The organism is Aeromonas sp. QDB17 (assembly GCF_027705305.1).
GTDB classification, from domain to species: Bacteria; Pseudomonadota; Gammaproteobacteria; order Enterobacterales; family Aeromonadaceae; genus Aeromonas; species Aeromonas caviae.
Map to the genome: position 1 here is coordinate 111283 of NZ_JAPDBP010000009.1, position 53137 is coordinate 164419.

Below are 53137 nucleotides of genomic sequence, written 5' to 3' on the forward strand. Positions count from 1 at the left end.
GGCCGGGTAGCCCAGGCTCAGGGGGAAGCGTACCTGCTCCTGATAGCCCTGGGTGTTGAGCCCGGCCACCTCGAAGGGGCGCGGCGTGGGCCAGTGCCACTGGAAGTCGCCGACCGGCTCATCCCACAGGATCTGGGGCGCAATGCCCCCTTCACCCGGGCTGTGCCAGTAGGTCTTCCAGCCTGACGCCAGCTGGACATCGAGCAGGATGCGGGTCTGATCCGGGACGCTGCGGTCGGCTTGCAGCCTGACCTTGGCGTGACTGTTCTGGGGGCGGGTGAGCCACCCCGTATCGCTGGCCAATCCGCTGGATTGCCACAGCAGGCTGCCCAGTAGCAGGGCCGCCTTGAAGAGATTCGACATGTGTTGGGTCTCGCAAAAAATGAGTGACAGCAGGCTGAAAAAGCGCGGCTGAACTCATTCCCGCCAGACGCAGAGGGTGAGGTGCAGTCGCCGCTCCGGCGGCGAGACATTGATGGGGGGAGGCAGTGCCGGCGCGCGCCGTGACAGGGGCACCAGCAGGGCAATCACGAAGGCGATGGCGAAGAAGAGTTGCTCCACGCACAGCAGACTGGCGGCGCTCAGCCACTTGCCGTTGAGCTGGCAGCTGTTGGGCTGCACACTGGCGGGCGTGCCCTTGTCAGCCTGGTCGTCGGCTGAGGCGAACTGGGGCAGGGTCTGGCAACTCACGGCGTGATCGAGCAGGGCGAGGCGGGCCAGCGGCTGGGCCGCGCAATTGAGCACCAGCAGGCAGACCAGCAGCAGGAGTCGTGTCGCCGCGCGTTGTTGCAAAATCATGCTCGCCCCGTTCATCAAGATGGCCACATCCTAGCGGGCAATGGCGGGTGGGGCAAGCCGGGGTGACCGGTGACGTCCGGGGCTGGTCGGTTCTGTCTGGCGAACGCTTGTTCGCTAAAAGGGGGACCAGTATACTGCGCCGAGTCAAATTCCGAGGTGTTCGATGCTCAAACTTGCCCGTGTGCTGCTGCTGGCACTGCTGCTCGTCTTCTGGTTCCTGTTCGGCCTGTTGCTTTGTCTGGTGCGCCCGCGCCACCCGAACAACGTCTATGTCTTCGCCCGCATGTATCATGCGGTCTGCCCGCTGATCGGCCTCAAGGTCCGGGTGACGGTGGCCGACGAGGTCAAATCGGTGGGACCTGCGGTCTACGTCTGCAATCACCAGAGCAACTACGACATCTTCACCGTGACCGGCGCCGTGCAGCCCGGCGTGGTGGCGGTGGGCAAGAAGAGCCTGCTGTGGCTCCCCTTCTTCGGCCTCATCTTCTGGCTCTCCGGCAACGTGCTGATCGACCGCTCCAACCGCTCCCGCGCCATCGGCACCATCGGCCAGGTGGTGGATCGCATCAAGCATCGCGGCACCTCCATCTGGATGTTCCCGGAGGGGACCCGCTCCCAGGGGCGCGGTCTGCTGCCGTTCAAGGCGGGGGCCTTCCACACTGCCGTCCAGGCCGAGGTGCCCGTGGTGCCCATCGTCTGCTCCAGCTACTTCGGTCAGGTCGATCTCAACCGCTGGGACAACGGCGAGGTGCTGCTGGAGGTGATGGCCCCGGTGTGCAGCAAGGAGCACGGCGCCGCCGGCATCCGCGAGCTCTCCGACACCTGCCGGGAGAAGATGGAAGCCAAGCTGGCGGAGCTGGATGGCAAGCTCGGCCATCGGCCGGCGGCCTGAGCCCGGTTGCAGAGAAGAGAGGGAGCCGCTGGCTCCCTTTTTTATTGGTGAAAATCACCATCTTGTTGGTTTTTTTCACCACGTTGTATCCAATGGACATCCATCGTTAACTTTCATCTAATTGTAAATAAAGGAAAAAATATTCTGGCACGGCTCTTGTAATGTCATGGGAAGAGAGTGACACCCCATCAACAAGGAGCCAGACCATGAGCGTATTCAGCCGCCTGACCGACGTGATCAATGCCAACCTGCACAGCCTGCTCGACAAGAGCGAAGAGCCGGAGAAGATGCTGCGGCTGATGATCGAGGAGATGGAGCAGGTCCAGGTCGAGATGAGAACCCAGGCCGCCCGCGTCATCGCCGAACAGAAACAGCTGGAGCGCCATCAGCAGGCGCTGCGCAACCAGATCCAGGAGTGGGCAGCCAAGGCCGAACTCGCCATCCAGAAGGGCCGCGAAGATCTGGCCCGTGCCGCCCTCACCGAGAAGCTGGCGGAGATGAAGCAGTGCGAGCGGCTGGAAGAGGACAAGGCGCGGGTGGCCGAAGTGCTGGCCCAGCTCACCGCCGACAGCGAGCGACTGGCGGCCAAGCTGACCGAGGCGCGGGAGAAGCAGAAGATGCTGACCCTGCGCGAGCAGACCGCCCACAGCCGCATCCGCGCCCGTGCCCAGGTGGACAACCAGCGCATGCACGAGCTGGTGGCCCGCTTCGACGGCTTCCAGAACCGGGTCGATCAGCTGGAGGCCCAGCTGGAGGCGGCGACCCTGGGGCAGAATCCGTCCCTCGAGGCCCAGTTCCGCGAGCTGGAGCTGAACGACGAGATTGAGCGGGAGCTGGCCCGGCTCAAGGGTCAGAAGGTGGAGGCATAACCATGACACCCTGGCCCAAGGATCTCGCCCATCGCAAGCTGACCGGGGTCTGCGCCGGTCTTGCCAGAGGGCTGGGGGTGTCCAGAGTGACGGTGCGGGTGGTGGCCCTGCTCGCCCTGATCCTGATGCCACCGCTGGCCCTGGCGCTCTATCTGGTGGGGGTGCTCGTCATGCCTCCCCGCCGTGAACTTCAACGGTGGCTGGGGTGATCTCCGGATCGCCCCGTCGGCAAGTGCCAGCCCGTGAGGAGCACAACATGCTGGAATTTATCGTCTTGATCCTGGTGCTGATCGGCATGGCGCTGACCGGATTCACCGTGCTGGCCATGCTGCTGGTGAGCGGGGTCTTCGTGCTGTTTGGCGCCCTGGCCGGCATGTTTGCCCTCATCATCAAGCTGGCGCCCTGGTTGCTGGTGGTGCTGGTGGTGTGCTGGCTACTCAGCAACAGGCGCAAGCAGTCGAACACCTACCGTTAAGCCTCCCTGATTTCGCATCCTTCCTTGGCCACTGCTTGCAGTGGCCCTTTTTATGGGGGCGACACAGGGTCGGTGTGCGGGGTGGCAAGCCAGGAAAGGCTCCAGCCGTGCCACAGCGCCGGCTCGTGTACCAGGCGCTCCTTGAACGCCTTGCTCTGCTGCTTGAGGCGGTACTCGAGGCGCAGCGCCTCGCGTTTGCCGGGGACCTCCTGCTGCCATACCAGGGAGAGGGGCCCCTTGCCGCGCAGGGCTCTGGCACCCTTGCCGCTCTGGTGCTGACGCAGTCGCCGCTCGGGATCCGTGCTGATCCCCGCATAGAGTGCCCCGGCGCCAGTGCGCACCAGATAGACAAACCAGCGGGAGGGAGTGGGGGTGGCGAGGGTCACGAGGTGCGCCACCTGGCCCGCTGGCGCCCAAGCCGGTGCAGGGGCAGCAGGCTCACCAGCAGGCCGGCCCAGACGAAGGCAAAGCCCACGGATTTCACCGGATCCGGGATCTCGCCAAACCAGAAGAGGGCGAGCAGGAAGGCGAGGCTCGGCTCTATGTATTGCAGCAGCCCCACCGTGCTCATGGGCGTGCGCGCCACCGCATAGCAGAACAGCCCCACCGGCAGCAGGGTGGCGGGGGCACTGCCCATCAGCAGCAGGCGCTCGGTCCAGTCACCGGCCATAAACTGGCTGGTGCCCTGCAAGGTCAGCCAGCCGATGATGAGAAGGGCGACGGGCAACTGCACCAGGGACTCCAGATAGAGGCTGGTACCGGCGTCCAGTCTCACCTTCTTCTTGATGAGGCCGTAGAGGGCGAAGTTGGCCCCCATCACGAGGGAGAACCAGGGCAGCTGGCCGTAGGAGAAGAGCATGTAGGCGAGCCCCGCCAGGGCGAGCGCCACCGCCAGGTGTTTTTGCGGGGTGAGCTTCTCTTTGAGGAAGAGCACCGCAAAGGCGATGTTGAAGAGCGGGGTCATGAAGAAGGCGAGGCTGGTGGCCAGCACCTGGCCCGTGGTCAGGCACCAGGTGAACATGCACCAGCTGATGGACATCACGGGGCCTGCCAGCAGCACGAGGCCGAGCTGCCGGGGATCGCCGCGCAGGGCCCCCCAGGGCACCCGCTGGCCGAGGAGCAGAAGCAGGCCTCCCAGCAGCAGCACGGACCAGAGCACCCGGTGGGAGAGCAGTTCCCACATGTTGATCTCGGGCATGAACTGGTAATAGAGGGGCAGCATGCCCCACAGCACGAATGAGAGGGCCGCGCTGCCGGTGCCCATCCAGTTCTTCATCTCTCTCCGTTTATTAAACTAAACAATGGCGGCTGCATGATAAGTATCCGCCGCCCCTTTCACAAGCGGGAGCGGGGAGAAAACTCTGGTACTATCGGGCCCATGAACCGACTCGATCCCCTGTTTGAACAGATCCGGGCCTGCCGCCTGTGCGAGGCCCACCTGCCGCTCGGCCCAAGGCCGGTGATCCGCGGCAACGAGCGCGCCCGTCTGCTCATCATCGGCCAGGCCCCCGGCACCCGGGTACACGCCAGCGGCATCCCTTGGGACGATCCCTCCGGCGATCGGCTGCGCTTGTGGCTCGGGGTGGACAAGGCCACCTTTTACGATGAATCCCGCATCGCCATCATGCCCATGGGGCTCTGTTACCCCGGCAGGGGCAAGTCGGGGGATCTGCCCCCGCGCCCGGAATGTGCCCCCACCTGGCACGACAAGGTACTGATGCTGCTGCCCAACATCGAGCTGACCCTGCTCATCGGCCAGTATGCGCAGGCTTACTACCTGAGGGCGGCGGCGAAAGGATCGCTCACCGAGACGGTGCGACACTGGGCGGACTATGGCCCGGCCTGGTTGCCGCTGCCGCACCCGTCCCCGCGCAACACCCTCTGGCTCAGGAAGAACCCCTGGTTCGAGCAGGGGGTGATCCCCCATCTGCAGCAGAGGGTCGCCCCCCTGCTTGACCCGGCAGGCTAGAGCGCCGGCTCGGCCTGGGGCTTGGGCTTGCTGCGGGCCATGGCGACCAGCGGCAGTATGATGCACAGGCACCCCAGCAGCAGCGGCAGCCCTGGCTGTTCGTCAAACAGCCAGACCCCGATGGCGACCGCCATCAGCAGCCCGGTGTACTCCGCCGAGGCGATCTTGCTCGCCTCCGCCTTGCGATAGGCCATCACGCACAGCCCCGCGTAGACCATGATGAGCGCCGAGGAGCCGAAGGCGGGCCACCACATCTGCCATTGCCACTCGCCCCCTTCCCACCAGGCCAGCGCCAGGATGAAGGGCATGCTCAGCACATTGGTGAAAAACAGGGTCTGGGCGATGGGCTGCTGGAGCGGGATGCGCTTGATCAGCAGGTTGTTGACCGCCAGGGAGAGCGCCACCCCGAGCGCCGCCAGGGCGGCCCAGTTTACCTCGGTCGGGCGCAGCACGATGAGCACCCCGACGAAGCCGAGCAGCGCCGTCAGCACCTTCTGGCGCGAGAGTGCCTCCCCCGCCAGCCAGACCGCGAGCGGCACCATCAGCAGCGGGGCGGCATAGAAGAGGGCGTTGGCGGTGGCGAGCGGCAGTCGGGTGAGGGCGACCACCATCAGGCAGACGCCGACGGCCCAGATGTGGGCCCGCAGCAGGTGCCACTTGAGGGCTACCGGCGGGTTGCGCCGCCAGGACCAGAGCAGCCAGGGGGCGAGCAACAGGGCCGCGGAGAGCTGGCGGAAAAAGACAAACTGGAAAATGGGCTGGTCCGGCTCCAGCACCTTGACCAGGGCATCGGAGAAGACCGCCACCATGTTGCCGAGCACCAGATAGAGGATGCCTATTCCGACTGCATTCATACCACCTCCAGATTCAGATGAGGGGAGGGTAGCCCGCGGCCTGTTATCCAGTAAAATGATAAAAAATCATCACGCATGAGAAATTTGGATAATGAAGCTGCCCCCCCTGCGCGCCGTTCAATATTTCGAGGTGGTTGCCCGCCTGCTGAGTTTTTCCCGCGCCGCCCTGGAGCTCAATGTCAGCCAGAGTGCGGTCAGTCACCAGATCCGTCTGCTGGAGGATTTTCTGGGGGAGCGGCTGCTGCTGCGCCAGGGGCGGCTGCTCTCCCTGACGCCCCAGGGGGAGATCTATTTCGAGGGGATCGCCGCCGGGCTGGTCCAGATTGCCCAGAGCAGCGAGCAGTTGCGCGGCGGCGGCGAGATGCGGGTGCGGCTCGCGGTCTACAGCTCCTTTGCGGTGAAGTGGCTGATCCCGCGCCTGGCCGGGCTGCGCCAGCTCTATCCCGAGCTGGATCTCAGCCTGGAGATGGTGGCGGAAGATCCCGAGCTCTCCGACAGGGTGGCGGACGGTTTCATCACCGTCTCCCCCGAAGGGCCGGGTTACATGCACGATTTGCTCTATCGGGAGCGGCTGATGCCGGTGTGCAGTCGCCGGATGTGGCAGCAGGTGGAAGGGGAGTGGCCCGCCACCCTGTGGCAGTTGCCGCTGCTCTCCATCCAGGCTATCTACCGCGAGAAGGGGGAAGATTGGCGGCGCTGGGCCGAAATGGGGGGACTGACCATTCCCCCCGAGGCGAGAGTGCACCATTTCAGCCATATCCTGCTCGCGCTGGAGGCGGCGAACTGGGACCAGGGAATGGCGCTCATCAACGACTACATGTTGCAGCCGGAGGATCCGCGTCTGGTGCGGCTGCCCCTGCACGCCCTCGAGACCGGCGACAACTTCTATTTCGTCTTCAAGCGCTCGCGCGCCCATGAACCCGCCATCAGCCGGTTGCGTCAGTGGCTGTGGCAGGAGTCGCAGGCGAGCCTGAGACCCGGGGAAAACGAGCCTCTCAGGCGCGTCTGAACGGGCTGGGGGCCCTATGCAGAATGGACGGCGCAGCCCACGACGCAGGAGTCTGATTCGGGAGGCCTGATGGCACTGGCGAGACCAGGGCCATCAGGAGCGGGTCAGGTGCGCTTGAACTGGCTCAGTACAAAGAGGGTGGTGGCGCAGACTACGACCGAGGGACCGGCCGGGGTGTCCTGATACCAGGAGAGGGCAAGGCCCCCCAGCACGGCGAGACAGCCTGTCAGGGCGGCAAAGCCGGCCATCTGCTCCGGGGTCTGGCTGAAGCGGCGGGCGGTGGCGGCGGGAATGATCAGCAAGGAGGTGATGATGAGCGCCCCGACGAACTTCATGGCCACGGCGATGACCAGGCCTATCAGCAGCATCAGCACGCAGCGCAGCACATCCACCCGCACCCCTTCCACCCGGGCCAGCTCTTCCGAGATGGTCATGGAGAGCAGGGGGTCCCAGAGCCGCCACAGGGTGAGCAGCACCAGGGCGCCGCCGCCGTAGATCCAGAGCAGGTCCATGGGCTGCACCGAGAGCAGGTCGCCAAACAGGTAGGCCATCAGATCCACCCGCACGTTGTCCATGAAGCTCAGGGTGACCAGACCCAGCGACAGGGCGCTGTGGGCCAGAATGCCGAGCAGGGTGTCGGTGGCCACCTGCTGGTTGCGGCTCATGATGACCAGCAGCATCGCCATGGCGAGGCAGCAGACCACGACCGCCAGGGTGAGGTCCACCTGCAGCAGGATGCCGAGGGCGATGCCGAAGAGGCAGGCATGGGAGAGGGTGTCGCCAAAATAGGCCATCTTGCGCCACACCACGAAGCTGCCAAGCGGCCCGGCCAGCAGGGCGATGCCGAGTCCGGCCGCGAGGGCGTATAACAGAAAGCTGTCCACGTGAAGATCCTAGTTGTTGCGAGAGGGCAGGCGGATGACGGGAGCCTGCGGTTCATGATGATGGTGTTCGCCATCGCAGTGGTGATGGTGGGTATAGACCGCCAGCACCTCCCGCTCCGGTCGCCCGAACAGGCGGGCAAATTCCGGGTGGCGGGCCACGCTCTGTGGCTCGCCGTGGCAGCAGACGTGGCGATTGAGGCAGATCACCTCGTGAGTGCTGGCCATCACCAGGTGCAGATCGTGGGAGACCATCAGCACGGCGCAGTGGAACTCGGCGGCCAGCTGGCTGATGAGGGCATAGAGCTCGATCTGGCCCGTGATATCTACCCCTTGCACCGGTTCATCCAGCACCAGCAGCTCGGGCTTGACCAGCAGGGCGCGGGCCAGCAGTACCCGCTGCATCTCGCCACCGGAGAGCTTCTGCATCCGGTTGTCCAGCAGATCCTGGGCGCCGACCCGATTGAGCGCCTCCTCGATGGAGAGGCGGCTGTTCTTGCCAAGCTGCAGGAAACGGCGCACCGTCAGCGGCAGGGTGGGGTCCAGATAGAGGCGCTGGGGCACATAGCCGACCCGCAGGTCGCGGCGGCGGACGATGTCCCCCGAATCTGGGCGGAGCAAGCCCAGCACCAGCTTGCTCAGAGTGCTCTTGCCCGCCCCGTTGGGGCCGACCAGGGTGGTGATTTTGCCTTTGTTCAGGGTAAAGGAGACCTTGTCGAGCACGAGTCGTCCGTCAAATGAGAGACAGACCTCTTTCAGCTCCACCAGTTGGGTCATGACAGCTCCGGGGTTTACAGCCTGTGAGAGTTATAATATAACAGCGACGTTGGTTTGTTATATTATCACACACATACTCCCTGACGAGACCTCTATGCGAATTCTTGCTCTGATCACTGCCCTGATGGCGGTGAGTCTGCCTGTCCGTGCCCTCGAGGTGCTGACCACCATCAAACCACTGGGCTTCATCGCGGCGGCGATCACCGATGGCGTGAGCGAGCCCGGGGTGCTGCTGCCCACCGGCGCGTCTCCCCACGATTTTTCCCTGCGCCCTTCCGATATTCGCAGCATCAACGAGGCCGATCTGGTGGTGTGGGTCGGTCCGGAACTGGAAGGCTTCATGGCCAAACCCCTTGCCCGGCATCCTCATGTATTGACCCTGACCCAGGTTCCCGGCATGCCGCTGTACAACTATGCGACCCAGGGGGAGCATGACGAGCATCACCATGATGACAAGGATCATGACCATGCCGCCCACGACCACGGCTCGCACGACGAGGGCCATGAAGGGCACCACCACGAAGGGGTGGATCCCCACATCTGGCTGGGTCCAACCCAGGCCAAGGTGATTGCCGAGGCGATTGCGACCGAACTGGGCAAGCTGGACCCTGCCAACCAGGCGCGCTATGCCGCCAATCTCGCGGCCTTCGAGGGCAAGGTGAACGCCCTGGACAAGGTGATCGCCGTGCAGATGGAGGCGGTGGATCAGAAGGGCTACTTCGTGTTCCACGAAGCCTATGGATACTGGGAGCGTCACTACGGCATGAGCTCCAAGGGACACTTCACCGTGAGCCCGGAGCGTCGCCCGGGAGCCAAGACGCTGATTGACATCCGCAAGGCGCTGGAAGAGAAAAAGGCGAGCTGCATCTACGCCGAGCCGCAGTTCTCCCCGGCGGTGATCGAGTCGGTTGCCCGCAATACCGGGGCCAAGGTGCTGCTGCTGGACGAAGTCGGCGAGCAGGTGCCGCTCGGTCCGGACGGTTATCCGCAATTCATGCAGCAGTTGGCGGATGCCTTCGCCCAGTGCCGCTAGGCCTTGCCCGACATTGACGATAGAGGCGGCGCGGCCAACTATACTGACCTCCAGCATCTGATATGGAGTGTCAGTCATGAAATGGTTGCTCGTCTCTGCCTGCACGCTGACCCTGCTGGGATCCGGCATACAGGCATCCGGTCTTTCCGAACACATCGCCAGCCCGGAACTCAGGGCAAAAATGCAGGCGGTCTATGGCGCCAGAGCGATCCAGCGGTCCGAGGCCTTCTCTCGTCTGCTGACGCCAAGGGCCGGAACGACGGACCAGCAGAAGCTGGAGCTGGTGAACAACTACTTCAACAACCTGACCTACAGCGAGGATCCCAGACTGTGGGGGGATGATGATTATTGGGCCAATCCGCTGGAGTTCATCGGGGCGAGAGGAGGGGATTGCGAGGACTACAGCATCGCCAAGTACTATACCCTGATGGAGCTGGGGGTCGACGAGAAGAAGCTGCGGCTGGCCTATGTGAAGGCAATTCGTTACAACCAGTTCCACATGGTGACGTTGTACTTCCCGACCATCAAGTCAGATCCCCTGGTGCTGGACAACATCAATGGCCGCATCCTGCCGGGGAGCAAGCGCAATGATCTGCAGCCGGTTTACAGTTTCGATGCCAAAAGCATCTGGATCATGAAATCCCGCCGCGAAGGAACCCTGGCGGGGAGCGCCGATCGCCTGGCCCAGTGGACCTCGATGCAGAGCCGCTTCTCCAGCGAGCATCTGCGCTCCCCCCGTCGCCAGCTATAACTTGCCCGCCGCCTTCAACTCCTCGAAATATTTTGCCGCGCCCGGATGCTGTTCGACACTCAGCACCGGGCCTATCTTGTTGCGCGCCTTGTGAAACAGGTTCGCATAGCCATAGGTCTGTGCGTTGAAACTAGTTTGCTGGCTCAGCATGGCCCGGGTCAGCCGATAGACCTCGTCATCCGGGGTGGCGGCATGGGTCACCAGGGTGGCCGCGATGGCGAAGGTCGGGGTTGCCTTGAGGTTGCCCGGGTAGATGCGTGCCGGCACCTGGCTGCGCTGATAATACCTGACCCCCTTGAGCAGCTGGTCCCTGACGGGCCCCTCTATCGCCAGGAAGCGCACGTCGCAGCGCTTGGCGGTGTCGAGCACGATACGGTTGGGATGACCCATGACGAGGCCATAGGCATCGATCTGTTTACTGCACAGTGCTTCGGAGAGATTGGCGACGCTCTTCAAATCAAGATCCTGCTCCTTTGCACCCAAAACATTGAACAGGGCCAATGCCGTTTGACGAGTGCCTGAACTCTTCAGGCCCATGTCGATGGGGGCCAGCTTGAGCTGCTCCAGGGTGGTGATATCCCCATCGGCTCGCACCACTATGGTGAAAGGTTCGGCGTGGGTGGCAAAGAGCGCCCTCAGCTCGCGTTGTGGTTGGGCAACAAAAGGCCCCGTGCCCTGGCTGGCCTGATAGAGCCAGTCTGACTGGACGAGGGCATAGGGGACCTCTCCCGCTTTCAGCTGGCGGAGATTTTCGATGGACCCGGAGCTGGCCTGCAGTTTGCAGGGCATCGTGGGGTCACTTTTTTTGGCCAGTCTGCAGAACTCCTTGATGACCTGGTAATAGATGCCTTGCTCCCCCCCGGTGCCTATGGTCATGGTGGTCGCGTAGAGGGTCGGTTGCCACAGCAGGGCAAGCAGCAGCAGCGGGATCCTCATGATGCATTCTCCTGAGTGGCATAACCATCGATGCCCCAACTGCGCAGCATGTCCACATCGCTCACGTCGCCGGCTTCCGCCAGCAAGGTGTAGCCGGAAGCATGGAGGCATTGGGAAAGCAGGTTCCAATAAAGGGGGGACTGGGTGAGCTGGCAACTGATGAAGACAGGTCTGATAGGGTCGAGCCTGGCCAGATTGTCGTTGTTCATCGGGATATTGCTGAACGCCAGCTCAATCCCCTGGGACTGGAGTGCAGTCAGTCGCTCCTCGGCCAGGGGAGGGAAGATAGCCAGATCCCAGCGCCAGTCCAGCGTCTTGCCACGAGCGCTGGCCAGCACGGGGGCAAACTGCGCCCAGTCTGGGTGGCCGAGCAGGCTGAGAGGCAGCTGGAGCCCTTCCGCCTTCTGGGTCAGCCAGTCGTTGAGCAGCGCCCGAATTTCATCCGGCGAGCTGTCCGTGGTGGGGGGGTGCTTGGGTAGCAGGCGGCTGTAGAGCCTGATACTCCCCTGAGTGGAGAAGAAATGCTGCTGATAGGTGTTGCCATCGGTGTCGACCAGACCAACGAGCTTCTGGTGGGTCGGGAGAGCGTCGTGCTTGCCAAGCTGGGTGATCTTGAGCCGTTGTTGCAGCAGGTCCCGTTTGCGTTCGGAGACCAGCTGGTTGATGGAGACGACGACTTCCTGCAATTCGCGAAGCCACGGAGTTGGCAGGTTGCCGCTGAACTGGCGTTTGCGGATCCGGGTTAGCTGCAGACTGACTTGTTCGAGGGGGTGCATCAGGCGGCGGCACACCCAGGTGATCACCAGGCTGAACACCAGCAGGCCGACGAGCAACGCGAGCCCTGTACGACTGATGGCGTTCCACAGATGCTGGTAGGCGTAACCCTTGTGCCCCTCGAGCGTGAGGGTACCGAGAATACGCCAGCCGTCGGTCAACTCCTGCTCAATTTTGACCGGCGGCATGTCGATAACAGAGGGGAGCCAGCCTGGAATATTTTGCTGTGCGGTGTGGAACACCTTCTGGAACAGCACCTGGCCATCCGGATCCAGCAGGACGACGGAGTTGACGAAACCTCCATCGAACATGGCGTTCACTATGGTCTCGGCAAGGACCTTGTCATCGTTGAGCAAGGTACCCTGCAGCACCAGCCCCAGCGCGGTGATGGCGGTTTCAAGGTTGGCCGACATCTGGTCGAGAATAGACTGTCGTACCGTGGTGATCTCCAGCACGAGCAGCAGCGCGGCGCCGATGGTGAAGAGGATCAGAATGATTACATTTAACAATTTTGCCAATGACATACCCACTCCATGGAGATGTTTTTGCAACATTTTCTGGGCCGGAGAGCACCACAACCGGACTTGGTTCTTAAAAATAGAAAAAAATGGCTGAAAATGACGATCATTTCTGCCCATGCTGGAAGGTTATGCATAAAATGTGAGTTTCGTGCATGGAGCTATGAACTTTTTGTAAGTATTTAGGTCTAAAAGCCAGATATTCGGTTTTCATAATAAAAACTCATAAAAACAGACCCACAACCACCACCCTTAGATCTAATAACAGGATAGCGGATGAAACGTCTCCGTCCCTTGGTAGCCCAGGCTGCCAATTGGGAACCCCCGGTTCCCCGCAAGCATTTCTATGCCATGCTATTGCTCACGGCCATGACGCTGTCAGCGGTAGCCGTATTGCCAGCTCCCGGTGACATCCTGGAGCGGCCACTGCGTCTGGAGTTGCCGATCGCCACCACGGGCACCGCAACCAACGAAGACAACACCGACTTCAACGACATTCCGGATCACGAGCTGGTCGAGTCAGCTGCTCCCGAAGACGACATCCCGGCGGATGCCACGCCTCAATGGCAGGATTACCGGGTACGCAACGGCGAGAACCTGACCACCATCTTCAACAACCTGGGGCTGTCCACCACCACCCTCTACAAGGTGCTGGATGCGGATGCCAAGAACAACCTGGCGCGTCTCAAACCCGGTCAGACCATCGAGTTGCTGATCGATCAGGACAACATTCTGCAGCAGCTGAAGATCCGCCTGAACATCAAGCAGACCCTGGTGCTGGAGCGTACCGACGACACCTATAGCGCCAACATGCTCAATGAAGAGGTGGAGTGGCAACAGAAGAGCTATGACGGTGTCATCAACGGCAGCTTCTACGTCAGCGCCCGCAATGCCGGGATCCCGGCCAACCACATCCAGAAAATTGCCAACCTGTTCCAGTGGCGCCTCAACTTCGCCAAGGATTTGAAAAAGGGTGACAAGTTCAAGGTGCTGGTCCGCCAGGAGACGGTCGAGGGCAAGAGTACGGGTAATACCCAGTTGCTGGGGGTCGAGGTGTTCAGTCAAGGCAAGGCCGTGTCAGCCTGGTTGTCGGAAGATGGCAACTATTATGACGGTCAGGCAAACAGCCTGGAGCGCGGCTTCCGCCGTTATCCGACTCACAGCCGTTACCGGGTCAGCTCCAGTTTCAACCCGAATCGCCGTCATCCCATTACCGGGCAGGTCCGGCCCCATGAGGGGACCGACTTTGCCCTGCCAGTAGGCACGCCCATCATGGCGACCGGTGACGGTGTGGTCCTCAAGGCAACCAGCCACCCGCTGGCAGGCACCTATGTCGTGATCAAGCACGGTCGTACCCTGATGACCCGTTACCTGCACCTGAGCAAGCTGCTGGTGAAACCCGGGCAGAAGGTGAAAATGGGCGACAAGATAGCCCTCTCCGGCAACACGGGCCGTTCCACCGGTGCTCACCTGCACTACGAAGTACGCATCAACAACCGGCCGGTGGATCCCATGAAGATCAAGCTGCCGATGGCGGAGCCGCTCTCCGGCAAGGACAAGCGTCAGTTCCTCGCCAAGGTGAAGAGCTACCGCAAAGAGATGGAGGCGGGCTGAACGGCGCCCTCCTGACGAAAAAGGCCCCGCCAACTGGCGGGGCCTTTTCATTGCAGAACGGCTTCAATAACCCTTGTCAAAGTCGATCCGGCCGTCCAGCTGCTGACCATCAATGAAGCGGATGTAGTTGCGGATGAAGATCTGGGCCACATCTTCCGGGAAGCTGTAGGCGCTGTTGTGGGGCGTCACGATGAGATTGGGCTGGTGCCAGAGCGGGCTGTCAGCGGGCAGAGGTTCCTGCTCGAACACATCGAGCACCGCCATAGCGGGCTTGCCGGCTTGCAGTGCCGCCAGCAGCTCCCCCTCATGGACGGCATTGCCCCTGCCGACGTTGAAGAAGATGGCGCCCGGTTTGCAGTGGCTGAAGCGTTCGGCGGTGAAGAGATGGCGTGTCTCGCGGGTGGCGGGCAGCACGCTGACGATGACATCGGCCTGGGCCAGCATCTTGTTGAGTGCCGGCAACTGGTACACCTGATCGAACCCGGCACGCTCACGGCCACTGTGACTGATGCCGAGCACCCTCATGCCAAAATGCTTGCCGGTGTGGGCGATATGCTGCCCTATGCTGCCGGTGCCGAGCAGCAGCAGCGTCTTTCCCTTCAAGCCCTGATAGGGATGGCTCTGCCAGACGCCCTGTTGCTGCTGCTCGCGATAGAGTGGCAACTGGCGGGTCAGGCTGAGCAGATGGCCGAACACATACTCGCTCATCAAGGGGCCGAAGATGCCGCGGACATTGGTGAGCAGGTAGTCGCGGCGGCAACTGGCGTCCAGCAGCACGTCGACTCCGGCATAAGTCGACTGGAGCCAGCTTAGCTTGCCGGCCTTGGTCAGCAGCGGCTTGGCCCGGGCTGGCTCGGCCATCAGGATATGAGCGTCGCCGATAAGCTGTTCTGCCTCGGCCTGATTGTCGGCCCGAAGAATGTGCAGATGGGGAAGATGGGCCGCCTTGAGCAGGCGTTCATAGTGGCTGTTGTCCTGACTCAACAGCAGCAGGGTACGTTGGCTCATACTCTTGTTCCTTATCGTGTTTATGGCAAGGCGAGAGGGATGCTGTCTCCATCTTACCCCAGTTGATCGGGCAAGATAGTCGAGCAGGGCGCTTTTTCATTTTTAGACGGGGCCCTCGTGGGCTACAATCTGCCCCACATTTTGCAAAGGATCCGACTCCAGTGTTTGGTGACAAGTTTTATAAGCGACTGGCCGAGCTGCAGCCCTGGCAGCAAACCGTCTATACCCTGGCGCTGGCAGAGCGCATGTACCCCAACTATGTGCTCTTTACCCAGGCCTCCGGTTTCGGGGATGCGAGGGCATTCCGTCACGCGCTGGATCAGATGTGGAACTACCTGACGGTAAAGGGATCCCGCGTCAATCTTGGTGCCATTCTGGAAGCGTTTGAAGTTTACATTCCCGATCCCCGCAAGTTTGAATCCTACGGCGCCTATCCGGCACTGGACGCCTGCGTGGCGCTGGGTTGTGCCTACAACTCGGTGATCTGCCGGGTGGGGGAAGAGGCCAACGACGCCAGCCATGCGTCTGTCGGCACGGTCGCTGGCTTCATCGAGATGCTGGAAGAGCGGGATCTCAGCGATGAGGAGCTCTATGAGCACGAGTACATGGAAGCGGAGCTGGAGTTCCAGGTCGAACTGCTCAAACGGGTGGCCCATGAACGGGACAGCGACCGCATCCTTGCCATCCGCGCCTTCGCGGCCCAGGACGGCGTCTCCAACATCGGCATCAGCCTGGAGGCGTAACGCCATCGCGTACTGCCCATAAAAAAAGCTCCCGGTCGGGAGTTTTTTTTATCTCTGAGCGTTCATTTTTTGGTGTGTGAGAAAGCATTTATGCATTTTTTTCAAATGGTTAACTTTTTTTCTCCTGATTCTTAGGGGCCATTCGTTGCTGTTGTAAGCTCGCTTCTATTGGTTGCACTTGACAGAGAATCACCGACGAGAACATCTCCATTACTGAGGTCATCTATGAATGCAACAGAGCTTTGGCAGCTTTCCCCCGAGCAATTCAACGAGTGGCGGCGTGAGAACGATTATCCCCGTATCTGGGCGCTGCTGGTGGCGTCGCTGCCCCATTTCGACGACTGGATGGCGGAGCAGAAGATAGAAAAAAGCGTGATCTTCCAGATCGGCATCGCCCGCTTCATCAGCTCCCGCTGCGTGCTGAGCCTTTGTGTCTACATGAGCGACGACAAGGTCCGCCTGTATGAGAGCGCCTCGAGTGCACTGGAATCCCTGCGCAAGAGCGGCCTCATCCGCTCGGAGACCCGTTTCGAGCCTTACAGCATGTGGCTGGCGGGAAAACATGGCAATGACGAGGTGAAACGGGTGCAAAGCCTGCTCTCGGTCTCGGAGAACAACAAGGGGGAGGCCCAGGTGCTGGGCAAGCATCGTCTGCTCAACATCGGCGGTGTTGCCCTCAAAAGCCCCATCATCTCCGGCCGGTTGCTCGATTTTACCTGTCTCGACGAGCTCTCTCTCGATGGGGCCGTCAACAACTCCAAGGTTTATCTGTGGCACTGCTCGGCCAAGGGGGTCAGGGTCAATGGCGGGGTGATCGGGCTCGATCTGTTCGACTCCCTGCTGTGGGACCACAGGGCCTGGGCCAAAAAGCGGGAGCTGGCGCTGGAGGACGGGGTCTTTCAGGACTTCACCATAGAGTGCGAGGAGATCCGCTTCCACTCCTCCCGGGCGGTGCTGAAAAACTTCAGCGTCAGCGCCAAGAACTTCGATGCCACCATGGAGCACACCAACCTGGACAAGGTGGAGGTGGTCTACAACGACAATGGGCGGATCGACCACAACGAGGCGAGCAAACTCTATCGCAATGCCAAGCGTCTCTTCTCCAGCGTGGGTGACACCGTCGACGCCGGCGAGTGCTACTACAAGGAGAAGCTGCACGAGATGAAGTCCCTGGCGAGCCCGCGGGAGCTGTTCCGGGAGCGCTGGTTGCGCAGCGGTCCGATGACGAAGTGCTGGCTCTCCCTGCTGTGCTATCTCAAGTGCGCGGGCAAGTTCATCAGCTTCATCACCTGGGGGTTTGGGGAGCGTCCCATCAGAAGCTTGCTGATGTCGATGGGGGTGATCCTGCTGGCGACCCTGACCTATTTCCTCGCGCCGGAGTCTGCAACCCACGGCCATCTGGGACGATCCCTCTATTTCAGCATCGTCACCTTCGTGACCCTGGGTTATGGGGACATCTCCCAGACCTCCTCGCCACTGCAACTGCTGTCGGCCATCGAAGCCTTCTGTGGCATGTTCCTGACAGGTCTCTTCCTCGCGGGTTTTGCCTCGAAAACCAAGCAGTATTGACGGGAGCGCCGGCGGCGGGTGCCATCAGTGCCCGCTGCCGGTGCCCTCCTGCTGTCTTCCCATCCCTCCCGGCTGTCCCGGCGACCTTGCTTGACGCAGCGGCGGTGGAGCGACTTTATTTAAAGTCATCGCATGCCATGGCAAGCGATGGAGCCACCAGCGCCCGGACATGACGCAATCAGAGGAGAAAGCCCGGTATCGATCCGCCAACCACCGATGTAGAGAAGGAATAACGCTATGATATTGAATCACTTATGGGGATTGTATGCCCATCCCCACACCGAATGGCATACCATAGACGAGCGGCACGACAGCTTCAGAAACAGTCTGACCCACATCCTGCTCGTGGCCCTTATCCCTCCCATCTGCGCCTACTATTCCGCCGTTCACATCGGCTGGAGCATCGGGGTCGGCGATCCCATCACCCTGACCGCCAACAGCGCATTCAAGCTGTCGGTCGCCATGTACGTGACCCTTATCATCGGCGTGCTGGCACTCTCCTATCTGGTGCACTGGATGGGGCATACCTTCGGCTCGGATCCCAGCTACACGACCTCGCTGGAGCTGGCGGCCTACACCTCCACGCCACTCTTCATGGTGGGCTTCTCCGCTTTCTTCCCGCATCTCTGGTTCGTGATGCTCATCGGTTTGGTCGGGCTGACCTATTCCGTCTACCTGCTCTATATCGGCGTGCCCATCTTGATGCACATCACCAAGGAGCAGGGATTCATCTACGCCAGCTCAGTGGTGACGGTCGGCCTGGTGCTGCTGGTCTGCGTGCTGGCTGCCACGGCCATCCTGTGGGGATCCGGCTTCGGTCCCGTCTTCACCCAGTAGCCGTGTATGCCGACGGCAACGACGACAAGGGCGCCTTGATGGCGCCCTTGTCGTTGATCTCTCTGGTCGGCGTGTCTTTGCCAGACCCGGGAGGGAAGTCGTCTGCGTTGATCAGCGGGGATTGCCGCTGCCGATGCCGAACGGGATGCGGTAATCGCTGCTCTGATCGCCGAGGCTGACGGTCAGGTTGCCCTGGGCGCGGCTCGGGATCTGTACCTGCTGGGTACCCATCAGGTTGGCGTGGACGGATGCCACCAGATCACCGGATTCATCGCGCACCTCCAGCATGGGGTTGGCTTTGCCGGCCATGGCGGCGCTGGCATGCCAGTTCACGAACAGCACACCCGGGGTGGCATTGAAGTCGGCGGGGACGGAAGCCTGGGCAACACCGGCACTCATCAGGCCTGCCACGGCCAGCATCTTGATCACGTTTTTCATGTTCATTCACTCTCTTGGTTTTTATGTCATTGGCAAGGCCTGACAGGCCTGCATCAATGCATCCTTGCAAGAGGTCATTCAAATGGTGTGTTGTTTTGTCACGGATGTTTGTCACCCATGTGTATGGGGGACTGCCATGAACGACCAGTTGTTTTGCGGCTTGGCGCTCCTGCCTAAGCGATGTGTGAATATTAAGCGCCTCACCCGGTCATTGTTAGCGAGATAAACTGGCCTACACGTTCAAAAAATATGAATGATGTTTTGTGGGGAGGAAGCAGGCAGGTTGGAGGGTGTTCACCCTTCAGGAGAGAGGTGCATGTCCCAGACCTGACACCGGATTGTCACATCCGGTGCGTACTGTGCGGCTTCATTTTCACACTGGTTCAAGGATGACTATGTTTCGCGTCTCTTCCCTTGCCGCCTGCGTGGCGGCCACCCTGCTGAGCGGCTGCCATTCGGGCAATGACTCCTCCTCGCCTGCCGTCGGCGACTATCAATACAGCACCAAGGCGGTCTATGCCGCCCGTCAGGCAATGAACAGCTATGAGGTTGCCCCTGAAGGCTTTAGTCCCGTCTTCACCGAACTGGTGGCACGCCATGGCTCCCGCTCGCTGTCCAGCCCCAAATACGATGTGCTGACCAAGCTGGTGTGGGAGGAGGCCGCGAGACAGGGGGCCTTGACCGAGCTGGGCCAACGGCTCGGCGCCAAGGTGGACGCCGTCACGGCCGCCAACCAGGCCCTCGGCTATGGCCTGCTGAGTGCGCTCGGCAAGGAGGAGCACGCCAACCTGGCGACCCGGCTCGCCGAACGGCTGCCCACCCTGCTGACCACTGAATCGACTCCCCTCTGCCTCAAGGTCGAGACATCGGGCAAGGATCGCGCCAACGAAAGCGCCTACTTCTTCATGCAGAGCCTGGCCAAACGGATCTCTCTGGTGACGGACAGCCCCGACTGTTACGTCAGCCAGGAGAATCCTTCCGAGATCGACAAGGGGCTGCGCAACAAGTTCGAGCTCTACTTCCACAAGACCGAGCCGCAGGGGGAGTACACCCGGTATCTGCCCACCTTCCAGGCCTATCAGGCCTTTGTCGGGGACGAAGACAACGGGGTGGCTCCTGCTCCCGAGCTGACCGAGGCCCTCGATGCACTCAAGGCCCTGCCCAGGACCCGGGTGATGGCCCGTGAGATGCTCGAGCGCCTCTACAGCAAGGCCTTCGTCGACGAGCTGGCCGCCGGGGTGGATTATGTGGCGGTGAATCCGGAGGATGGTGGCAAGACCCATGTGCGCGACGAGGTGGACGCCGCCCTCATGCTCTACAACCTCTTCATCATCGGCCCGGGGATGATCCGGGAGGCGCAGGCACAAGGCGGATCCTGGGATCTCGAGCAGTTCATCACGCCAGAGGAGTCTGCCTGGTTCTCCTACCTCTCCGATGCCGAGGACTTCTACGAGAAGGGGCCGAGTCTTGCCAGCCAGAGCGCCACCTACGCCGTGGCCCAGCCCCTGCTTGACGGCCTCTTCAACGAGGTACAGACCCAGGTGGTGGAAGAGGCGGGTGAGCATGTCGCCAAGCTGCGCTTCGCCCATGCGGAGACCCTGATCCCGCTGGCGGCCCTGATGGAGCTGGAAGGGAGCCGCCAGAGCGCCCAGCCTGGCGTGCTGATGAGCCAGGAAAACAACGAATGGCGTGGCGGCTGGGTCTCTCCCTATGCGGCCAACATCCAGTGGGATGTCTACCGCAACGAGGCCGGCCGGGTGCTGGTGAAGATGCTTTACAACGAGAAGGAGCTCGCCTTCAAGGCAGGTTGCGCCCCCATTGCGGTGGGTAGCTTCTTCTATGACTTCGGCGAGCTCAAACGCTGTTACGACTACTCGTCCTGACGCGCTCGTGCCATCCCCGGGGCCGGTCATCGCCGGCCCCGTTTTTTTTGGTTCAGGCGGAGCCGACTTGTCGACGACCCGCCTGCCAGGTGGTGCCCATGGAGGCGGCGATGATGGCAGCTATCCCGAGCCACTGGGACGGAGGCAACTGCTCCCCCAGCAGCATCAGCCCCATCAGGGCGCCCATGGCCGGTTCACCGCTGGTGAGAATGCCGTAGCTCTTGAGGGGAAGGCGGCGCAGGGCAAACATCTCGAGAGAGTAGGGGATGGCGCTCGAGAGCAGCCCCACCCCGATGATGGTGAGGATCACGGGGACGGTGAATGACGCCTCGATCGCACCCTCCAGCCCGAAGGGCAATACCAGCAGGGTGCCCACCCACATGCCCAGCGCCGGAGCCTGTGCGCCCAGCAAGGCTCCTGCCCGCTTTCCGGTGAGCATATAGAGCCCCCAGAAAAGGCCAGCCCCGAGAGCCAGTGCGGCCCCCAGGGGATCGATGGCCTGCTGTGTTGCCCGCAGGGGCAAGAGCAGCAGCAGCCCGGCGATGGCCAGTATCAGCCAGATGAAGTCTGCCCGGTGGCGTGAGGAGATCAGGGCCACCGTCAGGGGGCCGATGAACTCGATGGCCAGGGCTACGCCGAGGGGAATGCGTGCGATGGCGAGATAGAAGAGCAGGTTCATGGCCCCAAGCGACAGGCCGTAGGGGATGGCGCCCAGCAGGGTGCGTCGGTCGAGGGGGGCACGCCAGATGCGAAACACCAGAGAGAGGAGGAGGGCGGCGCACCCCAGCCGGAACAGGGTCGTGCCTGCGGCTCCGAGCAGGGGAAACAGGGATTTGGCCAGGGAGGCGCCGAGGGTGATCGACAACATGGCGAGCAGGACGGCCAGAAGAGAGGAGAGGGCATTGGGATTGGGTTGCATGGTGTTCATACCGGGCAGGACGATGAGCAGTAAAATATATCTGGAGACTTGGGTAAAACCGGTCTAATACTGGCCCTGTGCGATAATTTTTATCTAATGAACCCCATGACCGACAAATTTGATCTGCTCATCCTCGCCGAGCTGCAACAGGATGCCCGTCTGCCCACGCCGGAGCTGGCCCACAGAGTCGGTCTTTCCGCCCCTGCCTGCTACCGCCGCGTCCGTGCCTTGCGGGAATCGGGTCTCATCGAGCGGGAAGTGGCGCTGGTGGCACCGTCCACCATGGGCTGGCCCATCACCATGCTGGTGCTGGTGACCCTGGAGCGGGATCATGGCCGCATCGTCGATGAGATGATCGCCAGCCTGCAGCGGGAACCCGAGGTGATGGATCTCTGGTATGTGACGGGGGAGCAGGACTTCGTGCTGCAAGTGGCCGCCAGGGACATGCAAAGTTACGAGCAGTTCACCCGTCGGGTGCTCCATGCCAGGGATCAGGTGCGCAGTTTCAAGACTCTGGTGGTCATGGGACAGCACAAGCGTTGCGGCGCCTTGCTGCCCGGGTAAAGAGGGGGTTGCGCCGAAGCCTTGCCGGCATTGCGGGAGCACCGTCAGGGAAAGGAACAGGGGCAGGTACGGCCTGCCCCTTCTGTGTCAGCCAGGTTCCCCGGGCGCCAGCTCCTCTGCCGTCATGGGGCGCAAGACCCGGCAGGGATTGCCGACCGCCACCACGCCTGCCGGAATGTCTCTGGTGACAACGGACCCCGCCCCGATGACGCTGTTGTCCCCTATGGTGACGCCCGGGCAGATGACGACGCTGCCCCCAATCCAGACGTTGTTGCCGATGCGCACCGGCTTGCCGAACTCGACCCCCTTGATGCGAGGCGCTACCGCCACCGGGTGGGTAGCGGTGTAGATCTGCACTCCGGGGGCCAGCAGCACGTTGTCGCCTATGTGTACCTCGCACACATCCAGGATGGTGCAGTTGAAATTGGCGTAGAAATTCTCGCCGACAAAGATGTTGGCGCCATAGTCGCAGAAGAAGGGGGGCGTGATGAAACAGCGTTCTGCGCGGCCACCCAGCAGGCGGGTGAGGCGCTCATCCCAGCCAGGGGCATCGGTTCGCTCCCGGTTCAGTTCTCCCAGCAGGGCGCGGCACTGCTCCCGCGCAGCCCGCAGTTCGGGGTCCCCTGCATCATAGGGCGCTCCCGCCACCATCTTCTGCCACTCGGGGCCACGCACGGCGGGCCGCTGCACTGTTGTTGCGTCAGTCATCATTGCTCCATCAGCCAGATCAGGGATTCGTAAGGGCGCAGCTTGCAGGATTGCGGGCGGGCCGGGCTATCCGGGTAGTTGCCAAGCAGCAGCTGCCCCTTGCCACCGGCCAGCTCGGCCGGCAGCTCGAAGGCCGCCGGCTCGCCGTAGAAGTTGCTCACCACCACCAGAGTCTGGCCGCCGGCGCGGCGGACATAGGCCCAGATCTGCGGGTGCCCGGTCAGCAGCTCCTGATAATCCCCCTGAGTGAAGATGGGGTGCGCCTTGCGAAGGGCGATGAGATCCCGATAGTGCCAGAACACCGAGTGCTGGTCGGCCAGCGCTGCCTCGGCGTTGATCTCGGAATAGTTGGCGGCGGGCTTGAGCCAGGGCGTCCCGCTGGTGAAACCGGCGTTGGAGGCGGCGCTCCACTGCATCGGAGTACGCGAGTTGTCCCGGGACTTGGCGCCGAGAATGGCGAGGATCTCGGCCTCGCTCATCCCTTCCGCCTGCTTGATGGCGAAGATATTGCGGCTCTCCACATCCTGATAGTCATCGATGCACTGATAGCCGGGGTTGGTCATGCCGATCTCCTCCCCCTGATAGATGTAGGGGGTGCCTTGCAGGCCGTGCAGCGTGCTGGCCAGCATCTTGGCGGCGACCACCCTATGCTCGCCCTCATCGCCGAAACGGGAGACGATGCGCGGCTGATCGTGGTTGCACCAGAACAGCGCCGACCACCCCTTGCCATGCATACCGCTCTGCCAGTGGTTGAAGATGCGCTTGAGTTCGAGGAAATCGAACGGGGCCTTGGTCCATTTGTCGCCGCCCGGGTAATCCACCTTGAGGTGATGGAAGTTGAACACCATGGAGAGCTCGGAACCATCCAGCGCGCCATAGCGCTGGCAGTGTTCCAGGCTGGTGGAAGACATCTCGCCCACCGTCATGGCGCCGACAGGAGCAAACACGTCGCGGCTCACATCCTGCAAAAATTCGTGGATGCGCGGCCCGTCGGTGTAGAAGCGGCGGCCATCCCCCACCTCGTCGTCAGGGAATGCCTGATCCTTGGAGATGAGGTTGATGACGTCGAGGCGGAAACCGTCGACCCCTTTTTTCGCCCAGAAATGGATGATCTTCTTCACCTCGGCGCGCACGGCCGGGTTTTCCCAGTTGAGATCCGCCTGCTCGCGGGCAAAGAGGTGCAGGTAGTACTGGCCGGTGGCCGGGTCCAGCTCCCAGGCGCTGCCGCCAAACTTGGATTGCCAGTTGTTGGGCACGCCGCCGTCCACCGGATCTTTCCAGATGTAGTAGTCGCGATAGGGGCTGTGCTTGTCCCCCAGCGCCGACTTGAACCAGGCGTGCTCGGTGGAGGTGTGATTCACCACTATGTCCATCACGATGCGGATGCCGCGCGCATGGGCGGCGGCCAGGAGCGCTTCGAAATCGCTCATGGTGCCGTAGGCGGGATCTATGTTGAGGTAATCGGCGATGTCGTAGCCGTTGTCCACCTGGGGGGAGACGTAGACCGGGGTCAGCCAGAGGGCATCGACGCCGAGGGTCTTGAGGTAGTCGAGGCGGGCCATGATCCCCTTGAGATCACCGGTGCCACGGGCGCCGGAATCCTGAAAGCTTTTGGGGTAGATCTGGTAAATCACGGCGCTTTGCCACCAGGGTGTCTGTGTCATGGTTGGTTCGCTCATTGGTTGAAACCGGATTAGTTGGAACAGGGCAACGATAAAGGGCGGAGCCAGGGCTCCGCCGAGGTTGTGTGGATCAGGCCGTGGCCAGATCCAGCTTGCCGGCAGCCTGCTGGCGCTTGTAGACCAGCAGGGTCAGCAGGGCGGGGACCACGATGGCCACCAGCATGGCGATGGCGTAGATGCCCCAGTATTGCGGCTGGATGGAGAGGATGCCCGGCAGGCCGCCCACCCCGATGCCGTTGGCCATCACACCGGCGAAGCCGCAGATGAGAGCCGCACAGCTTGAGCCCACCATGGCGCACAGCATGGGGAACTTGTACTTGAGGTTGATGCCGTACATGGCCGGCTCGGTCACCCCCAGGTAGGCGGAGATGGCGGCCGGGACCGAGATCTCCCGCTCGTTCTCCTTGCGGCTGATCAGGATGATGCCGACGACCGCAGACGCCTGGGCGATGTTGGAGAGGGCGATCAGCGGCCAGATGGGGGTGCCGCCCATGCTCTGCATCAGTTGCAGGTCCACCGCGTTGGTGGTGTGGTGGATGCCGGTGATGACCAGGGGCGCATAGAGGAAGCCGAACAGGGCGGCGCCGATGGGGGCAAACGAACCCGTCATGGCCGCCTTGGCGGCAAAGCCGACGCCGTCACCAATCCAGCGGCCGAACGGACCGATCAGGGCGTGGGCCACGATCACCGCCAGCAGCAGGGAGATGAAGGGCACAATCACCAGGTAGAGATAGGCCGGGATGATGCGCTTGAGGCTGGTCTCCACCCAGGCGAGGAAGACACCCGCCAGCAGGGCCGGAATGACCTGGGCCTGATACCCCACCTTCTGGATGACGAAGAGGCCGAAGTCCCACACTTCCGGGGTCTGCTGGCCGATGCCATAGGCGTTCATCAGTTGCGGCGACACCAGCGTGATACCCAGCACGATGCCGAGGATCTCGGAGCCGCCCATCTTTTTCACCGCAGACCAGCAGACACCCACCGGCAGGAAGTGGAAGATGGCTTCACCCAGCAGCCAGAGGAAGGCGTGCACCTGGGCCCAGAACTGGCTGATCTCGGTGAGGGTGTGGGTGCCGTCGTCGAACATCTTGATGTCGCCGATGACGTTGCGAAAGCCCAGGATCAGACCACCGGTGATGATGGCGGGCAGCAGGGGGACGAAGATCTCCGCCAGGTGGGAGATGCCGCGCTCCAACGGGTTCATGTTGTGGCGGGCGGCCTGCTTGGCGGCCTCCTTGCTGCCACCGCTCACGCCGATCTCCTGGGTGAGCGCCTTGTACCACTGATCCACCTCGTTGCCGATCACCACCTGGAACTGGCCGCCCTGGGTGAAGCTCCCCTTCACCGAAGGGATGGTCTCGATGGCCTTGGGATCGGCCTTGGCCGGATCGGCCAGCACGAACCTGAGCCGGGTCAGGCAGTGGCTGACAGTGGTGATGTTCTCTTTGCCGCCGATCCGCTCGATCAGCTGCGCCAGATGCTGTGTGTTGACTTTTGACATGAGCCTTCCCTCTGTGACTCCATGAATAATGGTCGTGTCTTTACCGGCTGGCCAAGGACCGCCCGTTTATTGGTATCGTTCCCAATCAGCATGAAGCCAGTGGCTGGCATCGGCAATGGGAACGTTCCCAATTCGTGGCGCTGGTCACAAAAAGCGCAAAACGCCGGGAATGGAGGAAAAGATAGACTACAGGGGCTGACAGGGGGCGATGGTCGCTCTGGGGGGCTGCCCCTCTTCAATCTGATCGAGCAGCTGTCTGGCGGCCAGTATACCGGCATCCTTGTAGCCGAAATCCAGGCTGAGGGTGTTGGCAAAGAGGAAAGTCAGCATGGGATTGCTGCCAAGGCCGCTCACCAGGATGTCGGTGCGACCCTGCTCCTGCAGGTATTTGGCGGCGCCGATGGCCAGGGTGTCGCTGGCACAGACCATGGCCTGGGTGGTGGGGGTGAGCAGCTCGGCCGCGAGCCGATAGCCGCTTTGCAGACCGAGATCCCCGAGGGCGCTGCGGGGCGTGCGCCCCTGTTCCCGACAGTAGTCGAGGTAAGCCTGATGCCGACGCAGCCCAGTGGTGAGATCGCTGCGTTCCACCCCGAGATAGGCGACCTCGGTCAGGCCACGCTCCCCGAGGTGGGCGAGCACGGCGCGCACCGCCCCGTCATCGTCGAAGCAGACCGACGAGAAGCCGGGGCGCTCGCGGGCCATCAGCACCAGTTTCTCCCTGAGCGGCGCCATGGCGGCATAGTCCAGATCGTTGAAGGCAAACAGTATGATGCCGTCCACCCCGCGCCGCTCCAGCACCGCCAGGTGCTCGCTCACCTTGGCGGGGGAGAACTTGCTCTCCATCAGCACGGCGTCGTAGCCACGCTGATAGAGGGTCTCCAGCATGCCGCGCACCGCCTGGTTCTCGGAGCTGGAGTCGAGGCGCGACACTACGATGCCGACCACCTGCTGGCTCTGGCTGCGCATGGCCCGCGCCGATTTGCTCGGGACGAAACCGTGCTGGGCGATCACCGATTCGACCCTGGCCCTGGTCTGGGCATTGACCTTGGGATCCTGATTGAGCACCCGGGAGACGGTCGACTTGCCGACTCCGCTGAGGCGAGCGATATCGAGGATGGTCAGTTTCTTTTCCATGGGGGATCCGTGACAGGGGAGGGCGACAACCGGGATGCAGACATTGTTGTGATTAACTCCTGTGAATACAAGCCCATGGCGTTAGAATGCCCTTTCCCAGGCGACTTTCTTCGCCGTTGCACAGGACGCGCATCATGGATCTGTTGGCAAGTCTGCACTTCTCTCTCTCCATCACGGGCCCCATCTGTCTGGTGCTGGTACTCGGCATCTGGCTCAAGCGGCTGGGTCTCTTGCCCGACAGCTTCGTCGAGTCCGCCTCCCGTCTGGTGTTCCAGGTCACCCTGCCAGCTCTCTTGTTCCTGAGCATGGTGCGCACCGATTTTTCCACCATGCCGAGCCCCTGGCTCATCCTCTACGGCCTGCTCGGCACCCTCGCCGGTTTCCTGGTGCTGGAGGTGCTGGCGGCCCGTTTCATCAGCGAGCAGAAACTGCGGGGCATCTTCGTGCAGGGCAGCTTTCGCGGCAACATGGGGATCATGGGGCTGGCCTATGTGCAAAACGCCTACGGCCCGGAGGGGATAGGGGCCGCCGCCCTGCTGGTGGGCTCCATCACAGTGCTCTACAACATCCTTGCGGTGATCACCCTGACCCGCAGCCTGGGGGGCGGAAAGGGGCTCACACCCATACTCAAGGGGATCGTCAAAAACCCCCTCATCATCGCCATTCTGGCGGCCCTGCCCTTCGGTCTGCTCGGCATCGAACTGCCCCAGCTGGTCATCAGCACGGGCAACTATTTCGCCAACATGACCCTGCCGCTGGCCCTGCTGTGCACCGGCGCCAGCCTCAACCTCAAGGCCCTGCGCGGCGGCGCCATGCTGACCGGCTGGGCCACGGTCAACCGGCTGTGCTGCATCCCCGTGCTGCTGGTGCTGGGGGCCTGGGCGCTCGGCTTCAACCCGCAGGCCCTCGGCATCCTGTTTCTCATCAGCTCTACCCCCACCGCCGCCGCCAGCTATGTGATGACCCGTGCCATGGGGGGTGACAGTGCCCTCGCGGCCAACATCATCGCCACCACCACCCTGGGCTCGCTCGTCACCACCAGCCTGGGGGCCGCCCTGATGAACTACCTGGGACTGATGGGGTGATGGGGCGCCGCCATGATGCACGACCCGGGGTTGACGGGATCGGCATTCACCCTTGACCTTGCCGGAGGCGGCAGCTTTAGGCTGATGTCACATCGACAGAGGAGAGAGCCCATGACCATCGAACTCACCGTTACCGGCATGTCCTGCGGCGGTTGCGCTGCCAGCCTGCAAAAGGCCCTGCTGGCCCAGCCAGCAGTCCGCACCGCCACGGTCGACTTTGCCAGCCGCCAGGCCGTCATCGAGAGCGAGCTGAGCAAAGCCGAGTTGATCGCCCTGATCGAGGCGAGAGGCTTTCAGGTAGAGTGAATTATCACTTAATTGGTATAAATCAGACTAATATTCTGTTTACTTCTTTTTATTGGTGAGAATGATCACTTAAATCCCGTTTAAAAAGAATAAAAATACTGCAATTCCCTCATCCAAAAGGATTGCAGCATGACCCTTCCCATTCGCAAGACCCTGATCGCCGCCGTACTCGGCCTGACCCTCTCCCCCATGGCCATGGCGCTGCCCAGCGTGCACATTCTGGCCACCGGCGGCACCATCGCCGGGGCGGGCCAGTCTGCCACCCAGTCCAACTACGAGGCCGGCAAGGTGGCCATCGAGACGCTGATCGCCGCCGTGCCCGAGATGAAAAACGTGGCCGACGTGCAGGGTGAGCAGGTGGTCAAGATCGGCTCCCAGGACATGAACGACGAGGTGTGGCTCACGCTCGCCAAGCGCGTCAACGCTCTGCTGGCCAGGGATGACGTGGACGGCATCGTCATCACCCATGGCACCGACACCATGGAGGAGACCGCCTACTTCCTCAATCTGACCGTCAAGAGCGACAAGCCGGTGGTGCTGGTGGGCGCCATGCGCCCCTCCACCGCCATGAGCGCCGACGGCCCCATGAACCTCTACAACGCCGTGGTGACTGCCTCCGACCCCGCCTCAAAGGGACGTGGCGTCATGGTGGCGATGAACGACACCGTGCTGGATGCCCGGGACGTCACCAAGACCAACACCACAGGAGTGCAGACCTTTGCCTCCCCCAACTTCGGCCCGCTCGGCTACATCCACAACGGCAAGATCGACTACCAGCGCAGCCCGGCCCGCCAGCACACCAGCAAGACCCCGTTCGACGTGAGCAAGCTCGACAAGCTGCCCCAGGTCGGCATCGTCTACAGCTACGCCAACGCCTCGGACCTGCCGGCCAAGGCCCTGGTGGATGCCAAGTTTGACGGCATCGTCAGCGCCGGGGTGGGCAACGGCAACCTCTACCACACCCTGTTCGACACCCTGGCCAAGGCGAGCAAGGACGGCATTCGCGTGGTGCGTTCCGCCCGCGTGCCGACCGGTTCCACCACCCTGGATGCGGAGATCGATGACGCCAAGTACGGCTTCGTCGCCGCCGAGACCCTCAACCCGCAGAAGGCGCGGGTGCTGCTGATGCTCGCCCTGACCCAGAGCAAGGATCCGGCCCAGATCCAGCGCTGGTTCCAGCAGTTCTAAGACCTCGGATCGGTCTGATTGACACTACCCCGTGAGATGAAGGGCAGGATGGGATCCTGCCCTTTTTTGTTGCGCCAGAGGCAGATGCCGGCCCTCAGCTCATCATCAGCCAGCCGCAGAAACTCAGGTAAACCAGTCCCACCAGGGCGAGCCTGCCCGCCGTCATCCGCTCCCGACTGAACCCCCACCACAGCAGCGTGACCGCCAGCAGCGTCACCAGGGAGGAGGCCATCATGGTGCTGTCCAGCAGCCAGGGAGTGAACAGCAGGCAGAACGCCTTGGGAATGGTGCCCTGGATCATCATGGCGCCGGAGATATTGGCCAGCGCCAGCCGGTGTTTGCCCTGCCGCACCCAGATAAGCACGTTCATCAGCTCGGGCATTTCGGTGGCCACCGGGCTCAGCAGCAGGGCCGCCAGCACCGGAGAGAGACCGAACAGCTCGCCCATGTTCTCCAGCTGGTGAACGAACAGCTGGGCCGCCAGCGCCACCACACCGAGCGCCACCAGGGTTTGCAGCAGCACCTTGCCGAGCGCCGGGATCCTGGCGTGCGGATCCAGCTTGAGGGGGGAGGGCAATTCCGCATCGTGGCTGTCGGTCTGTTTCAGCTCACGTCGCACATAGAGGAGGTACATCAGCACGAACAGGGGGGCCAGCCAGGTTTTACCGGTGAAGGCCACCATGCCAAGCAGCACGGCCAGCAGGAAGATACCGGAAAACCAGACCTGATCGCGGCCTATTTCGCGCTGCACCTCACCATGAATGACCCTGTGCCCATGGTCCAGGCACAGCAGCAGGGTCACGCCGACGGCAGCATAGCCTATGGTAGCCAGCACCAGGGGGCCGCCGAGGGCCGCACCTATGCCTATCTGCTGCTGGGCGGGGGCATCCCCCATCAGCAGGGTGGTCAGGGTGACGATGCATTCGGGCAGGGCCGTGCCGAGGGCGGCCAGCAGAGAACCGGTGGCGCTTTGGGACAGTTTGAAATGATGGCCGGTCCATTCGATGCCGTTGACGAAGTATTCGCAGGCCAGATAGATGGTGACGGCAGAGATCAGAAATAACAGCAGGGTGATCAGCATGATGAGTAACCGCCAGGCGAGCAGAACAACCGATGGACCCGATACGGCTCGCCCGGCTGGCGTGCATATCGAGGCCAAAGGTCTTGCAGGACGACAGGTGCTATCGCCGCCCATGCCATGGATCTGCGGATCCAAGAGTGTTGACATGGGCCCTGCCCGGATTTCGGGCGGGTTGCTACTCCCCAGTGACAGTGCGGGCTTTTTACCAAGTGACTCGGTGAGGCGCAAGGCCAACAGGAGATGATCCGCGCGACAAGTTGTAAAAGGATGTGACAACCCTCGACTCTCCCGTCCGGGATCCTGATCTTTTTACGGGGATCCTTGTGCTGGCACAGTGATTGCTACGAGTTGGCTACTGTCCACATTGACTTGGGAAGGGTGAACGATGAAACGGTGGATCCAACATTTTTACCAGCTTAATCGCCTCAACTGGCTGATGGTCTGGCTGCTGCTCTGCTGCAGCATCATCCTGCTGTTTCCGGCCGGATTGATGAAAGGTGCCGTGAGCCAGTGGGCCATGGCTCATGCGGCCTGGCTTGGGGTCGGCATGTTGATCGCCATCTCCTATTTCTGCAGTCAGGGCTTCCTGATCGCCTGGGAGTGGGCCTGTGACGAGTGGCAGTCCCGCCGCCAGCAGGATCAACTGGCCCAGATGATTGGCTTCCTCGACTTCAACGAGAAGGCGGTGCTGCGGGAGTTCGTACTGCAACGGAAAAGCGTCATAAACCTGCCGATCACCGAACCCGCCGTCAAAAACCTGATGGATGCCGGCGTGCTCACCTACGCCTACGGCAAGCCGACGCGAGAGAAGGAGGACGAGAACCAGATCCGCGCCCTGATGATCGCCCTGCCAGCGCGCCCTCTGCTGACCTACAAGGTTCTGGGACTGTCGCGGGGCAAGATGAGCGACGAGCAGGTGGAGCAGATCATGAATGCCAGACCCAAGTTCGCGCAGAAGAGCCTCCAGCGCTGACCTTCTCCCCCCATGAAAGAAAAGAGCCGGACATCTGTTCCGGCTCTTTGCTGTCTGGCGTTGCTTATTCGGTTCTGGCCTTGAGGTAGCCGGCGTAGTCGGGCACCTGGACGCTGAATGCCTGCTGCATGTGCGGGCTGTCCATGATGAAGTCCGCCGTCGCCTCGTTGGTGGCGACCGGGATGTTCCAGACGGCCGCGAGGCGCAGCAGGGCCTTGACGTCAGGATCGTGGGCGGCGGGATTGAGGGGATCCCAGAAGAAGATCATCACGTCTATCTTCCCTTCGGCGATGAGGGCGCCGAGCTGCTGATCCCCTCCCATGGGGCCGGAGAAGAGGCAGGTAATGGGCAGCTGCGCCTTCTTGCCGAGCAGGGTGCCCGTGGTGCCGGTCGCATAGAGATGGTGGAGCTTGAGCTCCTCCTTGCGGCGCAGCACCCAGTTCAGCAGAGGGGCTTTCATGTTGTCGTGAGCCACCAGGGCAACCCGTTTGTGGGGCGCCATCTCGCGTGCAATCAGTTCCATGGAGGTCATCCGTAGCAAAATGATGGGAATGGGGTCGTATCCTAATCGAAAGCGGCGCCTGCCGCTGCCCCATGCATCGTAACTGTGATCCCGGAGGCGGTTCAATCCGGCGCCTGCCACCCTGCCACCCTGACAGCCTCTGGCCTGCCTTGTCAGCAGCCAGGTTGGCTACCGTATCGTTGGGCAAGATCTCTGCCGCTGGCGCCATGAAAAAACCCGCCTGGGCGGGTTGGGATTGTCTCTTGATGTCATCGCGATTCAGGATGACTCGGCATGGAGCTGGGATTGCTGGTAGTTTTCCAGACCGATGCGGGCGATGAGATCGAGCTGGGTTTCCAGCCAGTCCACATGCTCCTCTTCATCTTCCAGGATCTCCTGAAACAGGTCGCGGCTGACGTAGTCCTGCACGGACTCGGCATAGGTGATGGCGACTTTCAGGTCGGGGATGGCGTCCATCTCCAGAGACAAGTCACAGCGCAGCATCTCTTCCACCGTTTCACCGATGCGCAGCTTGCCCAGATCCTGCAAGTTGGGCAGCCCTTCCAGAAACAGCACCCGCTTGACCAGCTCGTCGGCATGTTTCATCTCATCGATGGATTCGTGATACTCCTTGTGCCCCAGCCCCTTGAGGCCCCAGTCATCATAGATGCGGGCATGCAGGAAGTATTGGTTGATGGCAACCAGCTCATTGGCCAGCACCTTGTTGAGGTGGGCAATGATTTTGGGATCTCCTTTCATCGACATTACTCCTCGTGTTCGAGCCTAGGCAACGATCACTAGAGCTTAGTCCAGAAACATGACCATAACGTGATGGGGAAAGTCGTCCCCTGGAGGGCAGAAGGAGAGATGAAGACGAGAAGTCGGCGGTTTTACGCCACTTCGTAATAGAGCGGTGCCTGCTCTGACTCCATCTTGTCGATTTCGGTAGCGATGATCTCCATCGCCATGCGCACACATTTACCACATTGAGCACCGACTTCCAGCGACTGTTTCAACTGTCGGAATTCAGTCTTGCCTGCCTGTACCGCCTTGCGGATCTGGTTATCTGTGATGCCGCGGCACAAACACACGTACATAATCTGGACCTCATGTTGGAATGAGATGAAATCTAAATGAGAATGGTTCGTAGTGCAAAGAACGAATGGTAATAAGATCCCGAGCTTGCCAGTGATTCCACCCTTGGGGAGAATGCCTTCATCAGAGAGGATGCGAACATGTTCAAAAGACTATTCAATGCCCTGTTCAAGGGAGAGATCGCCCAGAGCCCCGAGGTTGAGCCCATCGAATACATGGGCTATCTCATCTATCCCGAGCCCATGGCGGAAGGGGGGCAATACAGGCTGGCAGGTCGCATCACCAGGGAGATCGACGGGCAATTACAGACCCATCGCTTCATCCGCTCCGATCTCTTTGCCAACCCGGCGGATGCCGAGCGCTTCATGGTGCAAAAGGCCCATACCTTCATCGACCAGATGGGGGAGCGCATGTTTGAACCCCGTGTGAAGCCAGACGCCAGCCCAGCTCCATGATGTCAGCCGAGCTGCTCGCCTTGCGCCACGCTATCGCTTCTGCCGGCGAGCGGCGTCTGATCTGGCTGGAAGGGGAGGAGGATGACTGCATCGTTCGTGCCGAATCCTTGCTGTGGGGGGCGGTGTTCTGGCTGGGGCAGGGTCCTGAGCGTCATGCTCCGCAGCCTGCCGCCAAGGCGCTTCAACGGCTCGGTCAGGAGTGCGACACCTTGGTATTCAATGCCTTCAGCGGCTTTCATCCCGATGCATTCGGTGCCTTGGCGGGGACATTGAGGGCTGGGGGGCTCTTGCTTCTGCTGACCCCGCCGCGGGAGGTATGGCCGACCTACCCAGACCCTGATCGTCAGAGGCTGGTCGCCCAGCCAGAGGAGGCCGATCGTGCCGGGCAGGGGTTCATCTCCCGTCTGGTACGGTTGCTGGCAGAAGATCCGGCGCGAGATCTGACGCCTGCCTCTTGTGATTTTACCTGGCAGCCTCTTGACGGGGACCGGCCGCTGAGCGCGGATCAGGCCCGTGCGCTGCCCGCCATCCAGAACGTGTTGCACGGCCATCGCCGTCGCCCCCTGGTGCTGAGCGCCGATCGCGGTCGTGGCAAGAGCGCCGTGCTGGGGCTGGCGAGCGCCGACTTGCTGAGTCGGGATCCGGCCTTGACGATAGCGGTGACGGCCCCTTCCCACGCCACAGTAGCGACACTTTTTGCCCATGCAGAGCGCGCGCTGGCAGAGATGCCTGAGCGGCTGGCCGGTCTGAGCTATGTGTCCCCTGATCGGGTGGCTCAAGGAGACGTGCTGGCGGATCTGTTGCTGGTGGATGAGGCCGCAGCCATCCCGACCCCACTGCTGGAGGCCATGCTGGCCCGTCACAGTCGCATTGTCTTCGCTACAACGGAGCATGGCTATGAGGGGACGGGGCGTGGCTTTCATCTGCGCTTCAAGAGGGTACTCGATGAGCAAACCCCGGATTGGCAGGAGCTGCGCCTGGTGGAGCCCATTCGCTGGAGCCTGAGCGATCCGCTGGAGCCTCTGATCTTCCGGCTCCTTGGTCTGAATGCCGACATATCGGCACCTCATCCCCCGACATCACCGACCTGGCGCCTGGTCGGACAAGATGAGCTGGCTCGTGATGACGCGCTGCTCAATCGGGTGTTCGGCCTGCTCGTGCTGGCTCACTACCAGACCAGCCCCAGTGATCTGCGGTATTTGCTGGAGGGGCCGGATCTCGACATTCATCTGATGGAGCAGGGACAGGAGTTGCTCGGGGTGGCGCTGGTCGCGCGGGAGGGCAATATACCCCCTGATCTGGCGCACGCGATCTGGGCCGGACGAAGGCGCCCTCGTGGACATCTGCTGCCCCAGTCGCTGCTGGCCCACGCCGGTTTCGTGACGGCGGGGGAGCGCTCTTATGCCAGGGTGATGCGCATCGCCATCCATCCTGCCCTTCATCGTCTCGGGCTGGGGTCCTGGTTGCTGGACAAGCTGGTATCACATTATCGGGTATTAGGGGTCGATTATCTGGGATCTGCCTTCTCCGCCAGTCCAGATCTGCTGCCATTCTGGCTCAAGGCGGGATTGAAGGTGCTGCGTCTTGGTCTGCAGCGCGATGCGGCCAGCGGCAGTCATGCAGCTTTGCTGCTGATGCCGCTGCAATCGGAATATCACGCCGAGCTGGCGCAATGGCGACAGCGTTTCATGAGCCAGTTGCCGGCCCTGCTGGCGGGTGAACTCAAGAGGCTGGATACCGAACTGGTCTGGCTATCCCTCAGAGGCGGACCTGTCACTCATGTGCCGGATCTGGATGAATTCGAGCATCGGGAACTCGATTGTTTTGCCCACCATCACAAGCCATTCGAATTGTGCCAGGCGACACTGCAACGCTGGCTGCTCCGGCGAGTGATGATGCTGGACGGGTTGAGTCAGGATGAACGACGGTTGCTGATCGCCACCATCTGGCAATATGCGTCCTGGTCCGAGCTGGCTGCCCGACAGGGTGTCGCGGGCAAACCCGCGCTGATAAAAGCATTGCGCTCCCTGCTGGCCAGACTGCTGGCTCAGCAAGCCCCAGCGGGCTGACCCCACCTCTGGCACGGCAGAAAACCACGGAGCCCAGGAGGAACCAATGGCCCCTCCCGGGTTCTGCACATCGATTCGACTCACCATGGCTGAAGCTCTCCCCGTTCAAGGCGCGGCCACCCCGGGACCCGTTTCTCCCTCTTCCCTGCTCGCGTTTTGCCTATTGCCACTGCTCTGATGAGCCTGGTCAGGGCTGTCTGCGTTTTGGTTTTTTCTGAATATGGACTAATACTTGAATGTGAAATGAATTTTAATAAATGCATTATTTTCAGATGGTTAGCTTTTGGTGTATGGAATGCAGGCCATCTTCTCCAACGTGCACAGGGAGTGCAATGTGAGAAACGATGCAGCTCAGGCAGGTGCCGGAATGATGATGTGGTTCATCAGCAGCAGCGCCTTTGCCAATGAGATCCGGTTCAACATGACGCGCGGGGCGACCGCCATCAGCCAGCAGGTCTATGACCTGCACATGACGATTTTCTATATCTGTTGCGTCATCGGTCTGCTCGTCTTCGGCATCATGTTCTGGTCCATCGTGCACCATCGAAAATCGCGCGGTGCCAAAGCCGCCCAGTTTCACGAAAGCACCCGCATCGAGTTGCTGTGGACGGCCATCCCCGTGTTGATACTGATCGCGATGGCGGCACCGGCAACCTCGACCCTGTTGAAGATGGAGGATACCTCCAAGGCCGATCTCACCGTCCTCGTCACGGGCTCGCAATGGAAATGGCATTACAAATACCTCGAGTATCCAGTGGCGTTTTATTCCCTGCTGGCGACCAGCAAACAGCAGATCTCCGGTGATGCCCCCAAGGGCGGCAATTATCTGCTGGAGGTAGATAACCCTCTGGTGTTGCCGGTCGGCAAGAAGATCCGTTTCCTGATGACCTCGGACGATGTCATCCACTCCTGGTGGGTTCCCGCCTTCGCCGTGAAAAAAGATGCCAATCCTGGCTACATCAACGAATCCTGGACGCGGATCGACAAGCCGGGCACCTATCGTGGGCAGTGCGCCGAGCTGTGCGGCAAGGATCACGGTTTCATGCCCGTGGTTGTGGTGGCCAAATCCACAGAGGAGTTCGAGGCGTGGATTGCCAGGAAGGGAGACGAGCAGGCAACCGCCAAGGCACAGCAACAGGCGCAGGCAGCGGAGACCATGACGTTGCCACAAGCCATGGCGCTGGGGGAGAAAGTCTATCTGGGCCACTGTGCGGCCTGTCATCAGCCCGCGGGTACCGGATTGCCCGGCATCTTCCCGGCGCTCAATGGCAGCAAGGTGACCACACAGGCGGAGCATCGTGCCCAGCATCTGGATACTGTGTTGCACGGCCGGAGTGGTACGGCGATGCAACCTTTTGGCAAACAGTTGACGGCACAGGAACTCGCCGCCGTCATTACCTATGAACGCAATGCCTGGGATAACAAGACTGGCGACCTTGTGCAGCCAGCCGAGGTGCAGTCCCTTCTCAACCCGGCCAATCCGGACAAGGACAAGTGAGGCGTCGGCATGAGTGATGGAATCACGGATACCCCGCACAGCGAACATGCTCACCAGCCGGCGGCCGGTCTGAGGCGCTGGCTCTACACCACCAACCACAAGGACATCGGTACCCTCTATTTGTGCTTTTCCCTCACCATGTTCTTTACCGGTGGCGCCATGGCCATGGTGATCCGGGCAGAACTGTTCCAACCCGGACTGCAACTGGTGGAACCCCTGTTTTTCAACCAGATGACCACAGTACACGGCCTTATCATGGTCTTTGGTGCCGTCATGCCCGCCTTCACCGGCCTCGCCAACTGGCTGATCCCCATCATGATTGGGGCCCCTGACATGGCGCTGCCCCGCATGAACAACTGGAGCTTCTGGATCCTGCCGTTTGCTTTCCTCATCCTCCTGTCGAGCCTGTTTATGGAGGGAGGCGGCCCCAGTTCTGGCTGGACCTTCTATGCCCCCCTGTCCACCCAGTACAGCGGCAACAGCACGGCCCTGTTTGTCTTTGCCATTCACATCATGGGGATCTCCTCCATCATGGGGGCCATCAACGTCATCGTGACCATCTTCAACCTGCGGGCGCCGGGCATGGGCTGGATGCAGATGCCGCTGTTTGTCTGGACCTGGCTCATCACGGCGTTTCTGCTCATCGCTGTCATGCCGGTGCTGGCGGCTGCGGTGACCATGGTGCTGACGGACAAGTATTTCGGGACCAGTTTCTTCGATGCGGCCGGTGGGGGGGATCCTGTCCTGTTTCAGCACATTTTCTGGTTCTTCGGGCACCCGGAAGTCTACATCATGATATTGCCGGCTTTCGGCATCGTCTCCAGCATCATACCGACCTTCTCCCGCAAGAAGCTGTTCGGTTATCGCTCCATGGTCTATGCCACCAGCAGCATCGCCTTGCTCTCCTTCATGGTCTGGGCTCACCACATGTTCACCACCGGATTGCCCGTGGTGGCGGAGCTGTTCTTCATGTACACCACCATGCTGATCGCGGTGCCGACAGGGGTAAAGGTGTTCAACTGGCTTGCCACCATGTGGCGTGGTTCTCTGACATTCGAGACCCCCATGCTGTTTGCCATCGCCTTCATCACTCTGTTCACCATTGGCGGTTTCTCCGGGCTGATGCTGGCCATGACACCGGCTGATTTTCAGTATCACGACACCTATTTCGTAGTGGCCCATTTCCACTATGTGCTGGTGACCGGTGCCGTCTTCTCGATCCTGGCCGCTGCCTACTACTGGTTGCCGAAATGGACGGGGCACATGTATGACGAGCGGCTCGGCCAATGGCATTTCTGGTGTTCGCTCGTCTCGGTCAATGTGCTTTTTTTCCCCATGCATTTTGTCGGGCTGGCGGGCATGCCTCGCCGCATTCCCGATTACGCCCTGCAATTTGCCGACTTCAACATGCTGATCAGCCTGGGGGGTTTTGCCTTCGGCCTGTCCCAACTGCTGTTTGTCTGGGGCGTGGTCAAATGCATCAGAGGCGGAGCCAAGGCGAGTGATCGGGTATGGGAGGGGGCCGAGGGGCTGGAATGGACGCTCTCTTCTCCCCCTCCTTATCACAGTTTCCAGACTCCACCGGATATCCGGTCGGAAGAGCGTTAGGGAGGTCATATGACCCAGGTCAGTCATGCCCCCTTGCTCAGAAAACTGGCTCTGGTCGTGCTCGTCATGTTTGGTTTTGCCTTTGCGCTGGTGCCGCTTTATGACGTCTTCTGCCGGATCACCGGCCTCAATGGCAAGACGTCTGATCAAGCGGCCAGTACGGAGCGGGCGGTGATCGACAGCAAGCGGAGCATCCAGATCGAGTTTCTTGCTCATGCGGATACCCGGATGCCGTGGGAGTTCAGCGGTGAGACGGCTCGGCTGTCGGTGCGGCCGGGGGAGGTGAAGATGGTCAACTTTCGGGTGTTCAATCCCACGGAGCGGACCATGGTGGGTCAGGCGGTCCCGTCGGTCTCTCCCGGTCCCGCCGCAGCCTACCTGAAGAAAGTGGAGTGTTTCTGTTTCAATCGCCAGGAGCTGAGGGCAGGGCAGAGCAAGCTGATGCCGCTCAAGTTCTATATCGATCCGGCACTACCGGACAGCATCAATACCATCACGCTTTCCTACTCGCTCTATGACATCACGGAGTCCGTACCTGCACCGGCACTCGCACAGAGGAAATGACCATGGCCAAGGTGAACCAGACCTATTATGTCCCGGACCAGAGTCGCTGGCCCATCATTGGTGCCATTGCACTGTTTTTCCTGGCGTTGGGGGCGGGACATCTGGTCAATGAAGTGGCGAGTGGGCAGACCGGTTTCGGCCGGTATCTGATGATGGCCGGTGTCGCCCTGCTGGCATTCATGTTGTTTGGCTGGTTCCGTCACATCATCCGGGAGTCCATGACCGGGCTCTACAGCGCCCAGATGGACAGATCCTTCAGGCAGGGCATGGTCTGGTTCATCTTTTCTGAAGTGATGTTCTTTCTGGCTTTTTTCGGAGTGCTGTTCTATGCACGCCAGCTTGCGGTGCCCTGGCTGGATGGTGCGGGCCACAGGGTGATGACGGGCCAGCTGCTGTGGCCGGATTTCACCGCTCACTGGCCTCTGCTCAAGACACCCGGCGGGACCACGACCCAGGCCATGCCCTGGCAGGGGATCCCCCTCATCAATACCCTGATCCTGCTCGGCTCCTCCGTGACCCTGCTGTTTGCACACATGAGTCTGGAAAACGGCAGACGTATGCGGCTCAAGGGGATGTTGCTGGCCACCGTGGTGCTCGGGCTGACATTCCTGTGGTTTCAAGGCTATGAGTATCTGCATGCCTATCGGGATCTCGGGCTGCGGCTGGATTCCGGCATCTATGGCAATACCTTCTTCATTCTGACCGGGTTCCATGGACTGCACGTGCTGCTGGGCACCCTTTTCCTGACCATCATCTGGCTGCGAATCATGTTGAGGGATCATTTCACCCCACAGCGTCATTTCGCTTTCCAGGCTGCGGCCTGGTACTGGCACTTCGTCGATGTGGTCTGGCTCTGTCTGTTCGTCTTTGTCTACCTGCTTTGATGCCGTGCTCAGTAGGGGCGCGGGTTGGGCTCCAGCCAGCCCATCGCGAGAGAGAGCAGCAGTATGATGACCACCAGCAGGGAGAAGAAGACGCGCCGGCCCAGAGGTACCGACATCTTTTGCGTATTGCCTGCACTGAGCATCAGCCAGAGGGCGTGAAACAGCTGGCCGATGATGAGCAGCAGCATGAGTACCAGCACGACCTTGATCAACATCTTGGGATCCTCCTCGATATGCGCGATTCGGCTGCACGAGACAAGCGACGACCATGGCATCACAGACGCTGGTTCGTCTTGTTGTTCACTCTGGTGGTGACGGCCGGTTTGTGCAAGCTGGCGTTCTGGCAGTGGCAGCGCGGAATGGAAAAAACGGCCTGGCTGGCGCAGATGGCAAAGATGCAGCAGGCCGGGCCAAGGACATTGGCCCAGATCGACTGGCAACACCCGGAGTCACTGGATGGCCAGCCTCTGCAAGGGAAAGCCGAGTGGGTCAGCCCTTATGTCTGGTTGCTGGACAACCAGATCGTCAACGGGGAGGTTGGCTATGACGTGCTCATCCCGGTACGCGCAGAGGGGGGCTCCTCACTGTTGCTGGTCAACCTGGGATGGGTGCCCGCGCCATCCGACAGGTCGCAATTACCCAATCCCGCCATCCCCGCCGTAATGACCCTTGAAGGTGTTCTGCGCATGGCTCCCGGCGGCTTCCTGCTGGGACAGAACATAGAACCAGGCCCCTACCCGAACCGGCTGCAATCCATCAGGGTCGAGACCCTGCGACAGGCAATCGGAGCCCCGCTTGCAGACGCCGTGTTGTATCAAAGACGAACCCCATTCCTCTATCACTACCAGCACAATGTCATGCCTCCTGAAAAACACCGGGCCTATGCGGTGCAATGGCTCGGCTTGGCGCTGGTGGTTCTGTCAGGAGGGGTCATGCTGACGAGGAGGTTCTCCCCATGAGCGGATGGCGACGCTGGCGGGTGCCAGCGCTCTTTGCTGCGGTGATCCTGCTGCCTGTGGTGCTGGCGGCTCTGACTCTTCACCAGGGCTGGTATGAACCCGGCACGCGCAGCAAGGGGCACTGGCTGCACCAGGAGATCTACCTGTTGCAACCGCTTCCTGCCCATCAGCACCAATGGCGACTGGTCTATCTGGTGGCCCCTCGCTGCGAGGGGCAATGCCGGCAGGTCCCCGCGCTGATGGCACGTATCCAGGCCGCACTTGGCCGTAATCTGGACAAGCTGGAGCTGGTCCAGTTGACGCCACCTCACGAGGCAAACAGTGAAATGAGGGAGGGGGATATACTGCTGGTGGACGACCGCGGGCTGGCCATCTTGCGTTACGAGGTGCCCGGCAGCACGACGACCTGGCCGTTGCTTGGCAAGGCGGTACTGTCGGATCTGCAGCAACTGCTCAAGTATCAGCGTGGGGTGCAGTGACGATGCAGCCGGCATGGGACTCGCATCTTCTGGCTACTGCACGGTCAACGAGGCGGCATATGAAGATGCACAAGAGGCTGGCCTCCGTGGCCATTGCGCTGGCAGTACTGGTCATCGCGCTCGGTGCTTATACCCGGTTGACGGATGCCGGGTTGGCTTGCCCCGATTGGCCTGGTTGCTATGGTTCCCTGGCCATTCCCCGCGCCGCGCATGCGGAACTGGCGGCACAGCGCTATCCGGCCAGCCCGCTTGTTCCTCACAAGGCGCGCAGCGAGATGGTGCATCGCTACTTCGCCGGGGTGCTGGGAGGCGTGATTGTGCTCCTGTCCGGCTTGGGCTGGCGGGCAGGCGGCCGACTGCGCCACCTCTCGCTCATCTTGCTGGTGCTGGTTGCGGGTCAAGCGGCACTGGGTATGTGGACGGTGACCCTGGCCCTGCATCCCCTGGTGGTGACCACTCATCTGCTGGGCGGTTTCGCCATCCTGACCTTGCTTTGGCTCTATCGGGCCGAATTGGCAGGTTTCCCTTCACCCCCGCCCGTACACCAGGGCGTTTCCTGGCTTGGCAGCATGGCCTGTGGCGTGTTGCTGCTGCAGATCGCGCTGGGGGGCTGGACGTCGGCGAACTATGCGGCCATGGCGTGTGTGGAGTTTCCCTTGTGCCAGGGCAACTGGCAGGCAGAGCTGAATTGGGCGCAAGCCTTTCATCTCCCTCTGGGGCACGCCAGCTATGAGTTCGGCGTGCTGGGCAAGGAGGCGCGCCAGACCATTCACATCGCCCATCGCCTGGGAGCGCTGACCACGGCCTTGCTGGTGGGTGCTTTCGCCCTCGCGCTGCTCTGCCAGCGGCCCCCCTTGAGAGGGTTTGGCTGGTTGTTGCTGGGTCTGCTGACCGTGCAGATTGCCTTGGGATTGGCGAACGTCCATCTGGCCCTGCCGTTGGCCAACGCCCTTGCGCACAATCTGGTGGCAGCCCACCTTCTGGTTTGCTGTGTGCTGGCGCGCGGGAGGCTCTCTGTGCCTCATCACGACCCCTTGCGACCCCCTGGGATGGTCAGGAGCCGGACATGAATGGGAGAGGGCGGGCACAGCGCTTCGCCCTCCGCCGGGTGCGCGATTATTGTCAGTTGACCAAACCAAAGGTGGTCGCCCTGCTGCTCCTGACCGCCTGGGTGGGCATGCTGCTGGCCGAGCCGACACGCGCCTCTCTGGACGAGATGATACTGGGCCTGGCGGGGATTGGACTGCTCGCTGCCGGGGCGGCGGCCATGAACCACTCTCTGGATAGCGGCATCGATGCCCGGATGCGCAGAACGCGCTGGCGCCCGGTCGCCATGGGACGGATCACGCCGGGGCAGGCGATGAGTTTTGCGATCTGTCTGGCACTGTCGGGGTTTGTTCTGCTCCATTGGGGCGTGAATCCCCTGACTGCCTGGCTGACTTTGGCCAGCCTGTTCGGCTATGCGGTCGTCTATACCCTGCTGCTGAAGCGGGCCACGCCGCAGAATATCGTCATCGGCGGATTGGCGGGAGCCATGCCACCGCTCTTGGGCTGGACCAGCATCACGGGGCAGCTTTCGGCCGAGCCCTGGCTGCTGGTGATGATCATCTTTACCTGGACGCCGCCCCATTTCTGGTCTTTGGCCATCCACCGGCGCGATGACTATGCCGGTGCCGACATTCCCATGCTGCCGGTCACCCACGGCACTGATTTCACCAAGACAGCCATCCTGCTCTATCTGCTGATCCTGACGCTCGTCTGCCTGCTACCCTATCTGATTGGTATGTCGGGGCTTGTCTACCTGGTCGGCAGTTTGGGGCTGAACCTTGGATTCTGCTGGCATGGCTGGTTGTTGAAATATGAGGAGCGCCCCGGCCAGGCGATGCGCACCTTCCGTTTCTCCATCTATCACCTGATGCTGCTGTTTGGTCTGCTTATTTTGGATCACCACTGGCTGTGGCGGTTGTCATGACGTTGATGCGGGTCGAGGTCGGGTGAATGGTAACGCTGCGTCGGTGCACAGCAGGGATGCACAGACCTGATGCAAAACAAGATGGCCCCTTGGGGCCATCTTGTTTTCAGGGGGACGGGAGCCTAGAGCTTGACCATGATATGGCGCGGCACCGTGTAGTCCTCCAGCGCATAGAGGGAGAGATCCTTGCCGTAGCCGGACATCTTCATGCCGCCATGGGGCATCTCGGAGGTGAGCATGAAGTGGGTGTTGATCCAGGTGCAGCCGTACTGCAGGTGGCTGGCCACCTTGCTGGCAAGGCTCAGATCCTTGGTCCAGACCGAGCTGGCGAGGCCGTAGTCCGAGTCGTTGGCCCACTGCACCACCTGCTCGGCGTCGCTGAAGCGGGTCACCGACACCACCGGGCCGAACACCTCCCGGCGCACGATTTCATCCTCCTGACGGGCGTGGGCGATCAGGGTCGGCTCGAAGAAGAAGCCGTTGCCGGGGCGGATCTTGCCCCCCGCCGTCACCTCCACGTGACCGCTGCTCTGGGCCCGCTCCACGAAGCTGGCCACCCGGTTGCGCTGCCGGTCCGAGATGAGCGGCCCCATCTCCACCCCCTCCTCGCGCGGACCGCCCACCTTGATGGAGGCGACCGCCTCGGTCATGGCGGCGACAAACTTGTCGTAGATCTTGCCCTGGGCGTAGATGCGGCAGGCGGCGGTGCAATCCTGGCCGGCGTTGTAGAAACCGAAGGTGCGAATGCCCGCCACCACGGCCTCCAGGTCTGCATCGTCGAAGATGATGACCGGCGCCTTGCCGCCAAGCTCCAGGTGGGTGCGCTTCATGGTGCGGGCGGCGCTCTGCAGGATCTTCTGACCGGTGGCGATGTCACCGGTGAGCGACACCATGCGCACGAGCGGGTGCTCCACCAGCGGAGCCCCCACGCTCTCGCCCCGGCCGCAGACGATGTTGATGACGCCGCGCGGGAAGAGCTCGCTGGCGAGCTCCGCCAGGCGCAGGGCGGTGAGCGGGGTCTGTTCGGAGGGCTTGAGCACCACCGTATTGCCGGCGGCGAGCACCGGGGCCATCTTCCAGGCCGCCATCATCAACGGATAGTTCCAGGGGGCGATACTGCCCACCACCCCGATGGGGTCGCGGCGGATCATGCTGGTGTGCCCCTCGATGTACTCCCCCGCCAGTGGCCCCTGCAGGCAGCGGGCGGCGCCGGCGAAGAAACGGAAGCAGTCCACCACCGCGGGCAGCTCGTCATTGAGCACCGCCAGATAGGGCTTGCCGCAGTTGAGGGATTCGAGCGCCGCAAACTCCTCGGCGTGGCGCTCGATGGCATCGGCCAGGCGCAGCAGCAGGGTGCTGCGTTGGGCCGGGGTGGTGCGGCTCCACTGGGCGAAGGCGCGCTGGGCGCCGTTCACCGCCCGGTTCACCTGCTCGAACGAGGCTTCTGGCACGGAGGCTATGAACTCCCCGGTGGCCGGGTTGAGGATGGGCTCGGCCTGGCCGTCACCGGTGACGAACTGACCGTCGATCAAAAGTTGGGTAGAGAGTTTCATGGTTGCATCCTTGCGCACGCGTTGAGTCGTTATTTGCCACTGCCGGCGACGTCCTGGCCGTCGCGGGTGAGGTAGTAGGCAAGCAGAATGGGAATGGTGGTGAAGGCCACTATGATGAGCGCCACCACGTTGGTGACCGGCCTGTCCCGTGGCCGGATCAGCTCCTGATACATCCAGATCGGCAGCGTGGTCTGCTGGCCAGCGGTGAAGGTGGTGACGATCACCTCGTCAAAGCTGAGGGCAAACGCCAGCATGCCCCCCGCCAGCAGGGCGGTGGCGAGGTTGGGCAGGATCACGTAGCGCAGGGTCTGGAAGCCGTCGGCCCCGAGATCCATCGACGCCTCGATGAGGCTCTGGTTGGTGCGGCGAAAGCGAGCCAGCGCATTGTTGTAGACCACCACCACGCAGAAGGTGGCGTGACCGATGACGATGGTCCAGAAGCTGAAGGGGATCTCCATCACCCCGTAGGCGGAGCGCAGCGCGATGCCGGTGACGATGCCGGGCAGGGCGATGGGCAGCACCAGCAACAGCGACACCACCTCCTGGCCGAAGAAGCGGCTGCGGGCGATGGCCCCCGCCGCCAGGGTGCCGAGCACCATGGCCACCAGGGTAGCGAGCCCGGCCACTTCCAGCGACAGCTGGATGGCGCGCCATACGTCGGGGCGGTTGAGGGTCACCTCGAACCACTTGAGGGTGAGCCCGGGGGGTGGGAACTGGTAGCTCTTGCTCTCGCTGGTGAAGGCGTAAAGGAAGATGAACAGGATCGGGAAGTGCAGGAACAGGAGGCCGCCGATGGCCGCGTACTTGAGCAGGCCGGAGGGCTGGCTGCCATGGTCCCGTTTCATGGAAGTATTAGAGCGCATCGAAGGCCCCCAAGCGTTTCGCGATGGTCAGGTAGATGGCGATGATGAGGATCGGCACCAGCGAGAAGGCGGCGGCGAAGGGCAGGTTGCCCGCCGTGCCCTGCTGCATGTAGACCACCTGACCTATGTACATGGTGGAGTTGCCTATGATGCCGGGGATGATGTAGTCCCCCAGCGTCAGGGAGAAGGTGAAGATGGAGCCCGCCACCACGCCGGGCAGGGCCAGCGGCAGGATCAGAGTGCGAAAGGTCTGGGCCGGGGTGGCGCCGAGATCGCCGCTCGCTTCCAGCAGGGATCGCGGGATCCGCTCCACCGCCGCCTGGATGGGCAGGATCATGAAGGGCAGCCAGACGTAGACGAACACGATGAAGGTGCCGATGCGCGAGAACGACAGCGACGGTCCCCCGATCACCGGCAGCGAGAGGATGGCGTCCAGCAGCCAGTCCAGTCCCAGAGTATCTGCCAGCCAGCTGATGACCCCCTCCTTGGCCAGGATCAGCTTCCAGGCGTAGACCCGCACCAGATAGCTGGACCAGAGCGGCAGCATGATGCCGACGTAGAACAGGGCCCGGGTCTTGCCGCTGGTGTAGCGCGCCATGTAGTAGGCGATCGGAAAACCGAGCAGGGCGCAGGCCAGGGTTACCAGCAGCGACATGCCGACGGTGCGCAGGATCACGTCCAGGTTCTCCGCCCGCAGCAGGGCGACGAAGTTCTGTAGGCCCAGTTCGTGGCGGATCTGGCCGCTGAACTCGTCCAGCCCGAAGAAGGCGTTGGAGAGCAGCATCAGCAGGGAGCCGACATAGATGATGCCAAGCCAGAGCAGGGGCGGCCCGAGCAGGATGGCCAGCAGCAGGCCGGAGCGGCCATAGAGCAGGGTGGAGAGGCGCCGCAGCGGCCGATAGGAGAGGGGGGCAGTGGGTTGGCTCATGGCAAGGCTCGCACTGTGGGGGGCGCTCATGGTTGAGCTCCCTGAGGGGCGGTGTGCAGGCGATGGATCGCCTGCTCCGGCCAGCTGAGGCTGACCCGGGCGCCACGGGGCAGACGGGCCTGGCCCTCGTTGGGGTAGTTGACGATAAGCTCGAGCTGCTCGCCGAGATCAACCCGGTAGCGCACGAAGGGGCCGAGGTACTCAACCTCGCGCACTTCCCCTGACCAGCCGGGCGTGCCGGCCTCGGCGAGGCGGATCCGCTCCGGGCGCACCATCATCTGGCGCTCATCGCCGCACAGACGCCTGGCCTGCTCTCCCTCGAACAGGTTGACGGTGCCGACGAAGCGGGCGACGAAGGGGGTGGCGGGGGCGTCATAGACAGTATCCGGCGCGGCGATCTGCTCGATCTTGCCCTGATTGAAGATGCAGATGCGGTCGCTCATGGAGAGCGCCTCCTGCTGATCGTGGGTGACGAAGATGAAGGTGATGCCGAGCTGGCGCTGCAAGGCTTTGAGTTCGAGCTGCATCTGCTCGCGCAGCTTGAGGTCGAGGGCCCCCAGCGGCTCGTCCAGCAGCAGGATGCGCGGCTGGTTGATCAGTGCCCGGGCGATGGCGATGCGCTGGCGCTGGCCGCCGGAGAGCTGGCCCGGCTTGCGGTTGCCGACGCCGGGCAAGCGTACCATCTCCAGCATCTCGTCCACCTTGCGGTAACGCTCCGCCTTGGCGACGCCCTTGAGCATCAGGCCGTAGCCGATGTTGTCGCGCACATCCATGTTGGGAAACAGGGCGTAGTCCTGAAACACGGTATTGAGGTTGCGGTCGTAGGGAGGCACGGTGGAGCAGGGCTCGCCGAACAGCCGGATCTCCCCCTCGCTCGGGTACTCGAAGCCCGCGATCATCCGCAGGCAGGTGGTCTTGCCGGAACCGCTTGGCCCCAGCAGGGTGAAAAACTCGCCAGCCGGGATCTGGAAGGAGATGTCGTCGACCGCCTTCACCTCGCCATAGTGGCGGCTGACCCGGTCAAATTGTACGGCGTTCATGGGACGTCCTTGTCTGTGTGGGAAGCGGGCCGGACTCCTGTCCGGCCCCATCTGGTTATCCGGTCTTAGCGGCCACCCAGGATGGCGATATAGTCCGAAACCCAGCGGTAGCACAGAGGACACGCAGGTCCCCTGCCGCTGGGATATGGCCTTGTTCTACCAGCATCAGCGGCCACCCAGAATAGCGATATAGTCCGAGACCCAGCGGTAATACGGCACGCAGGTTCCCTGGCTCTTGCACTGGGAGACGGGAGTACGCCAGAAGTGAACCCGATCGAAGTTGTCGATGCCGTTGATCTTGCACCCCTCTTTCCCGAGCAGGGCATTGCCCTCGCAGGCGGCCGGCACCACGGGCACGGACCCGAACCAGGAGGCGAGATCCCCCTGCAGCTTGTTGTTGAGGGAGTGCTCCAGCCACTGATAGGCACAGGTGAGGTTCTTCGCTTCGCTGTGCACCATGCTGGTATCGGCCCAGCCGGTGACCCCTTCCTTGGGCACCGTCGTGGCGATGGGCTGCTTGTCGGCGATCAGGGTATTGGCCTGGAACGGCCAGGAGCCGGAGGCCACCACCCCCTCGTTCTTGAAGTCGTCGATCTGGACGAAGGCATCGTGCCAGTAGCGTCCCACCAGCTTGCGCTGCTGGCGCAGGAGGTCGAGGGCGGCCTTGTACTGATCCTCGTTCAGCTCATAGGGATCCATGATGCCGAGCGCCGGCTGGTGGCTCATCAGATAGAGGGCGGCATCGGCGATGTGGATCGGGCCGTCGAACGCCTGCACCCGCCCCTTGTTGGACTTGCCGTCCGGCAGGGTCTGTTCCTCGAACACCACGCTCCAGGAGTCGGGCGCCTTGGGGAACACTTTGGTGTTGTACATCAAGATGTTGCCGCCCCACTGGTAGGGCACGCCGTAGTGCTTGCCGTCTACCGTGTGCCAGGGGGCATTCTGCAGGCGGGGGTCTATCTTGCCGTAGCTCGGGATGAGCGCCAGGTTGAGTGCCTGCACCTTGCCGCCGGCGATGAGGCGCAGGCTGGCGTCGCCGGAGGCGGTCACCAGATCGAAGCCCCCCTCGTTCATCAGCGCCACCATCTCGTCCGAGGTGGCGGCCGTCTTGACGTTGACCTTGCAGCCGGTCTCTTTCTCGAAGCCGGTCACCCAGTCGTAGTTCTTGTCGGTCTCGCCGCGCTCCACGTAGCCGGCCCAGGCCACGATGTTGAGCTGGCCTTCACCCTTGCCGAGGGTGGTGGGGGCAGCCTGGACCTGGCTTGCCAGCAGCGCCGGGATCAGGGCCAGGGTCAGAGGGGTCAATTTCATCTTGCTCTCCTTGCATGATTGGCAACCGTGGCGGCGCCACAGTAGGCATTAACATCCTGTTAACCAGTCATGAGCGTAGGAGAAGCCGGGAGCAATGAGAATTTCAATTTTTAACGGCTTGGGTATCTGTAAAATCGATATCGAGTGCGGATGAATCTGATTTTTTTGCCGGAGTCACGGCTGTTCAGGCTCAGTCCTAGCGGGGGAGGTGCTGGCGGGCCCGTAGCCGGCTCTGATCTCTGGCGATGTCGATGAACTCGCGTGCGGCCCAGTCAAGGCGCGAGCCGCGCCGCCACACCAGACCGATGTCGATGGCGGGGATGGGCTCCTTGATGGCGCGGGCCTCGACCCGCTCCTGCTCCAGGGACCAGGGACGGTAGGCAAAGTCCGGCAGCAGGGCGAGCCCGAGCTGGCTCGCCACCAGGCTGCGCACCGCTTCCACCGAGGCGGTCCGCAGCACGATGCGCGGCGCGATACCGTAGCGGCGCAGGCCGCCGCCGATGATCTGGTCCAGCTGGTCGGCGGTCAGCGAGATCATGGGCTCCTCGCCGAGCGCCTTGAGGGAGAGGGTCGACTCGGCGCAGAGGGGGTGGTTGGCGGCGAGCCAGACCCGCAGCGGCGAGCGGGTCAGCAGCTCGGTATCGAACGCCTCCTGGCGGATGGTGCGGTTGGTCATCAGGATCCCCACGTCCACCTCACCGTTGACGATCTGGTGTTCGAGATAGGGCTGCTCATCCTCTTTCACCTCGATCTGTACCGCCGGGAAGGCGCGGCGAAAGCGGCCGAGGGCCTCCGACAGGTAGTAGCCAGCAACCAGGGTGGTTACGCCTATGGTAAGCCGCCCCTGATCCTGCTGGGCTACCGCCTTGAGGGACTGGCTGGCTTCGGTCATGGCGCTTAGGATGCGACGGGCGTGCAGCAGAAACTGGTGGCCCTGGGTGGTGAGGCTGACCCCGCGCGGATTGCGCTCGAACAGGGCGGCGCCGAGCTCGGTCTCCAGCTCGCGGATGGCGCTGGTGACCGCCGACTGGGAGATGTGCAGCTCGGCGGCTGCGCGGCTCACCGAGAAGCTGTCGGCCACCGCCACGAAATAGCGGATCTGGCGAAAGGTGAAGTTCATCTGGGCGTCCTGCCACGTGGGATCAAGGTGAGTGCCAGCTTAACCTCGAATCGCACCCAGACAAAAGGCGCCGTGATGGCGCCTTTGTCGTTGTTTTTACGGAAATTAGCGGGCTGTCACCGCCTCTGTGACCGGTACACGGTTCACTCCCTTGCCCAGATAGGCGAGGGTGATGGTCACAATGATGCAGGTGAAGCTGAGCCACATGTAGGGCAGGTAGTCGAGGGTCGCTACCCCGAGGACCCCGGCCATGAAGATGCCGTTGTCGCTCCAGGGCACCATGCCGCAGGTGAGGGTGCCGCCAAACTCGGCGTTGCGGGAGAGGTTCTTGCGCGCAAGCCCCAGCCGGTCGTAGTTCTTGGCCATGATCTTGGGGGTCAGGATCAGGGACACATACATGGCGGAACCGAACACGTTGGCCAGGAAGGCGGTGCCTATGGTGTGGCTGGTCAGGCTGCCGGCGCTGTTGATGCGCTTCTCGAAGGCGCTGGCGATTACTTCCAGGATGCCGACCTTCTCCAGCAGACCGCCGAAGCCCAAGCCGAAGATGATGACGGCCACGGAACCCAGCATGGACTCCATGCCGCCACGGCCCAGGATGTTGTCGATGAAATCGACGCCGGAGGTGATGGCAAACGGGCTGTAGGCGGAGTGCATCGCCTTCACCGGATCCATGTCCTGGAAGACGATGGCCCAGACAAGACCCAGCAAGGCGCCGAAGCTGATCACCGGGAAGGCGGGCTTGCGGTTGGCCAACAGGCCCAGCACCAGCACCACGGGCACTATGGCCATGGGGGTGATGTTGAACTGTTTGTCGAGGGCGTCCATCACCAGATTGACCTGCTCCAGGCTGACGTTGCCGGAGTACTGCATGCCGACCACGGTGAACAGGGCGGCGGTGATGACGTAGGAGAACAGGCTGATGGGCAGCATCCCCTTGATGTGTTCCATCACATCGACGTTGGACATGGTCGAGGCCAGCACCACGGAGTCGGAGAGCGGGGAGAGCTTGTCACCGAAGTAGACGCCGGAGAGCACGGCACCGGCTACCAGCGGCGCGGGTACCCCCAGGCTGTGGCCTATACCCATCATGGCGATGCCGGCGGTGGCCGCCGAGCCCCAGGAGGTGCCGGTGGCCAGCGAGGTGAGGGAGCTGATGATCAGGGTCGCCAGCAGGAAGATGGAGGGGTGTATCACCTTGAGGCCGAAGTAGATGATGCTGGGGACGATACCGCCGGCAATCCAGGTGCCCACCAGGGCACCGACGGAGATCAGTATCAGGATGGCCCCCATCCCCTTGGCGACGCCGTCGACCGCCGCCTGCTCCAGGGATTTGTAATCGTGGCCGAGCTTGATGCCGAGTCCCATGATGACGAACCAGGCGATGAACAGTGCCAGCTGGATTGGCAGATCCAGCACGCTGGTGAAGGAGAAGGCCAGGGCCAGGAAAATGGCCAGGCAGGCAAATACTTGCGACATGCCCGGCAATCGGATGTGGTGTTGTTGGTTTTGCATAGACGCTCCCTAAACTCTTGCTCGCCAAGGTCAGCCCCTCTCGTCCTGCGGATGTGTCTATCCCGAGGGGCTTACCAAAAGAGGGCGCAATCTACCATAAAGCGGAGGTGTAAAATCCCTGCTCATTCGGCAAAACAGCTTTAAAATTTTAAAATCCCACAAAATAGTTGATCTAATCGGCATTTTTCACTGTTCAATCGACACCGTTTGATAGCCGGAGATCCATAGGCAAGTTCGATTGCAGATGGTGACACCAAAGATGATAATAGTTATCATTAATGTTTTTCGGACCAATGCCAATGAACTGGATAGCACGCGCTCTGCTCTTGGCCGCCCTTCTGGCGGTGCTGGTCTGGGGTCAGGAGAAGGAATACGGGTTCTGGAGCCTGGGGTTCTTGCTGGCTGCCTGGGTCATGCTGGAACCCAGGCTGAGACCGGTGTTGATCCTGCTGCCGGTTGCGGGAATGACAGGGGTCGTCACTCTGCTCTGGCAGCAGGGCTGGCATTAAGCCTGGCGAGTGGGGACGGCCTGGATCTTGTCGTAGGCCTGGCGCAGGGAGGCGATGACCTTCTTCTCCATCTCGTTGCGTTCGGCGTCTGTCGTGAAGTAGATCATGTCGACATCGTGACGGATGTAGTGGGAAGGAAGCTGGTTGAGTGTCAGGCAGCAGAGGTCTGCCAGCTGATAGGGGGTCAATGTTCGAGCCAACCCCTGTTTTTCTATCTCCTTGAGCACCAGATGCTCATAGAAGTTGTGAATATCGGTATCCAGGATCATGGGAAAACCCCCGTGGTGGCGCAGCATCTTCAACAGCATAGCCATGGGGCATGAAAACACAAAAGGCCCGTTACTCTCGTAACGGGCCTTTGCAGAATTATGGTGCGAAGAGAGGGACTCGAACCCTCACATCCGTGGGACACTAACACCTGAAGCTAGCGCGTCTACCAATTCC

At 61.8% G+C, this 53137-nt stretch carries 58 protein-coding genes and 1 riboswitch (1 of these 59 cut by a window edge); of the genes, 29 read left to right on the plus strand and 29 right to left on the minus strand.

Features of this window, described 5'->3' with window-relative positions; all coding sequences use genetic code 11:
- Both OKC41_RS09800 and OKC41_RS09805 read right to left on the minus strand, forming a co-directional pair.
- On the minus strand, window positions 1-363 hold the start of the coding sequence (locus tag OKC41_RS09800) for a protein-disulfide reductase DsbD (RefSeq protein WP_270671932.1). 1680 nt of this gene lie to the left of the window's left edge; only the first 363 of its 2043 coding nucleotides appear in the window; its start codon is at window positions 361-363; the stop codon falls past the left edge of the window.
- Between the two features lie 54 nt (window positions 364-417).
- Window positions 418-798, minus strand: coding sequence for a hypothetical protein (locus OKC41_RS09805; protein ID WP_039039817.1), 381 nt, complete (start codon window positions 796-798; stop codon window positions 418-420).
- Between the two features lie 163 nt (window positions 799-961).
- Between OKC41_RS09805 and OKC41_RS09810 the strand changes: the two genes are divergently transcribed.
- The 4 genes from OKC41_RS09810 (at window position 962) to pspG (ending at window position 3034) form a co-directional block, all read left to right on the plus strand.
- Window positions 962-1690, plus strand: a complete 729-nt coding sequence (locus OKC41_RS09810) for a 1-acylglycerol-3-phosphate O-acyltransferase (protein ID WP_039039739.1) — start codon at window positions 962-964, stop codon at window positions 1688-1690.
- A gap of 206 nt (window positions 1691-1896) precedes the next feature.
- On the plus strand, window positions 1897-2559 hold the full coding sequence (gene pspA, locus OKC41_RS09815) for a phage shock protein PspA (RefSeq protein ID WP_010672795.1): 663 nt from the start codon (window positions 1897-1899) through the stop codon (window positions 2557-2559).
- A 2-nt stretch (window positions 2560-2561) separates the two neighbouring features.
- Window positions 2562-2768 carry a PspC domain-containing protein gene (locus OKC41_RS09820; protein WP_010672796.1) on the plus strand — a complete coding sequence of 69 codons (207 nt, stop codon included), beginning with the start codon at window positions 2562-2564 and terminating at the stop codon, window positions 2766-2768.
- A gap of 47 nt (window positions 2769-2815) precedes the next feature.
- Window positions 2816-3034, plus strand: a complete 219-nt coding sequence (gene pspG, locus OKC41_RS09825) for an envelope stress response protein PspG (protein WP_010672797.1) — start codon at window positions 2816-2818, stop codon at window positions 3032-3034.
- A gap of 50 nt (window positions 3035-3084) precedes the next feature.
- Here the strand turns inward: pspG and OKC41_RS09830 are convergent, their stop codons facing one another.
- Together OKC41_RS09830 and rarD are read right to left on the minus strand one after the other, a co-directional pair.
- Window positions 3085-3420 (minus strand): GIY-YIG nuclease family protein, encoded by a 336-nt coding sequence (locus OKC41_RS09830; RefSeq protein ID WP_050498264.1) that lies wholly within the window; start codon window positions 3418-3420, stop codon window positions 3085-3087.
- Entirely contained in the window at window positions 3417-4310 is an 894-nt protein-coding gene (rarD, locus tag OKC41_RS09835) for an EamA family transporter RarD (RefSeq protein WP_039039736.1), read from the minus strand. The genes OKC41_RS09830 and rarD overlap by 4 nt, the downstream gene beginning before the upstream one ends.
- A 102-nt stretch (window positions 4311-4412) precedes the next feature.
- Here rarD and OKC41_RS09840 point away from each other — a divergent pair, with 102 nt between their 5' ends.
- Complete coding sequence (locus OKC41_RS09840) at window positions 4413-5003, plus strand: uracil-DNA glycosylase family protein (protein ID WP_041214394.1); 591 nt, start codon at window positions 4413-4415, stop codon at window positions 5001-5003.
- Here OKC41_RS09840 and OKC41_RS09845 read toward each other — a convergent pair.
- Window positions 5000-5857, minus strand: a complete 858-nt coding sequence (locus tag OKC41_RS09845; protein WP_010672801.1) for a DMT family transporter — start codon at window positions 5855-5857, stop codon at window positions 5000-5002. The genes OKC41_RS09840 and OKC41_RS09845 overlap by 4 nt on opposite strands.
- Before the next feature lie 91 nt (window positions 5858-5948).
- Between OKC41_RS09845 and OKC41_RS09850 the strand changes: the two genes are divergently transcribed.
- On the plus strand, window positions 5949-6866 hold the full coding sequence (locus OKC41_RS09850; protein ID WP_042014956.1) for a LysR substrate-binding domain-containing protein: 918 nt from the start codon (window positions 5949-5951) through the stop codon (window positions 6864-6866).
- A gap of 104 nt (window positions 6867-6970) precedes the next feature.
- On the opposite strand, the gene znuB is transcribed toward OKC41_RS09850, so the two are convergent.
- Together znuB and znuC are read right to left on the minus strand one after the other, a co-directional pair.
- Window positions 6971-7750 carry a zinc ABC transporter permease subunit ZnuB gene (gene znuB / locus OKC41_RS09855; RefSeq protein ID WP_010672803.1) on the minus strand — a complete coding sequence of 260 codons (780 nt, stop codon included), beginning with the start codon at window positions 7748-7750 and terminating at the stop codon, window positions 6971-6973.
- Between the two features lie 9 nt (window positions 7751-7759).
- Window positions 7760-8524 (minus strand): zinc ABC transporter ATP-binding protein ZnuC, encoded by a 765-nt coding sequence (gene znuC, locus OKC41_RS09860; protein WP_010672804.1) that lies wholly within the window; start codon window positions 8522-8524, stop codon window positions 7760-7762.
- A gap of 94 nt (window positions 8525-8618) precedes the next feature.
- Between znuC and znuA the strand changes: the two genes are divergently transcribed.
- Complete coding sequence (gene znuA, locus OKC41_RS09865) at window positions 8619-9557, plus strand: zinc ABC transporter substrate-binding protein ZnuA (protein WP_201894597.1); 939 nt, start codon at window positions 8619-8621, stop codon at window positions 9555-9557.
- 76 nt (window positions 9558-9633) lie between these two features.
- Window positions 9634-10308, plus strand: a complete 675-nt coding sequence (locus OKC41_RS09870; RefSeq protein ID WP_041212317.1) for a transglutaminase-like cysteine peptidase — start codon at window positions 9634-9636, stop codon at window positions 10306-10308.
- Here OKC41_RS09870 and OKC41_RS09875 read toward each other — a convergent pair.
- Together OKC41_RS09875 and OKC41_RS09880 are read right to left on the minus strand one after the other, a co-directional pair.
- A complete protein-coding gene (locus OKC41_RS09875) occupies window positions 10303-11244 on the minus strand; it encodes a TAXI family TRAP transporter solute-binding subunit (protein WP_139700684.1) in 942 nt (313 codons plus the stop codon). The genes OKC41_RS09870 and OKC41_RS09875 overlap by 6 nt on opposite strands.
- Entirely contained in the window at window positions 11241-12542 is a 1302-nt protein-coding gene (locus OKC41_RS09880) for a LapD/MoxY N-terminal periplasmic domain-containing protein (RefSeq protein WP_029313636.1), read from the minus strand. Before OKC41_RS09880 ends, OKC41_RS09875 begins: the two co-directional genes overlap by 4 nt.
- A 270-nt stretch (window positions 12543-12812) precedes the next feature.
- On the opposite strand from OKC41_RS09880, the gene mepM reads away from it, so the two are divergent.
- Entirely contained in the window at window positions 12813-14150 is a 1338-nt protein-coding gene (gene mepM, locus OKC41_RS09885; protein WP_010672809.1) for a murein DD-endopeptidase MepM, read from the plus strand.
- 63 nt (window positions 14151-14213) lie between these two features.
- Here the strand turns inward: mepM and OKC41_RS09890 are convergent, their stop codons facing one another.
- Entirely contained in the window at window positions 14214-15158 is a 945-nt protein-coding gene (locus OKC41_RS09890) for a D-2-hydroxyacid dehydrogenase (protein ID WP_010672810.1), read from the minus strand.
- Window positions 15159-15319: 161 nt separating this feature from the next.
- Here OKC41_RS09890 and OKC41_RS09895 point away from each other — a divergent pair, with 161 nt between their 5' ends.
- The 3 genes from OKC41_RS09895 (at window position 15320) to OKC41_RS09905 (ending at window position 18307) form a co-directional block, all read left to right on the plus strand.
- On the plus strand, window positions 15320-15901 hold the full coding sequence (locus OKC41_RS09895; RefSeq protein WP_042864483.1) for a YjaG family protein: 582 nt from the start codon (window positions 15320-15322) through the stop codon (window positions 15899-15901).
- Window positions 15902-16126: 225 nt separating this feature from the next.
- Window positions 16127-17470, plus strand: a complete 1344-nt coding sequence (locus OKC41_RS09900; RefSeq protein ID WP_010675794.1) for a potassium channel family protein — start codon at window positions 16127-16129, stop codon at window positions 17468-17470.
- A 237-nt stretch (window positions 17471-17707) separates the two neighbouring features.
- Window positions 17708-18307 carry a Yip1 family protein gene (locus tag OKC41_RS09905; RefSeq protein WP_029314835.1) on the plus strand — a complete coding sequence of 200 codons (600 nt, stop codon included), beginning with the start codon at window positions 17708-17710 and terminating at the stop codon, window positions 18305-18307.
- Window positions 18308-18418: 111 nt separating this feature from the next.
- Here OKC41_RS09905 and OKC41_RS09910 read toward each other — a convergent pair whose 3' ends face one another.
- Complete coding sequence (locus tag OKC41_RS09910) at window positions 18419-18751, minus strand: hypothetical protein (protein ID WP_039039727.1); 333 nt, start codon at window positions 18749-18751, stop codon at window positions 18419-18421.
- A 383-nt stretch (window positions 18752-19134) separates the two neighbouring features.
- Here OKC41_RS09910 and OKC41_RS09915 point away from each other — a divergent pair, with 383 nt between their 5' ends.
- Entirely contained in the window at window positions 19135-20628 is a 1494-nt protein-coding gene (locus OKC41_RS09915; protein WP_201894598.1) for a histidine-type phosphatase, read from the plus strand.
- A 52-nt stretch (window positions 20629-20680) separates the two neighbouring features.
- Here OKC41_RS09915 and OKC41_RS09920 read toward each other — a convergent pair whose 3' ends face one another.
- The gene (locus OKC41_RS09920; RefSeq protein WP_128272214.1) at window positions 20681-21556 is read right to left on the minus strand and encodes a DMT family transporter; all 876 of its coding nucleotides are present in this window, start codon (window positions 21554-21556) and stop codon (window positions 20681-20683) included.
- A 96-nt stretch (window positions 21557-21652) separates the two neighbouring features.
- Between OKC41_RS09920 and OKC41_RS09925 the strand changes: the two genes are divergently transcribed.
- Window positions 21653-22111 (plus strand): Lrp/AsnC family transcriptional regulator, encoded by a 459-nt coding sequence (locus tag OKC41_RS09925; RefSeq protein ID WP_039039724.1) that lies wholly within the window; start codon window positions 21653-21655, stop codon window positions 22109-22111.
- Window positions 22112-22198: 87 nt separating this feature from the next.
- Here OKC41_RS09925 and OKC41_RS09930 read toward each other — a convergent pair whose 3' ends face one another.
- The 4 genes from OKC41_RS09930 to treR all read right to left on the minus strand — a co-directional run bounded on the left by OKC41_RS09930 (window position 22199) and on the right by treR (window position 27136).
- The gene (locus tag OKC41_RS09930) at window positions 22199-22819 is read right to left on the minus strand and encodes a sugar O-acetyltransferase (RefSeq protein ID WP_029314833.1); all 621 of its coding nucleotides are present in this window, start codon (window positions 22817-22819) and stop codon (window positions 22199-22201) included.
- A complete protein-coding gene (gene treC / locus OKC41_RS09935; RefSeq protein WP_201894599.1) occupies window positions 22819-24483 on the minus strand; it encodes an alpha,alpha-phosphotrehalase in 1665 nt (554 codons plus the stop codon). Before treC ends, OKC41_RS09930 begins: the two co-directional genes overlap by 1 nt.
- An 88-nt stretch (window positions 24484-24571) precedes the next feature.
- Window positions 24572-26002, minus strand: a complete 1431-nt coding sequence (gene treB / locus OKC41_RS09940; protein ID WP_039039721.1) for a PTS trehalose transporter subunit IIBC — start codon at window positions 26000-26002, stop codon at window positions 24572-24574.
- A 186-nt stretch (window positions 26003-26188) separates the two neighbouring features.
- Entirely contained in the window at window positions 26189-27136 is a 948-nt protein-coding gene (gene treR, locus OKC41_RS09945) for a trehalose operon repressor TreR (RefSeq protein WP_041211765.1), read from the minus strand.
- 134 nt (window positions 27137-27270) lie between these two features.
- On the opposite strand from treR, the gene OKC41_RS09950 reads away from it, so the two are divergent.
- From OKC41_RS09950 to ansB, 3 genes are all read left to right on the plus strand, one after another.
- Window positions 27271-28221 carry an AEC family transporter gene (locus tag OKC41_RS09950; RefSeq protein ID WP_201894600.1) on the plus strand — a complete coding sequence of 317 codons (951 nt, stop codon included), beginning with the start codon at window positions 27271-27273 and terminating at the stop codon, window positions 28219-28221.
- A 111-nt stretch (window positions 28222-28332) separates the two neighbouring features.
- Window positions 28333-28527, plus strand: a complete 195-nt coding sequence (locus tag OKC41_RS09955; RefSeq protein ID WP_042015137.1) for a heavy-metal-associated domain-containing protein — start codon at window positions 28333-28335, stop codon at window positions 28525-28527.
- Between the two features lie 129 nt (window positions 28528-28656).
- Entirely contained in the window at window positions 28657-29715 is a 1059-nt protein-coding gene (gene ansB / locus OKC41_RS09960) for an L-asparaginase 2 (protein WP_048208529.1), read from the plus strand.
- A gap of 94 nt (window positions 29716-29809) precedes the next feature.
- Here ansB and OKC41_RS09965 read toward each other — a convergent pair whose 3' ends face one another.
- Window positions 29810-30796 carry a sodium:calcium antiporter gene (locus tag OKC41_RS09965; protein WP_268843107.1) on the minus strand — a complete coding sequence of 329 codons (987 nt, stop codon included), beginning with the start codon at window positions 30794-30796 and terminating at the stop codon, window positions 29810-29812.
- An 89-nt stretch (window positions 30797-30885) separates the two neighbouring features.
- Window positions 30886-30992, minus strand: a riboswitch (yybP-ykoY riboswitch).
- 189 nt (window positions 30993-31181) lie between these two features.
- On the opposite strand from OKC41_RS09965, the gene OKC41_RS09970 reads away from it, so the two are divergent.
- Complete coding sequence (locus OKC41_RS09970; RefSeq protein WP_183148970.1) at window positions 31182-31769, plus strand: superinfection exclusion B family protein; 588 nt, start codon at window positions 31182-31184, stop codon at window positions 31767-31769.
- A 64-nt stretch (window positions 31770-31833) separates the two neighbouring features.
- Here the strand turns inward: OKC41_RS09970 and OKC41_RS09975 are convergent, their stop codons facing one another.
- From OKC41_RS09975 to OKC41_RS09985, 3 genes are all read right to left on the minus strand, one after another.
- Window positions 31834-32292 carry a methylglyoxal synthase gene (locus OKC41_RS09975; RefSeq protein ID WP_041211864.1) on the minus strand — a complete coding sequence of 153 codons (459 nt, stop codon included), beginning with the start codon at window positions 32290-32292 and terminating at the stop codon, window positions 31834-31836.
- Window positions 32293-32550: 258 nt separating this feature from the next.
- Window positions 32551-33030: a bacterioferritin gene (gene bfr, locus OKC41_RS09980; RefSeq protein ID WP_010675778.1), complete on the minus strand. Its 480-nt coding sequence runs from the start codon at window positions 33028-33030 to the stop codon at window positions 32551-32553.
- Window positions 33031-33161: 131 nt separating this feature from the next.
- Window positions 33162-33368 carry a bacterioferritin-associated ferredoxin gene (locus OKC41_RS09985; protein ID WP_010675777.1) on the minus strand — a complete coding sequence of 69 codons (207 nt, stop codon included), beginning with the start codon at window positions 33366-33368 and terminating at the stop codon, window positions 33162-33164.
- 138 nt (window positions 33369-33506) lie between these two features.
- Here OKC41_RS09985 and OKC41_RS09990 point away from each other — a divergent pair, with 138 nt between their 5' ends.
- The 6 genes from OKC41_RS09990 (at window position 33507) to OKC41_RS10015 (ending at window position 40444) form a co-directional block, all read left to right on the plus strand.
- Complete coding sequence (locus tag OKC41_RS09990) at window positions 33507-33821, plus strand: HlyU family transcriptional regulator (RefSeq protein ID WP_048208524.1); 315 nt, start codon at window positions 33507-33509, stop codon at window positions 33819-33821.
- Window positions 33818-35890 (plus strand): tRNA(Met) cytidine acetyltransferase TmcA, encoded by a 2073-nt coding sequence (locus OKC41_RS09995; protein ID WP_270671941.1) that lies wholly within the window; start codon window positions 33818-33820, stop codon window positions 35888-35890. Before OKC41_RS09990 ends, OKC41_RS09995 begins: the two co-directional genes overlap by 4 nt.
- Window positions 35891-36257: 367 nt before the next feature.
- Complete coding sequence (gene coxB / locus OKC41_RS10000) at window positions 36258-37388, plus strand: cytochrome c oxidase subunit II (protein WP_270671942.1); 1131 nt, start codon at window positions 36258-36260, stop codon at window positions 37386-37388.
- 9 nt (window positions 37389-37397) lie between these two features.
- Complete coding sequence (ctaD, locus tag OKC41_RS10005; protein ID WP_270671943.1) at window positions 37398-38996, plus strand: cytochrome c oxidase subunit I; 1599 nt, start codon at window positions 37398-37400, stop codon at window positions 38994-38996.
- Window positions 38997-39005: 9 nt separating this feature from the next.
- Window positions 39006-39560 (plus strand): cytochrome c oxidase assembly protein, encoded by a 555-nt coding sequence (locus OKC41_RS10010; protein WP_041211745.1) that lies wholly within the window; start codon window positions 39006-39008, stop codon window positions 39558-39560.
- Between the two features lie 2 nt (window positions 39561-39562).
- Window positions 39563-40444 carry a cytochrome c oxidase subunit 3 gene (locus OKC41_RS10015; protein WP_219596492.1) on the plus strand — a complete coding sequence of 294 codons (882 nt, stop codon included), beginning with the start codon at window positions 39563-39565 and terminating at the stop codon, window positions 40442-40444.
- A gap of 8 nt (window positions 40445-40452) precedes the next feature.
- On the opposite strand, the gene OKC41_RS10020 is transcribed toward OKC41_RS10015, so the two are convergent.
- On the minus strand, window positions 40453-40659 hold the full coding sequence (locus tag OKC41_RS10020; RefSeq protein ID WP_039039709.1) for a DUF2909 family protein: 207 nt from the start codon (window positions 40657-40659) through the stop codon (window positions 40453-40455).
- A gap of 78 nt (window positions 40660-40737) precedes the next feature.
- Here OKC41_RS10020 and OKC41_RS10025 point away from each other — a divergent pair, with 78 nt between their 5' ends.
- Genes OKC41_RS10025 through cyoE form a run of 4 tightly spaced genes read left to right on the plus strand, consistent with a single transcriptional unit; the run spans window position 40738 to window position 43854 of the window.
- On the plus strand, window positions 40738-41403 hold the full coding sequence (locus tag OKC41_RS10025) for an SURF1 family protein (protein WP_270671944.1): 666 nt from the start codon (window positions 40738-40740) through the stop codon (window positions 41401-41403).
- Complete coding sequence (locus OKC41_RS10030) at window positions 41400-41882, plus strand: hypothetical protein (RefSeq protein WP_042878279.1); 483 nt, start codon at window positions 41400-41402, stop codon at window positions 41880-41882. The genes OKC41_RS10025 and OKC41_RS10030 overlap by 4 nt, the downstream gene beginning before the upstream one ends.
- 59 nt (window positions 41883-41941) lie before the next feature.
- Window positions 41942-42952 carry a COX15/CtaA family protein gene (locus OKC41_RS10035; RefSeq protein ID WP_270671945.1) on the plus strand — a complete coding sequence of 337 codons (1011 nt, stop codon included), beginning with the start codon at window positions 41942-41944 and terminating at the stop codon, window positions 42950-42952.
- Entirely contained in the window at window positions 42949-43854 is a 906-nt protein-coding gene (gene cyoE / locus OKC41_RS10040; RefSeq protein ID WP_180907080.1) for a heme o synthase, read from the plus strand. The genes OKC41_RS10035 and cyoE overlap by 4 nt, the downstream gene beginning before the upstream one ends.
- Before the next feature lie 122 nt (window positions 43855-43976).
- Here the strand turns inward: cyoE and OKC41_RS10045 are convergent, their stop codons facing one another.
- The 7 genes from OKC41_RS10045 to nhaC all read right to left on the minus strand — a co-directional run bounded on the left by OKC41_RS10045 (window position 43977) and on the right by nhaC (window position 52184).
- The gene (locus tag OKC41_RS10045) at window positions 43977-45407 is read right to left on the minus strand and encodes a gamma-aminobutyraldehyde dehydrogenase (RefSeq protein ID WP_270671947.1); all 1431 of its coding nucleotides are present in this window, start codon (window positions 45405-45407) and stop codon (window positions 43977-43979) included.
- Window positions 45408-45436: 29 nt separating this feature from the next.
- Window positions 45437-46252 carry an ABC transporter permease gene (locus tag OKC41_RS10050; protein ID WP_010636002.1) on the minus strand — a complete coding sequence of 272 codons (816 nt, stop codon included), beginning with the start codon at window positions 46250-46252 and terminating at the stop codon, window positions 45437-45439.
- Window positions 46253-46259: 7 nt separating this feature from the next.
- A complete protein-coding gene (locus OKC41_RS10055; protein WP_201894607.1) occupies window positions 46260-47228 on the minus strand; it encodes an ABC transporter permease in 969 nt (322 codons plus the stop codon).
- The gene (locus OKC41_RS10060) at window positions 47225-48238 is read right to left on the minus strand and encodes an ABC transporter ATP-binding protein (RefSeq protein ID WP_201894608.1); all 1014 of its coding nucleotides are present in this window, start codon (window positions 48236-48238) and stop codon (window positions 47225-47227) included. The genes OKC41_RS10055 and OKC41_RS10060 overlap by 4 nt, the downstream gene beginning before the upstream one ends.
- A 165-nt stretch (window positions 48239-48403) precedes the next feature.
- Window positions 48404-49549, minus strand: coding sequence for an ABC transporter substrate-binding protein (locus OKC41_RS10065; protein ID WP_270671949.1), 1146 nt, complete (start codon window positions 49547-49549; stop codon window positions 48404-48406).
- Between the two features lie 196 nt (window positions 49550-49745).
- The gene (locus tag OKC41_RS10070; protein ID WP_010675760.1) at window positions 49746-50669 is read right to left on the minus strand and encodes a LysR family transcriptional regulator; all 924 of its coding nucleotides are present in this window, start codon (window positions 50667-50669) and stop codon (window positions 49746-49748) included.
- Window positions 50670-50774: 105 nt separating this feature from the next.
- Entirely contained in the window at window positions 50775-52184 is a 1410-nt protein-coding gene (nhaC, locus tag OKC41_RS10075; protein WP_270671952.1) for a Na+/H+ antiporter NhaC, read from the minus strand.
- Between the two features lie 299 nt (window positions 52185-52483).
- Here nhaC and OKC41_RS10080 point away from each other — a divergent pair, with 299 nt between their 5' ends.
- Window positions 52484-52693, plus strand: coding sequence for a hypothetical protein (locus OKC41_RS10080; RefSeq protein WP_010675758.1), 210 nt, complete (start codon window positions 52484-52486; stop codon window positions 52691-52693).
- Here the strand turns inward: OKC41_RS10080 and OKC41_RS10085 are convergent.
- The gene (locus tag OKC41_RS10085) at window positions 52690-52962 is read right to left on the minus strand and encodes a late competence development ComFB family protein (protein ID WP_201894676.1); all 273 of its coding nucleotides are present in this window, start codon (window positions 52960-52962) and stop codon (window positions 52690-52692) included. The two genes, OKC41_RS10080 and OKC41_RS10085, sit on opposite strands and share 4 nt — an antisense overlap.
- Window positions 52963-53137 lie beyond the last annotated feature (175 nt).

What these genes read in the sequence shown, in the direction of transcription:
- OKC41_RS10060 (WP_201894608.1), bottom strand. Translation starts at nt 48,238, where the DNA reads ATGAACGCCGTACAATTTGACCGGGTCAGCCGCCACTATGGCGAGGTG.
- OKC41_RS09875 (WP_139700684.1), bottom strand. Translation starts at nt 11,244, where the DNA reads ATGAGGATCCCGCTGCTGCTGCTTGCCCTGCTGTGGCAACCGACCCTC.
- OKC41_RS09930 (WP_029314833.1), bottom strand. Translation starts at nt 22,819, where the DNA reads ATGACTGACGCAACAACAGTGCAGCGGCCCGCCGTGCGTGGCCCCGAG.
- OKC41_RS10020 (WP_039039709.1), bottom strand. Translation starts at nt 40,659, where the DNA reads ATGTTGATCAAGGTCGTGCTGGTACTCATGCTGCTGCTCATCATCGGC.
- ctaD (WP_270671943.1), top strand. Translation starts at nt 37,398, where the DNA reads ATGAGTGATGGAATCACGGATACCCCGCACAGCGAACATGCTCACCAG.
- OKC41_RS10055 (WP_201894607.1), bottom strand. Translation starts at nt 47,228, where the DNA reads ATGAGCGCCCCCCACAGTGCGAGCCTTGCCATGAGCCAACCCACTGCC.
- znuC (WP_010672804.1), bottom strand. Translation starts at nt 8,524, where the DNA reads ATGACCCAACTGGTGGAGCTGAAAGAGGTCTGTCTCTCATTTGACGGA.
- OKC41_RS10085 (WP_201894676.1), bottom strand. Translation starts at nt 52,962, where the DNA reads ATGATCCTGGATACCGATATTCACAACTTCTATGAGCATCTGGTGCTC.
- OKC41_RS09975 (WP_041211864.1), bottom strand. Translation starts at nt 32,292, where the DNA reads ATGGAACTGATTGCACGCGAGATGGCGCCCCACAAACGGGTTGCCCTG.
- OKC41_RS09925 (WP_039039724.1), top strand. Translation starts at nt 21,653, where the DNA reads ATGACCGACAAATTTGATCTGCTCATCCTCGCCGAGCTGCAACAGGAT.
- OKC41_RS10080 (WP_010675758.1), top strand. Translation starts at nt 52,484, where the DNA reads ATGAACTGGATAGCACGCGCTCTGCTCTTGGCCGCCCTTCTGGCGGTG.
- OKC41_RS09890 (WP_010672810.1), bottom strand. Translation starts at nt 15,158, where the DNA reads ATGAGCCAACGTACCCTGCTGCTGTTGAGTCAGGACAACAGCCACTAT.
- ansB (WP_048208529.1), top strand. Translation starts at nt 28,657, where the DNA reads ATGACCCTTCCCATTCGCAAGACCCTGATCGCCGCCGTACTCGGCCTG.
- pspA (WP_010672795.1), top strand. Translation starts at nt 1,897, where the DNA reads ATGAGCGTATTCAGCCGCCTGACCGACGTGATCAATGCCAACCTGCAC.
- treR (WP_041211765.1), bottom strand. Translation starts at nt 27,136, where the DNA reads ATGGAAAAGAAACTGACCATCCTCGATATCGCTCGCCTCAGCGGAGTC.
- OKC41_RS09845 (WP_010672801.1), bottom strand. Translation starts at nt 5,857, where the DNA reads ATGAATGCAGTCGGAATAGGCATCCTCTATCTGGTGCTCGGCAACATG.
- cyoE (WP_180907080.1), top strand. Translation starts at nt 42,949, where the DNA reads ATGAATGGGAGAGGGCGGGCACAGCGCTTCGCCCTCCGCCGGGTGCGC.
- OKC41_RS09870 (WP_041212317.1), top strand. Translation starts at nt 9,634, where the DNA reads ATGAAATGGTTGCTCGTCTCTGCCTGCACGCTGACCCTGCTGGGATCC.
- bfr (WP_010675778.1), bottom strand. Translation starts at nt 33,030, where the DNA reads ATGAAAGGAGATCCCAAAATCATTGCCCACCTCAACAAGGTGCTGGCC.
- rarD (WP_039039736.1), bottom strand. Translation starts at nt 4,310, where the DNA reads ATGAAGAACTGGATGGGCACCGGCAGCGCGGCCCTCTCATTCGTGCTG.
- OKC41_RS09905 (WP_029314835.1), top strand. Translation starts at nt 17,708, where the DNA reads ATGATATTGAATCACTTATGGGGATTGTATGCCCATCCCCACACCGAA.
- nhaC (WP_270671952.1), bottom strand. Translation starts at nt 52,184, where the DNA reads ATGCAAAACCAACAACACCACATCCGATTGCCGGGCATGTCGCAAGTA.
- OKC41_RS09840 (WP_041214394.1), top strand. Translation starts at nt 4,413, where the DNA reads ATGAACCGACTCGATCCCCTGTTTGAACAGATCCGGGCCTGCCGCCTG.
- OKC41_RS09910 (WP_039039727.1), bottom strand. Translation starts at nt 18,751, where the DNA reads ATGAACATGAAAAACGTGATCAAGATGCTGGCCGTGGCAGGCCTGATG.
- OKC41_RS09915 (WP_201894598.1), top strand. Translation starts at nt 19,135, where the DNA reads ATGACTATGTTTCGCGTCTCTTCCCTTGCCGCCTGCGTGGCGGCCACC.
- OKC41_RS09850 (WP_042014956.1), top strand. Translation starts at nt 5,949, where the DNA reads ATGAAGCTGCCCCCCCTGCGCGCCGTTCAATATTTCGAGGTGGTTGCC.
- OKC41_RS10050 (WP_010636002.1), bottom strand. Translation starts at nt 46,252, where the DNA reads ATGAAACGGGACCATGGCAGCCAGCCCTCCGGCCTGCTCAAGTACGCG.
- OKC41_RS10065 (WP_270671949.1), bottom strand. Translation starts at nt 49,549, where the DNA reads ATGAAATTGACCCCTCTGACCCTGGCCCTGATCCCGGCGCTGCTGGCA.
- OKC41_RS09880 (WP_029313636.1), bottom strand. Translation starts at nt 12,542, where the DNA reads ATGTCATTGGCAAAATTGTTAAATGTAATCATTCTGATCCTCTTCACC.
- OKC41_RS09820 (WP_010672796.1), top strand. Translation starts at nt 2,562, where the DNA reads ATGACACCCTGGCCCAAGGATCTCGCCCATCGCAAGCTGACCGGGGTC.
- OKC41_RS09955 (WP_042015137.1), top strand. Translation starts at nt 28,333, where the DNA reads ATGACCATCGAACTCACCGTTACCGGCATGTCCTGCGGCGGTTGCGCT.
- treB (WP_039039721.1), bottom strand. Translation starts at nt 26,002, where the DNA reads ATGTCAAAAGTCAACACACAGCATCTGGCGCAGCTGATCGAGCGGATC.
- OKC41_RS09965 (WP_268843107.1), bottom strand. Translation starts at nt 30,796, where the DNA reads ATGCTGATCACCCTGCTGTTATTTCTGATCTCTGCCGTCACCATCTAT.
- OKC41_RS09900 (WP_010675794.1), top strand. Translation starts at nt 16,127, where the DNA reads ATGAATGCAACAGAGCTTTGGCAGCTTTCCCCCGAGCAATTCAACGAG.
- OKC41_RS09970 (WP_183148970.1), top strand. Translation starts at nt 31,182, where the DNA reads ATGAAACGGTGGATCCAACATTTTTACCAGCTTAATCGCCTCAACTGG.
- coxB (WP_270671942.1), top strand. Translation starts at nt 36,258, where the DNA reads ATGATGATGTGGTTCATCAGCAGCAGCGCCTTTGCCAATGAGATCCGG.
- OKC41_RS09950 (WP_201894600.1), top strand. Translation starts at nt 27,271, where the DNA reads ATGGATCTGTTGGCAAGTCTGCACTTCTCTCTCTCCATCACGGGCCCC.
- OKC41_RS10010 (WP_041211745.1), top strand. Translation starts at nt 39,006, where the DNA reads ATGACCCAGGTCAGTCATGCCCCCTTGCTCAGAAAACTGGCTCTGGTC.
- OKC41_RS09810 (WP_039039739.1), top strand. Translation starts at nt 962, where the DNA reads ATGCTCAAACTTGCCCGTGTGCTGCTGCTGGCACTGCTGCTCGTCTTC.
- OKC41_RS10035 (WP_270671945.1), top strand. Translation starts at nt 41,942, where the DNA reads ATGAAGATGCACAAGAGGCTGGCCTCCGTGGCCATTGCGCTGGCAGTA.
- mepM (WP_010672809.1), top strand. Translation starts at nt 12,813, where the DNA reads ATGAAACGTCTCCGTCCCTTGGTAGCCCAGGCTGCCAATTGGGAACCC.
- OKC41_RS09985 (WP_010675777.1), bottom strand. Translation starts at nt 33,368, where the DNA reads ATGTACGTGTGTTTGTGCCGCGGCATCACAGATAACCAGATCCGCAAG.
- OKC41_RS09990 (WP_048208524.1), top strand. Translation starts at nt 33,507, where the DNA reads ATGTTCAAAAGACTATTCAATGCCCTGTTCAAGGGAGAGATCGCCCAG.
- OKC41_RS09805 (WP_039039817.1), bottom strand. Translation starts at nt 798, where the DNA reads ATGATTTTGCAACAACGCGCGGCGACACGACTCCTGCTGCTGGTCTGC.
- OKC41_RS10030 (WP_042878279.1), top strand. Translation starts at nt 41,400, where the DNA reads ATGAGCGGATGGCGACGCTGGCGGGTGCCAGCGCTCTTTGCTGCGGTG.
- OKC41_RS09920 (WP_128272214.1), bottom strand. Translation starts at nt 21,556, where the DNA reads ATGAACACCATGCAACCCAATCCCAATGCCCTCTCCTCTCTTCTGGCC.
- OKC41_RS10015 (WP_219596492.1), top strand. Translation starts at nt 39,563, where the DNA reads ATGGCCAAGGTGAACCAGACCTATTATGTCCCGGACCAGAGTCGCTGG.
- OKC41_RS10045 (WP_270671947.1), bottom strand. Translation starts at nt 45,407, where the DNA reads ATGAAACTCTCTACCCAACTTTTGATCGACGGTCAGTTCGTCACCGGT.
- pspG (WP_010672797.1), top strand. Translation starts at nt 2,816, where the DNA reads ATGCTGGAATTTATCGTCTTGATCCTGGTGCTGATCGGCATGGCGCTG.
- OKC41_RS09995 (WP_270671941.1), top strand. Translation starts at nt 33,818, where the DNA reads ATGATGTCAGCCGAGCTGCTCGCCTTGCGCCACGCTATCGCTTCTGCC.
- treC (WP_201894599.1), bottom strand. Translation starts at nt 24,483, where the DNA reads ATGACACAGACACCCTGGTGGCAAAGCGCCGTGATTTACCAGATCTAC.
- OKC41_RS10070 (WP_010675760.1), bottom strand. Translation starts at nt 50,669, where the DNA reads ATGAACTTCACCTTTCGCCAGATCCGCTATTTCGTGGCGGTGGCCGAC.
- znuA (WP_201894597.1), top strand. Translation starts at nt 8,619, where the DNA reads ATGCGAATTCTTGCTCTGATCACTGCCCTGATGGCGGTGAGTCTGCCT.